This window comes from Paracoccus sp. pheM1 (genome assembly GCF_018499825.1).
GTDB lineage: Bacteria > Pseudomonadota > Alphaproteobacteria > Rhodobacterales > Rhodobacteraceae > Paracoccus > Paracoccus versutus.
The window spans coordinates 2269213-2326200 of record NZ_JAGXCX010000001.1 but is presented as its reverse complement, the minus strand read 5'-3'; the positions used below and the strand labels follow the sequence as shown (position 1 = coordinate 2326200).

Annotated in this window: 48 protein-coding genes and 1 pseudogene (2 of these 49 cut by a window edge); 29 read left to right on the top strand and 20 right to left on the bottom strand. The window is 70.0% G+C overall.

Annotated elements, in window-relative coordinates; genetic code table 11:
- From KF941_RS11805 to KF941_RS11795, 3 genes are all read right to left on the bottom strand, one after another.
- On the bottom strand, positions 1-4138 hold the 5' portion of the coding sequence (locus KF941_RS11805) for a translocation/assembly module TamB domain-containing protein (RefSeq protein ID WP_214273411.1). It extends 368 nt beyond the left edge of the window; the window shows 4138 of its 4506 coding nt (coding positions 1-4138); the start codon lies at positions 4136-4138; the stop codon falls past the left edge of the window.
- Positions 4138-6039 carry an autotransporter assembly complex family protein gene (locus KF941_RS11800; RefSeq protein ID WP_036751640.1) on the bottom strand — a complete coding sequence of 634 codons (1902 nt, stop codon included), beginning with the start codon at positions 6037-6039 and terminating at the stop codon, positions 4138-4140. Before KF941_RS11800 ends, KF941_RS11805 begins: the two co-directional genes overlap by 1 nt.
- Before the next feature lie 91 nt (positions 6040-6130).
- Positions 6131-7054, bottom strand: coding sequence for a glucokinase (locus KF941_RS11795; RefSeq protein WP_214273410.1), 924 nt, complete (start codon positions 7052-7054; stop codon positions 6131-6133).
- A gap of 187 nt (positions 7055-7241) precedes the next feature.
- On the opposite strand from KF941_RS11795, the gene ahcY reads away from it, so the two are divergent.
- The 3 genes from ahcY (at position 7242) to KF941_RS11780 (ending at position 9547) form a co-directional block, all read left to right on the top strand.
- Positions 7242-8633, top strand: a complete 1392-nt coding sequence (ahcY, locus tag KF941_RS11790; RefSeq protein WP_036751514.1) for an adenosylhomocysteinase — start codon at positions 7242-7244, stop codon at positions 8631-8633.
- A gap of 58 nt (positions 8634-8691) precedes the next feature.
- Positions 8692-9126, top strand: coding sequence for an HIT domain-containing protein (locus tag KF941_RS11785; RefSeq protein ID WP_036751513.1), 435 nt, complete (start codon positions 8692-8694; stop codon positions 9124-9126).
- A gap of 79 nt (positions 9127-9205) precedes the next feature.
- A complete protein-coding gene (locus tag KF941_RS11780) occupies positions 9206-9547 on the top strand; it encodes a DUF2853 family protein (protein WP_072461462.1) in 342 nt (113 codons plus the stop codon).
- A 60-nt stretch (positions 9548-9607) separates the two neighbouring features.
- Here KF941_RS11780 and KF941_RS11775 read toward each other — a convergent pair whose 3' ends face one another.
- The gene (locus KF941_RS11775; RefSeq protein WP_214273691.1) at positions 9608-10225 is read right to left on the bottom strand and encodes an enoyl-CoA hydratase/isomerase family protein; all 618 of its coding nucleotides are present in this window, start codon (positions 10223-10225) and stop codon (positions 9608-9610) included.
- A gap of 86 nt (positions 10226-10311) precedes the next feature.
- Between KF941_RS11775 and KF941_RS11770 the strand changes: the two genes are divergently transcribed.
- From KF941_RS11770 to KF941_RS11755, 4 genes are all read left to right on the top strand, one after another.
- On the top strand, positions 10312-11874 hold the full coding sequence (locus KF941_RS11770; RefSeq protein WP_072461379.1) for a DUF2125 domain-containing protein: 1563 nt from the start codon (positions 10312-10314) through the stop codon (positions 11872-11874).
- A 95-nt stretch (positions 11875-11969) separates the two neighbouring features.
- On the top strand, positions 11970-13322 hold the full coding sequence (locus KF941_RS11765; protein WP_214273409.1) for a metallopeptidase TldD-related protein: 1353 nt from the start codon (positions 11970-11972) through the stop codon (positions 13320-13322).
- The gene (locus KF941_RS11760) at positions 13309-14130 is read left to right on the top strand and encodes a 3'(2'),5'-bisphosphate nucleotidase CysQ (protein WP_214273408.1); all 822 of its coding nucleotides are present in this window, start codon (positions 13309-13311) and stop codon (positions 14128-14130) included. Before KF941_RS11765 ends, KF941_RS11760 begins: the two co-directional genes overlap by 14 nt.
- 57 nt (positions 14131-14187) lie before the next feature.
- Positions 14188-14736, top strand: coding sequence for a flavin reductase family protein (locus KF941_RS11755; RefSeq protein WP_036751503.1), 549 nt, complete (start codon positions 14188-14190; stop codon positions 14734-14736).
- 89 nt (positions 14737-14825) lie between these two features.
- Here KF941_RS11755 and KF941_RS11750 read toward each other — a convergent pair whose 3' ends face one another.
- The 4 genes from KF941_RS11750 to KF941_RS11735 are packed head-to-tail and all read right to left on the bottom strand — an operon-like array spanning position 14826 to position 18877.
- On the bottom strand, positions 14826-15476 hold the full coding sequence (locus KF941_RS11750) for a PqiC family protein (protein WP_214273407.1): 651 nt from the start codon (positions 15474-15476) through the stop codon (positions 14826-14828).
- A gap of 1 nt (position 15477) precedes the next feature.
- Complete coding sequence (locus KF941_RS11745; RefSeq protein ID WP_214273406.1) at positions 15478-17544, bottom strand: MlaD family protein; 2067 nt, start codon at positions 17542-17544, stop codon at positions 15478-15480.
- Positions 17541-18200 carry a paraquat-inducible protein A gene (locus tag KF941_RS11740; RefSeq protein ID WP_036751499.1) on the bottom strand — a complete coding sequence of 220 codons (660 nt, stop codon included), beginning with the start codon at positions 18198-18200 and terminating at the stop codon, positions 17541-17543. The genes KF941_RS11745 and KF941_RS11740 overlap by 4 nt, the downstream gene beginning before the upstream one ends.
- Positions 18197-18877, bottom strand: a complete 681-nt coding sequence (locus KF941_RS11735) for a paraquat-inducible protein A (RefSeq protein WP_036751497.1) — start codon at positions 18875-18877, stop codon at positions 18197-18199. Before KF941_RS11735 ends, KF941_RS11740 begins: the two co-directional genes overlap by 4 nt.
- A gap of 211 nt (positions 18878-19088) precedes the next feature.
- On the opposite strand from KF941_RS11735, the gene KF941_RS11730 reads away from it, so the two are divergent.
- The 5 genes from KF941_RS11730 (at position 19089) to KF941_RS11710 (ending at position 24940) form a co-directional block, all read left to right on the top strand.
- On the top strand, positions 19089-19889 hold the full coding sequence (locus KF941_RS11730; protein WP_214273405.1) for a flagellar motor protein MotB: 801 nt from the start codon (positions 19089-19091) through the stop codon (positions 19887-19889).
- Positions 19890-19975: 86 nt separating this feature from the next.
- Positions 19976-21316, top strand: coding sequence for a flagellar hook-basal body complex protein (locus tag KF941_RS11725; RefSeq protein ID WP_140846487.1), 1341 nt, complete (start codon positions 19976-19978; stop codon positions 21314-21316).
- Between the two features lie 53 nt (positions 21317-21369).
- Positions 21370-22827 carry a flagellar hook-associated protein FlgK gene (gene flgK, locus KF941_RS11720; RefSeq protein WP_214273404.1) on the top strand — a complete coding sequence of 486 codons (1458 nt, stop codon included), beginning with the start codon at positions 21370-21372 and terminating at the stop codon, positions 22825-22827.
- Positions 22824-23843 (top strand): flagellin, encoded by a 1020-nt coding sequence (locus KF941_RS11715; RefSeq protein WP_214273403.1) that lies wholly within the window; start codon positions 22824-22826, stop codon positions 23841-23843. Before flgK ends, KF941_RS11715 begins: the two co-directional genes overlap by 4 nt.
- Entirely contained in the window at positions 23840-24940 is a 1101-nt protein-coding gene (locus tag KF941_RS11710; RefSeq protein WP_114536260.1) for a flagellar basal body P-ring protein FlgI, read from the top strand. Before KF941_RS11715 ends, KF941_RS11710 begins: the two co-directional genes overlap by 4 nt.
- A gap of 98 nt (positions 24941-25038) precedes the next feature.
- Here KF941_RS11710 and KF941_RS11705 read toward each other — a convergent pair whose 3' ends face one another.
- Positions 25039-25689: a carbonic anhydrase gene (locus tag KF941_RS11705; RefSeq protein ID WP_036751485.1), complete on the bottom strand. Its 651-nt coding sequence runs from the start codon at positions 25687-25689 to the stop codon at positions 25039-25041.
- Between the two features lie 145 nt (positions 25690-25834).
- On the opposite strand from KF941_RS11705, the gene KF941_RS11700 reads away from it, so the two are divergent.
- From KF941_RS11700 to KF941_RS11680, 5 genes and pseudogenes are all read left to right on the top strand, one after another.
- On the top strand, positions 25835-26212 hold the full coding sequence (locus KF941_RS11700) for a hypothetical protein (protein WP_214273402.1): 378 nt from the start codon (positions 25835-25837) through the stop codon (positions 26210-26212).
- A gap of 72 nt (positions 26213-26284) precedes the next feature.
- The gene (locus KF941_RS11695) at positions 26285-27682 is read left to right on the top strand and encodes a leucyl aminopeptidase family protein (protein WP_214273690.1); all 1398 of its coding nucleotides are present in this window, start codon (positions 26285-26287) and stop codon (positions 27680-27682) included.
- Complete coding sequence (locus tag KF941_RS11690; protein WP_214273401.1) at positions 27679-28530, top strand: NlpC/P60 family protein; 852 nt, start codon at positions 27679-27681, stop codon at positions 28528-28530. Before KF941_RS11695 ends, KF941_RS11690 begins: the two co-directional genes overlap by 4 nt.
- A gap of 23 nt (positions 28531-28553) precedes the next feature.
- Positions 28554-29608: pseudogene (locus KF941_RS11685) on the top strand (saccharopine dehydrogenase).
- Between the two features lie 67 nt (positions 29609-29675).
- A complete protein-coding gene (locus tag KF941_RS11680; protein WP_214273400.1) occupies positions 29676-30863 on the top strand; it encodes a PQQ-dependent sugar dehydrogenase in 1188 nt (395 codons plus the stop codon).
- A 200-nt stretch (positions 30864-31063) separates the two neighbouring features.
- Here KF941_RS11680 and KF941_RS11675 read toward each other — a convergent pair whose 3' ends face one another.
- From KF941_RS11675 to KF941_RS11635, 9 genes are all read right to left on the bottom strand, one after another.
- Positions 31064-31435, bottom strand: a complete 372-nt coding sequence (locus KF941_RS11675; RefSeq protein WP_036751474.1) for a DUF3775 domain-containing protein — start codon at positions 31433-31435, stop codon at positions 31064-31066.
- 231 nt (positions 31436-31666) lie between these two features.
- Entirely contained in the window at positions 31667-33484 is a 1818-nt protein-coding gene (gene mutL, locus KF941_RS11670) for a DNA mismatch repair endonuclease MutL (RefSeq protein WP_214273399.1), read from the bottom strand.
- Between the two features lie 43 nt (positions 33485-33527).
- Positions 33528-34841, bottom strand: a complete 1314-nt coding sequence (locus KF941_RS11665; protein ID WP_214273398.1) for a pitrilysin family protein — start codon at positions 34839-34841, stop codon at positions 33528-33530.
- On the bottom strand, positions 34838-36220 hold the full coding sequence (locus KF941_RS11660) for a pitrilysin family protein (protein ID WP_214273397.1): 1383 nt from the start codon (positions 36218-36220) through the stop codon (positions 34838-34840). The genes KF941_RS11665 and KF941_RS11660 overlap by 4 nt, the downstream gene beginning before the upstream one ends.
- A gap of 95 nt (positions 36221-36315) precedes the next feature.
- The gene (locus KF941_RS11655) at positions 36316-36888 is read right to left on the bottom strand and encodes a DUF3035 domain-containing protein (RefSeq protein WP_036751466.1); all 573 of its coding nucleotides are present in this window, start codon (positions 36886-36888) and stop codon (positions 36316-36318) included.
- Positions 36889-36919: 31 nt separating this feature from the next.
- The gene (lspA, locus tag KF941_RS11650) at positions 36920-37615 is read right to left on the bottom strand and encodes a signal peptidase II (protein ID WP_214273396.1); all 696 of its coding nucleotides are present in this window, start codon (positions 37613-37615) and stop codon (positions 36920-36922) included.
- The gene (purH, locus tag KF941_RS11645) at positions 37615-39204 is read right to left on the bottom strand and encodes a bifunctional phosphoribosylaminoimidazolecarboxamide formyltransferase/IMP cyclohydrolase (RefSeq protein WP_214273395.1); all 1590 of its coding nucleotides are present in this window, start codon (positions 39202-39204) and stop codon (positions 37615-37617) included. Before purH ends, lspA begins: the two co-directional genes overlap by 1 nt.
- 40 nt (positions 39205-39244) lie before the next feature.
- Complete coding sequence (locus KF941_RS11640; protein ID WP_214273394.1) at positions 39245-40894, bottom strand: heparinase II/III family protein; 1650 nt, start codon at positions 40892-40894, stop codon at positions 39245-39247.
- A 30-nt stretch (positions 40895-40924) separates the two neighbouring features.
- The gene (locus KF941_RS11635) at positions 40925-42196 is read right to left on the bottom strand and encodes an RsmB/NOP family class I SAM-dependent RNA methyltransferase (protein WP_036751460.1); all 1272 of its coding nucleotides are present in this window, start codon (positions 42194-42196) and stop codon (positions 40925-40927) included.
- Between the two features lie 54 nt (positions 42197-42250).
- Here KF941_RS11635 and KF941_RS11630 point away from each other — a divergent pair, with 54 nt between their 5' ends.
- The 6 genes from KF941_RS11630 (at position 42251) to KF941_RS11605 (ending at position 48825) form a co-directional block, all read left to right on the top strand.
- A complete protein-coding gene (locus tag KF941_RS11630; protein ID WP_036751458.1) occupies positions 42251-42424 on the top strand; it encodes a DUF1674 domain-containing protein in 174 nt (57 codons plus the stop codon).
- A gap of 158 nt (positions 42425-42582) precedes the next feature.
- Positions 42583-43752 carry an efflux RND transporter periplasmic adaptor subunit gene (locus tag KF941_RS11625; RefSeq protein ID WP_036751456.1) on the top strand — a complete coding sequence of 390 codons (1170 nt, stop codon included), beginning with the start codon at positions 42583-42585 and terminating at the stop codon, positions 43750-43752.
- Positions 43753-43755: 3 nt separating this feature from the next.
- A complete protein-coding gene (locus KF941_RS11620) occupies positions 43756-46854 on the top strand; it encodes an efflux RND transporter permease subunit (protein ID WP_214273393.1) in 3099 nt (1032 codons plus the stop codon).
- The gene (gene selD, locus KF941_RS11615; protein WP_214273392.1) at positions 46851-47894 is read left to right on the top strand and encodes a selenide, water dikinase SelD; all 1044 of its coding nucleotides are present in this window, start codon (positions 46851-46853) and stop codon (positions 47892-47894) included. Before KF941_RS11620 ends, selD begins: the two co-directional genes overlap by 4 nt.
- Before the next feature lie 94 nt (positions 47895-47988).
- On the top strand, positions 47989-48342 hold the full coding sequence (locus KF941_RS11610; protein WP_214273391.1) for a hypothetical protein: 354 nt from the start codon (positions 47989-47991) through the stop codon (positions 48340-48342).
- Between the two features lie 63 nt (positions 48343-48405).
- A complete protein-coding gene (locus KF941_RS11605; RefSeq protein ID WP_214273390.1) occupies positions 48406-48825 on the top strand; it encodes a PaaI family thioesterase in 420 nt (139 codons plus the stop codon).
- 1 nt (position 48826) lies between these two features.
- Here the strand turns inward: KF941_RS11605 and KF941_RS11600 are convergent, their stop codons facing one another.
- Entirely contained in the window at positions 48827-49522 is a 696-nt protein-coding gene (locus tag KF941_RS11600) for a fumarylacetoacetate hydrolase family protein (RefSeq protein ID WP_214273389.1), read from the bottom strand.
- A gap of 113 nt (positions 49523-49635) precedes the next feature.
- Between KF941_RS11600 and KF941_RS11595 the strand changes: the two genes are divergently transcribed.
- Genes KF941_RS11595 through KF941_RS11585 form a run of 3 tightly spaced genes read left to right on the top strand, consistent with a single transcriptional unit; the run spans position 49636 to position 52480 of the window.
- On the top strand, positions 49636-50289 hold the full coding sequence (locus KF941_RS11595; RefSeq protein ID WP_072461349.1) for a protein-L-isoaspartate O-methyltransferase: 654 nt from the start codon (positions 49636-49638) through the stop codon (positions 50287-50289).
- Between the two features lie 22 nt (positions 50290-50311).
- Positions 50312-51709, top strand: a complete 1398-nt coding sequence (locus tag KF941_RS11590) for a TolC family outer membrane protein (RefSeq protein WP_214273388.1) — start codon at positions 50312-50314, stop codon at positions 51707-51709.
- Positions 51710-51739: 30 nt separating this feature from the next.
- Positions 51740-52480: a hypothetical protein gene (locus KF941_RS11585; RefSeq protein WP_116223131.1), complete on the top strand. Its 741-nt coding sequence runs from the start codon at positions 51740-51742 to the stop codon at positions 52478-52480.
- A 269-nt stretch (positions 52481-52749) separates the two neighbouring features.
- Here KF941_RS11585 and KF941_RS11580 read toward each other — a convergent pair whose 3' ends face one another.
- A complete protein-coding gene (locus tag KF941_RS11580; RefSeq protein ID WP_072461456.1) occupies positions 52750-53535 on the bottom strand; it encodes a DeoR/GlpR family DNA-binding transcription regulator in 786 nt (261 codons plus the stop codon).
- Positions 53536-53721: 186 nt separating this feature from the next.
- Between KF941_RS11580 and glpK the strand changes: the two genes are divergently transcribed.
- The 3 genes from glpK to KF941_RS11565 all read left to right on the top strand — a co-directional run.
- Complete coding sequence (gene glpK / locus KF941_RS11575) at positions 53722-55206, top strand: glycerol kinase GlpK (RefSeq protein ID WP_214273387.1); 1485 nt, start codon at positions 53722-53724, stop codon at positions 55204-55206.
- Entirely contained in the window at positions 55203-56336 is a 1134-nt protein-coding gene (locus KF941_RS11570) for an iron-containing alcohol dehydrogenase (RefSeq protein ID WP_214273386.1), read from the top strand. Before glpK ends, KF941_RS11570 begins: the two co-directional genes overlap by 4 nt.
- Before the next feature lie 189 nt (positions 56337-56525).
- A protein-coding gene (locus KF941_RS11565) for a patatin-like protein (protein WP_214273385.1) crosses the window boundary here: on the top strand, positions 56526-56988 show its start. It continues 2318 nt past the right edge of the window; only the first 463 of its 2781 coding nucleotides appear in the window; it begins with the start codon at positions 56526-56528; its stop codon lies off the right edge, out of view.

The window sequence follows — 56988 nt, the reverse complement described above, 5'->3', positions numbered from 1 at the left end:
GCATCTCGGGCGAGGATTCAAAGGTGATCTCGGGATCCTGCGCCTCGCCGTCGATGATGATGCGGGCGGTGATGTCGTCCTGCACCGTCTCGGCCACCAGCCGGATCACCGGGATCATGCTGCCCTGCAATTCGATCAGCCCCTCGGTCATGTCGAACCGCTTGCCCAGCAGGTCGACCCGGCCGCGGATCAGCTCCAGCTGGCCGATGGGGATGGGCTGGCGGGCATTGCCGGTCAGGCGCAGCTCGCCGCCCAGTTCCGCATCGACGCCGCGGCCGCGAATGAAGACCTGGGACGGGGCCGAGACCAGCAGGTCGAAGCGCGCCGGGTTGGCCGGCGGCGTCGCCGGCGGCGCGGCCATGCCGGCCTGGCGCGAGGCCTCGCTGGGATATTCCAGCAGCCCGGCCTTGGCGCGGGTCTGGCGCTGCGGCGGGCGTTCCGAACGGTGGATGATGTCCGGGATCGCCTTGGCGCCGCCCAGCCCGGTCGAGGGGATGCGCAGTTCCGTATGGCCCACGTCGATGCGGCCCGAGACCAGCGGCCCCTGTCCCACCGTGCCCGCGACATTGATCGCGCCGTTCACCAGCGTCTCGTAAAGGTTCGGGTCGCGCAGCACCACGTTGGACAGCTGCACGTCCAGGTTCATCTGCCGGTCGCCGACCAGGTTGACCGGGCCGCTGACGGTGATGAGGCCGCCGGCCTCGACCGCGCCGCGCAGGTCGACCGCGATGCGGCCGGCGTTGAAATCGGCATTGGCGTTCAGGCTGCCCACGGCCAGGCCGAAGCGCGGCTCGGCCAGCCGGCCGTTGGTCAGCGCCACCCGGCCGGACAGCGATTCCAGCCCCGGCCGCCCGCTCAGGCGCAAATCGAAGCTCAGCGGCCCCTCGACCGAGCGGGTGCGCAGGAAGGGGTTAGCGGCGGCGGCATTGCTGCTGCCGCTGACCGCGATGTCGGCGGTGGACAGGTCCGTCGCCGCCGAGCCCGTCACCCGCGCCTGGGTATTGCCCGGCCCCGAGGCGGTCAGGTTCACATCATAGGCGCTGCCGGTGTTGCGAATGGTGCCGGCGACCGTCGCCGGGCCGGGAAAGCCCGGCACCACCAGGGCCAGGTCGTTCAGCCGGGCGTCGAGGTTCAGCCCCTCGGTCGGGCTGCCGTCGCCGGTGATGCTGAACTGGCCGTTGCCGGCGCGCAGCCGGCTGACGGTCAGGCTGCCGTCCGGGCGCTGCGCGGCGGCCAGGTCGAAGCTGGTCTCGCCCGCCAGCACCGCATCGGCCTGCGGGTTGCCGACGCCCAGCCCGCGGGCCGAGCCGTTGGCGGTGATCTGACGCCCGCCGCCCTGCTGGTCCACGACATGCCCCGAGGCGCTGACCGCGCCGCGGAAGCCGCGGCCCAGGAAACGCAGGTCGTCGGCGCGCAAGGTCGCGGTCAAGTCGGTGGCGCCCTGGCCCACCCGGCCCTCGGCGCCCAGGTTCAGGCGCGGGTTCTCGACGGTCGCGGTCTCGATGGTGAACACGCCGTCGCGCTCGATCCCGTGCAGGGCCAGCCGGGTCTCGCCCACCAGCGCGCCGTCGACCTGCGCCTGGCCAAAGGACAGGTCGGTGCCGGTGCCGGTCACGTCCAGCCGCCGCGCGCCCGAGCCGTCGTCCTTGAAGCTGCCCTGCGCATTCAGCGCGCCGCGCCAGCCGCGGCCGAAGCTGGCCAGCGAGCGGATCTCGGCCCGGCCCTCCATGTCGGTGCCGCTGGGGGCGATGCGGCCTTGCGCCGTGGCCAGCATCTGCTGGTTGGTCAGCTCGAAATCATGCACGGTGATCTCGTCGCCGCGCTGCTCGGCCGAAAGCCGCAGGTCGGTCACGCCGGTCAGCGCCCCGTCCACGTCCTGCTGGCCCAGGCGCAGGTCGGTGCCGCGCCCGGTCAGCTCGATCCGGCGGGTGCCGTCCTGCTCCGCCGCCGTCGCCTCGGCGGTCAGCCCGCCCGAGAGGCCGCGCCCCAGCACCGCCAGGTCGGGCATGGACAGGTTCAGCCGGGCATCCATCGCCCCTTCGGCGAAGCTGCCCCGGCCTTCGGCATCGATCTGCGGGTTGGTCAGGCGGAGGGTCTGCACCTCGAAGCCGCCCTGCGCCTCGGCGGCCTCGACCAGCAGGTCGGTTTCGCCCTTTAGCGCGCCGTCCAGCTCGGCGATGCCGGTGACAAGATCCTGCGCCTTGCCGGTCAGGGTCACGCGGCGCGCGCCCGCCGCGCCGGTGGCGCGAAGCTCGCTGCGGACCGAGCCCGACATGCCGGGGTCGGCGACCGACAGGTCCGGCATCTCGATGGTCGCGGTCAGGGTGCTGGAATAGCTGTCCAGCCGCCCCTGCGCCTCGGCCGTCAGGTTCCGCGCGTTCACCACCAGCTTGCGCAGGTTGATGCCCGAGGTGTCGCGCCGGGCGCTGAGTTCGATGCGCGACTGGCCCGCCAGCATGCGGTCGGCATGATCCTGGCCGATGCGGATGTCGTTGCCCAGAACCTCTGCCTCGACGTCGAAGCCCTTGCCCAGCAGCGCGTAGCGGCCCTTGATATGGGCATCGGCGGTGCCGCCCAGCTCGCGCCCGGCCAGCGTCGAGAAGCGCGCGACATTGCGGTGCTGCGCGGTGATGTCGCCCGACAGCGTGATCCCGGTCCGCAGGCCGGAGACGGTGGTCTCGCCCTTGAAGCCGAAATCCTCGCCGTTGATGTTCATGCCCCAGAGCCGCAGCGCATTGCCGGGGGTGAAGGCAAAGTTCAGCCCGCCGTTCAGCACCCGGCCCAGGGCCTGCGCCAGGCCCGGATCGGTCGGCGCCAGGTCGTCCATGCCGAAGGCGATCCAGCCGCGCACCTCTTCCAGCGCCTGCTCGGCGGTCAGGGCGACGCGGCCGCGCCCGTCCAGCCGCAGCTCGGACAGGGCGATGTCGTCGCGGACGATGTCGCCCACCACGCCCTTCAGCACCCAGCCCGAGCCCTGCGCCGCGTCATAGTCCAGCCGCAAGCTGCCCGAGCGCACCGTGGTCGGCCGGTCGGCCCAGGGCAGCAGCACCGGCAGCTGCGCAGCCCCCGCATCCTGCCCCAGCAGCAGCGTCAGATGCGCGCTTTCCGGCGCGCCCCGGCTGGTGGTGGCCAGGTTGCCGTCCAGCCGCAGCGCCTCGGTCGCCAGCCGCAGCGAGGGGACGACCAGCCGGCCGTCCTGCCCGCGCCAGCCCTCGGCCAGAAGCTGCGACTGCGTGCCGAAGAAGGCGCGGTGCTGCGGCGGCACCAGCGCGGCCACGTCGCCGCCCAGCTCGGCGCGGAAGGCGGTGCCGGGGGCGCCGTCCCGCTCGGCCGCATCGACCGAGACGGTGCCGGTCACGCGCGGCTGGCCGTCGGTCGCCAGCTGGATATCGGCGGCGAAGTCCGACATGGGCCCCTCGCCGGTGATCTCGGCCCGCACGGCGGGGCGGTCGTGCAGCTTGACCGCATTCGCAAACAGCCCGTTGCGGTCCTCGTCCAGCCGCAGGTCCAGGCGCAGCACGCGGGTTTCGTTGGAAAAGCCCGTATCCAGCACGAATTCGCCGCGCGGCCCGTCCACGCGGTTGATGGTCAGCCTGGTCTCGCCCTCGCCGCCCGACAGGTTCATCGAGCCGTCGATCGAGATCACCGCCTCCTGCCCGATCACCGGCTGGCCCAGTTCCACCCGGTCGACGGCGATGCGGGCGATGTTCACCCCCACCGGCAGCTGCGGCAGGGAAAACTCCCGCGCCTCGGCCTGCGGCGCGCTCTCGCCGGTGCCGGGCAGGCGCGGCAGGATGATGCGCTCGGCCGAAAGCTCGTTGATCTCGACCCGCCGCGCCAGCAGGGCCGAGCGGGTCCATTGCATGGCGCCGTTCTCCAGCGTGATCCAGACGCCGTCGTCGTCGGCGATGGTCATGCGGTCGAAGGTCGCGCGCGAGGACAGGGCGCCGCGGAAGCCCTCGATCACCACCTGCCGACCGGCGCCGGACAGCTTTTCCTCCAGGAAGCGGGTGATGAAGCCGCGGTCGTCCTCGACCTCCTGCGAGATCTCGGCGGCGCTGTCCTGCGCCAGCGCGGCCAGCGGGACGGCCAGCGCAAGGCCGAGGGCGACAACAAGACGATAAGCCAGATCACGCATCAGAACGCCTGCCCCAGACCGATATAGACCTGCACCCCGCCGTCGTCGCCATCGCCGCCGCCGACCGGGGCGGCGATGTCGAAGCGCAGCGGCCCGACCGGGGTGCGATAGCGGATGCCCGCGCCGGCCCCGGCCTGCCAGCCGCTGGCGCCGGACCAGCCGCTGTCCTCCCAGACCCGGCCGGCATCGGCGAACAGCGCCAGCCCGATGCGCTCGCGGACCTGGATGCGGGTCTCGGCGGTCAGGGTGACGATGGACATGCCGCCGGTGCGCACCGTGCCGCCGCTGTCGTCGGGGATCACCTCGACGCCCAGGGATTCATAGGAATGGCCGCGCACCGTGCCGCCGCCGCCGGACCAGAACAGGTAGTCGCGCGGGGTTTCCTGGATCTCGGGGCCGACCACGGTGCCCAGCCGCGCCCGGCCGGCCAGGGTGAAGCGGTCGTCGGTGCCGAAGCTGTAATAGACCCGTCCCTCGGCCAGCACCTGCGCGCCCGAGCCGGTTTCGTCCTGCAGGCCGACGAAGGGGGTGACGCCGCCCGACAGCCAATAGCCGCGCTTGGCGTCGGTCGGCTCGTCGCGCTTGTCCCAGATCACGCTGGTGGGCAGGGCGAACAGGCGGAAGTCGGTGCGGCCGCTGTCGTCGTCCACGCGCAGCGCCCGGTATTGCAGGGCGATGTCGGCCGTCAACTCGTCGCTGGGGATCCAGGTGAAGCCCAGGCCGAAGGTGCCGGACTTGAGGTCGTAATCCTCTTCCTGCAGGCTTTCGACCTTGGCCAGCACATAGCCGGTGGTGTCGGCGGTGATGGTGGCGGGCCGGTCGATGCGCAGCCCCAGGCTGTAGTCGCGCCCGGTATCGCCGCCAATGTCCGAGACGCTGGCGTCGACGCGCAGCCGCTCGCCGCCGCGGAACAGGTTGCGGTTGATCCAGTAGCCGGTCAGCGACAGCCCGTCGGTGTTGGAATATTCGAAGCCCGCACCCAGCCGGCGCAGCTTTTGTTCCGTGACCAGCAGGTCCACGTCCAGCGTGTTGCCGGGGCCGATCCCGTCCGCCTCGGTCAGGGTGATGGCCGAAAACACGCCCGAGCGGCGCAGGCGCTTCCTGACATCCTCGAGCTTCTCGGGGTCGAAGCGCTCGCCCTCGGGGAAGCCGGCGATCTTGCGCAGGCGGCGCGGGTCCATGCGCTGGTGGCCGCGGATGGTCAGCTGGCCAAAGCGCAGCTCGGGGCCGGGCGCCAGGCGGATGCGGCTGTCCACCAGGTTGCTGGCGTGGTCGGCGACGATCTCGGTCTCGGCCACCTCGGCCTTGGCGTGGCCCACGTCGCGCCAGCCCGCCACGCCGGCGGTGGCGGCGTTCTTCATGTCGCCGGTTCGGGCGATCTCGCCGCGGCGATAGTCGCGCGGCAGCTCGGTCCCCGGCGCCACCGGCGCGATCTCGGCACGGCTGTAGCGAAAGCGCGGGCCGGGCTGGACCGAGACCACCACCCGGCGCACCACCTGGGGCGCGTCCAGCGGGGCGATGCCGGCGGCCTCGACCCCGTCCAGGGTGATGTCGATGATGCCCGAATAATAGCCCTGGTCGTAAAGCACCCCCAGGATGCGGGCGTAATCGCCGCGCGCGGCGGCCAGCATGTCCTGCCCCGTCACCCGCCCCTCGTCCTGGGCGCTGACCAGAAGCGAGGTCTGCCGGATCGCCGGCAGCAGGGCGTCGTCGCCGCCAGTCACCTGGAAATCCAGGTCGACGGGGGAATTGCCGTTGCCGTCCCCCCGGCCGAACCAGCCCGAAAACGGCGAGGACGACGGCGAAGACGAGGGCGAGCCCGAGGACTGCGCCCAGACCATGCCCGCGCCGGTTGCAAGCACGATTGCGGCAGCCGTTCCTGCCTTGATCCAGCTTTTCATTGCCTGTTTGCCCTGCTTCTGGCGGTTTTCCCGCAAGCATTGCAGGGCGCGTCAACAAAATCCAGCGCAGCTGCCCCTTTTGGGGCGATTTTCAGCGGATTGCGGCCAGACAGCCATGCAACGCGGCCATGTCGTCGCGGATCACGCCGACCGGAACCGCCTGCGGAATCCGCGCCATCAGCGGGTCGGACAGGAAGGCGCGCTCGAATATTTCGAACCGATCGGTGCAGGAACGCGCGACGCTGCCGGCCAGGAACATCCCGTCCATCGGCATGAAACGAAAGGCAAGTTCGCGGCAGAGCAGTCCGAACAGGCGGGCATAAAGCGCCAGCGTCTTCTCGGCCTCGCCATCGCCTTGGGCCGCGGCGGCGACCACGGCCTCGGCCCGGCCCTGCGGCGCGCTCGTGCGCAGGGCGTGCAGCCGGGCAAGGCCGCGGCCGGCGAACAGTTCCTCGACCGAATCAATCGCCCTTGCGGCCGCACCCAGCGCCTCGGCCAGCGGTTCGGCCACGGAAAGCGGCAGGCGGGTGTGGCCCTCTTCGGCCTCGAGGCAGGCGATGCCGCCGCCCGGCAGCACCTTGACCGCGCAGACGTTGAAGCCGGTGCCGGCATTCACCACCAGCCGCTGCCCGTTCGACAGCGTGCCCTGCGGCGTAGCGCGCAGGAAGCCCGCGGCCTCGCCGTCCAGCGCCGGCGTGGCATAGCCCAGGGCGATCAGGTCATTGATCAGCCGGGCGCGCGGCGCGCCGGACAGCGCGCAGAGCCGCGCCGTGGAAAAGCTCCAGTCGCGATTGGTCAGCCGCGCCTCGTCGCCCCAGACCGGGCCGGCGACGGCGACGCAGACCGCCTCGATCTGCGGGCTGCCCTGCTGGCCCAGGAAGGCCGTCACCACCTCGTCGAAGCTGGCATGGTCGTCGCCGCGAAACCGGGTGATGGTGTCGGCCGCAAGCGCGCCGCCGCGTGCCAGCGCCATCCGCGCATTGGTCCCGCCCACATCCGCCAACAGGATCGCCATGCCTTCCCCCTTCTGCCGCGCAGCCCCTTGTCCGGGCCCTTCTAAGCCATCCCGCGCAGGGCTGCTAGCGCCAACATTCCGGCCGGGCTCGGCTTTGCCGCAAAGCCGCGGCGCGGGGCGCCTTGGGTTTGCAGCCAGGCGCGGGGAATGCTAAGGCCGCGCCAACCGAAAAAGGCGCGAGGGCCCCATGACCGATTACATCATCCGCGACATCGCCCTGGCCGAATACGGCCGCAAGGAACTGGACATCGCCGAGACCGAGATGCCCGGCCTGATGGCCCTGCGCGCCGAATATGGCGAGGCGAAGCCCCTGAAGGGCGCCCGCATCGCCGGCAGCCTGCACATGACCGTCCAGACCGCCGTGCTGATCGAGACGCTGGTGGCGCTGGGGGCCGAGGTGCGCTGGGCGTCGTGCAACATCTTCTCGACCCAGGATCATGCGGCGGCGGCCATCGCCAAGGCCGGCATCCCGGTCTTTGCCGTCAAGGGCGAGACGCTGCCGGAATACTGGTCCTATACCGACCAGATCTTCCAGTTCGCCGAAGGCACGGCGAACATGATCCTGGACGATGGCGGCGACGCGACCATGTATGTGCTGCTGGGCGCGCGGGTCGAGGCGGGCGAGACCGGGCTGATCGACGTGCCGGCCAGCGAAGAGGAAGAGGCGCTGTTCGCCCAGATCCGCAAGCGGCTGGCGGCCTCGCCCGGCTGGTTCACCCGCCAGCGCGACGCGATCCGCGGCGTCAGCGAGGAAACCACAACCGGCGTGCATCGGCTTTACGACCTGCACCGCAAGGGGCTCTTGCCCTTCCCGGCGATCAACGTGAACGACAGCGTCACCAAGTCGAAATTCGACAACAAGTATGGCTGCAAGGAATCGCTGGTCGACGGCATCCGCCGCGCCACCGACGTGATGATGGCCGGCAAGGTCGCCGTGGTCTGCGGCTATGGCGACGTGGGCAAGGGCTCGGCCGCCAGCCTGCGCGGCGCCGGCGCCCGCGTGAAAGTGACCGAGGTCGATCCGATCTGCGCGCTGCAGGCCGCGATGGACGGGTTCGAGGTGGTGCTGCTGGAGGACGTGGTCGCCAGCGCCGACATCTTCATCACCACCACCGGCAACAAGGACGTGATCCGCATCGAGCACATGCGCGAGATGAAGGACATGGCCATCGTCGGCAACATCGGCCATTTCGACAACGAGATCCAGGTCGCCGCGCTGAAAAACCACAAATGGACCAATATCAAGGACCAGGTGGACATGATCGAGATGCCCTCGGGCAATCGCATCATCTTGCTGTCCGAGGGGCGGCTCTTGAACCTGGGCAACGCCACCGGGCATCCCAGCTTCGTCATGTCGGCCAGCTTCACCAACCAGGTGCTGGCGCAGATCGAACTGTGGGCCAAGGAGGGGGAATACCGGCCGGGCGTCTATATCCTGCCCAAGGCGCTGGACGAAAAGGTCGCCCGGCTGCATCTGGACAAGATCGGCGTCAAGCTGACCACCCTGTCGCAAGAGCAGGCCGCCTATATCGGCGTGACCCCCGAGGGTCCGTTCAAGTCCGAACATTACCGCTATTGAACGCGCGGGCGCGGTCCCGCCGGGGCCGCGCCGCATATCGTGGAGGAGGGGGCGCCAGATGTCCGACGATTGCCTGTTCTGCCGCATCGCGCGTGGCGAATTGCCCGCGCACCGGGTCCATGAGGACGAGCATATCCTGGCCTTCCTGGACCTGCATCCCATCCGTCCCGGCCATTGCCTGGTCATCCCCAAGCGGCATTATCCCTGGTTCGAGGATCTGCCCGAGGATCTGGCCACCCGCATCACCGGCTGCGCGCAGCGCCTGGCCCGGCAGATGAAGGCGCTTTACGCGGTCGAGCGGGTGGCGCTGTTCTATACCGGCATCCATGTCGCCCATGCCCATGCGCATGTCGTGCCGATGCACCATGTGCATGACGTGTCCTCGCAGGCCTATCTGAAGGACGGCATCGGCAGCTTCGCGGCCCCGCCGCAGCTGCCGGCCGACGAGGGTGCGCGCATTGTCCAGGCGCTGGCCCCGGCCTTCGACGGCTGAACGCGCGGTTTTGGTTGATATTTATTAGGCCGGCGCTAGGCTTTCCCCTGGGATGGACCAATCCGAAGGGGGACAGCGCATGAGCAAGCGCGACGATCTGATCGCCAAATACGCCGCCGACATGCAGGACAAGCTGGGCGTCGCGCCCGACATGGACCTGCTGGCCAAGGTGGTCATCGGCTGCGGGCCTTCGATCTACAACGCCGACGGGGAAACCGTGGCCGGATCGGACAAGGCCGAGCTGGAGCGCATCAGGACCAACTACCTGATGAAAAAGCTGGGCCTGCCCGACGGCCCCGAGCTTTCCGCCGCCATCGACGAGGTGATCGCGAAATACGGCAGCTCCAACCGCAACAAGTATCGCGCGGTGGTCTATTACATGCTCTGCACGCATTTCGGCAAACAGGCGGCCTATGCCTGACGGCGGTGACGCAACGTCACGAAAGGCCGCGGCCGGGCGCTGAACCCCGGCCGGGCGCGGTCAATCCAGCATCCGCTTGATCGCGGCGACATGGGCGGCGTCGGCGGCGCAGGCATCGGTGGCCAGCGCCGCGGCCTCGTCCAGCAGCGCCTCGGGCGCGACCAGCCGGTCGATCAGGCCCCAGGCCAGCGCCTCTTCGGCCGGGATCTTCTGGCCGGCCATCAGGATCATCTTGGTCCGCGACGGCCCGACCAGCGCGCGCAGGCGCAAGGGGTCGCCGGGCTGGGGCAGGAAGCCCAGGCGCATGACCGGATAGAAGATCTTCGCCCCCGGCACCGCCAGCCGCAGGTCGCAGGCCAGCACCATGCCCAGGGCGCCGCCCGCCGCGGTGCCGTTCAGCGCGGCGATGGTCAGGCAGGGCATCGAGGCGACGCGGGACGACAGCCGCTCCCATTGCGGGGACAGGGCCAGCCCGGCGCGGGCCTCGTCCAGGTCGGCCCCGGCGGAAAACACCGGGCCTTCGCCGGTCAGGATCACGGCGCGCAGCGCGGGCTCGGCGGCCAGGGCGTCGAAAGCGGCGGTCAGCTCGGCCAGCATGGCGCCGGTCAGAGAATTGGCCTTGGCCGGGCGCGCGATGGTGATGCGGCCGATCCCGCCGACGATTTCCCTGGTGATCATCATTCCCTCCTTGGACCCGCGCGCTGGCTGTGGCAAAAGCCGGATCGGTGTTTCTTATGCAATTCTCGCCGAAAAGGTGTTATGAAATGAACCTGCGACTGACAAGCTCGGCCCTGGCGCTGGCCGCGATGGCTGCCCCGGCGCTTGCCGATGTGACTTCGGAACAGGTGTGGCAGTCCTGGGTCGATTATTACCAATCGCTCGGCTACAGCGTGACCGAGGGCAATCGCGACAAGGCCGGCGATACGCTGACGCTCAGCGATGTCGTCATCAACGGGGGCATGCCCGAAAGCCAGGTCGACTTCAGCGTTGCCCGGATCACGCTGAGCGAAAGCGGCGACGGCACGGTCAGGACCGTCTTTGCCGACCAGATGACCGGCGAGGCGCATGGCACCGATCCCGACGGGCAAAGCTATAGCGTGCCCTTCACCCTGGATATTCCCGGCAACGTCATCGTCACCTCGGGCGCGCCCGAGGACATGACGCATGAATTCGACTATCCGACGATGGATTTCGCCCTGACCACGATCAAGAGCGGCGACAAGGAAACCCCGCTGCCGATCAAGGTGGGCGTGGCGGATTCGACCGGCACCTTCCATATCGTCGCCGGATCGCCGGCGAAATACGACTATGCGATGAAGTCGGGCCGGATCACCTTCAGCGGCGACGTGACCTCGGAAGAGGACGACAAGGTCAAGTTCGAGGGCAGCATCGACGGTGCCGAGACCTCGGGCGAGATGGCGGTGCCCGACGGCACGAAGATCGAAGAGGACATGAACGCCGCGCTGAAGGCCGGGCTTGCCATGGACGGCGTGCTGAAGGCCGGCGCCATGGCCGTCAGCTTCGACTTTGCCGGCACCGACGAGGACGGCCAGGAGACCAGCGGCGCGGGCAAATACGACGGCAAGGGCTTCGAGCTGAGCTTCGGCCTGTCGCAGGACGGCATGACCTACCAGGCGGGCTCGGATGCCGGCAGCTTCGAGCTGACCAGCAGCGACATGCCCTTCCCGATCAACTACGCCATCGAAAGCGGCAGCTTCGACATGCAGATGCCGGTGATGCAGTCGGAGCAGGCGCAGCCCTTCAAGTTCGCCTATTCGCTGGCCGGGCTGACGCTGGGCGATGCGATCTGGAACCTGTTCGACGCACAGGGCCAGCTGCCGCGCGACCCGGCCTCGCTGGACATCGACGTGACCGGGCAGATGAAGGTGACAAAGGACATCTTCGACCCGGCCAGCATGGCGCCCGCCTCGGACGAGGCCGAGGCCGACGGGACCGCGGACGGCGCCGAGGGCATGGAGGCGGCGGAGGCCGACCCGCAGCCCTTCGAGCCGGTCGAGGTCGCGATCAACCAGTTCGCGCTGAACGCGCTTGGCGCCAAGGTGAATGCCGAGGGCGCGCTGAAAGCCCCGGAAAGCGGCGACATGACCACCCCCGTGGGCGAGGTCCATGCCCGCTACGAGGGCGTGAACGGGCTGATCGACAAGCTGGGCGCCATGGGCCTGATCCCCGAGGACCAGATCATGGGCGTGCGGATGATGATGGCCATGTTCGCCAAGCCGGTCGCCGAGGGCGAGGACAAGCTGGAAACCAGGCTCGAGTTCAAGGAAGACGGCTCGATCTTTGCCAACGGCCAGCAGATCAAGTAACCCCTCCGGGGCGCGGCGCCCGGCGCCCTGACGGATCGCATCGCGGGGCCGGGCGTTGGTGCCACGGCCCCGTGTCCCATTCCAAGGTGAACCGCATGTCCGAATACCATCGACTCGAGGCTTTGGCGCAGCAGCTTCTGGCGGCGGCACGCAAGGCGGGTGCCGACCAGGCCGATGCCGTGGCGCTGGAGGCGGCCGCCGTCTCGGTCGATGTGCGCGCCGGGCACCTGGAACATGCCGAGCGCGCCGAGGGGGTCGAGATCGGGCTGCGCGTGCTGGTCGGCGGGCGGCAGGCCTGCGTCTCGGCCTCGGACCGCTCGGCCCGGACCATCGAGGAAATGGCCGCCCGCGCCGTCGCCATGGCGCGCGAGGCGCCGGTCGACGACACGCTGGGCCTGGCCGAGCCCGAGCAGCTGGCCCGCGACACCGACAGCGCCCGGCTGGATCTTTACGACCACGATGCCGAGCCCACGCCCGAGCATTTGCAGGATCTGGCCCTGCGCGCCGAGGCGGCGGCGCTGGCGGTCGAGGGCGTCTCGACGATCGAATCCGCCGGCGCCAGCCATTCGCAGCGCCACATGTGGCTGGCGGCGAGCAACGGTTTCTCGGCCGGCTACGGGCGCAGCGGCCACAGCCTGTCCGCCGTCGCCATCACCGGCGAGGGGCTGGGGATGGAGCGCGACTGGGCCGGCGAAAGCCGCGTCCACGCCGCCGACCTGCCCGCGCCCGAAGAGATCGGCCGGCTGGCCGGAGAGCGCACCGTCGCCCGGCGCGGCGCGCGCAAGCCGCCCACCGGCGCCTTCCCGATCCTCTATGACGAGCGCGTCGCCTCGGGGCTGATCGGCCATCTGGTCGCGGCGGTGAACGGCGCCTCGGTGGCGCGCGGCGCCAGCTGGCTGCGCGATGCGCTGGGGGAACGGGTGCTGCCCAGGGGGTTCGACCTGCGCGAGGATCCGCACCGGCCGCGCTATGGCTCCTCGCGCCTGTTCGACGGCGAGGGGCTGGCGACCGCGCCGCGGCTGATCGTGGCCGACGGCGTCTTGCAGGGCTGGACGCTGGACCTGGCCACGGCGCGCAAGCTGGGCATGGACTCGACCGCCAATGCCATGCGCGGCGCGGGCAGCCCGCCCTCGCCCGGCGTGACGAACCTGGAGCTGACCGCGGGCGACAAAACGCGGGACGAGCTGATCCGCGAGATGGGGCGCGGGCTGGTCGTGACCTCGATGCTGGGCGCCTCGATCAACAGCACCACCGGGGATTATTCGCGCGGCGCCGGCGGCTTCTGGGTCGAGAACGGCGAGATCGCCTATGCCGTCAACGAATGCACCATCGCCGGCAACCTGCGCGACATGCTGCTGCGCCTGACCGCCGCCTGCGACCTGCCCGACTGGCGGGCGATGCGCGTGCCCAGCCTGTTGGTCGAAGGGATGACCGTTGCCGGCGAGTGACCTTGCGCTTCTGGAACAGGCCGCGCATGAGGCGGGCGAGATCGCGCTGCGCTATTGGCGGCGCGAGCCGCGGGTCTGGGACAAGGCCGGCGGCGCCGGCCCGGTGACCGAGGCCGACCTGGCCGTCAACGCGCATCTGGAGCGCCTGCTGCGCACGGCCCGTCCCGATTACGGCTGGCTGAGCGAGGAAAGCGCCGACGATCCGGCGCGGCTTGAGGCCGAGCATTGCTTCATCATCGACCCGATCGACGGCACCCGCGCCTTCATCGACGGGCAGGTGGGCTTTTCCCATGCGCTGGCGATCACCCGCGGCGACCGGGTGGTGGCGGGCGTGGTGCATCTGCCGGCGCAGCGCACGACCTATGCCGCCGCGGCCGACAGGCCGGCGCTGCGCGACGGCAAGCCCATCGCGCCTTCGGCGCAGGGGTTCGAGGGCGCGCGGGTGCTGACCGGCAAGCCGAGCCTCGACCCGGTGCATTGGCGCGGCGTGGCGCCGCCGGTCAAGCGCAGCTTCCGCCCCTCGCTGGCCTGGCGGCTGTGCCTGGTGGCGGACGGGCAGTTCGACGCCACGCTGTCCACCCGCCCGGCCTGGGAATGGGACGTGGCCGCCGGCAGCCTGATCGCCGCCCGCGCCGGCTGCGTGGCCAGCGACCTGTCCGGCGCGCCGATGCGCTTCAACGCGGCGCGGCCGCTGACCGACGGGCTGGTGGTGGCGCCGCCCGCCCTGCACGGCCAGATGATCGCGGCGATGACCCCGCGGATGGTCCTGCCGGGCGGTCCGCTTGATGCCCCGCCGCCTGCCGACTAAGAAGGGGAAAAGGCCGGAGCTGTTCTGGCCATGTCCCGCAGATGACAGGGCGCGAACATGAGCCGACTTCCCCCCGCGACCCGCGACCGGCTGGCCGACGAGATCACCTTTCATCCCGCCACGGCCGAGGCGCGGCTGCTGCGCGAGGCGCTGGGGCGTTTCGCCACCGGCGTGACCGTGGTGACGACCGCCGGGCCGCAGGGGCCGCTGGGCATGACGGTGAACAGCTTCTCCAGCGTCTCGCTGGAGCCGCCGCTGGTGCTGTGGTGCCCGGCCCGCGCCTCGGCCCGGCATGCGGCCTTTGCCGGGGCGGCGGCCTGGTCGGTGCATGTGCTGGGCTCGGAGCAGCTGGAGACCTGCCTGCGCTTTACCCGCGGCGGCCGCCAGTTCGAGGGGCTGGACACGGTGCCGACCCCCGAGGGCGTGCCGGTCATCCCCGGCGTCGCGGCGCGGTTCGACTGCGCCGCCCATGCCGTGCATGAGGCGGGGGACCATTCGGTGCTGATCGGGCGGGTGCTGCGCGTGACCGTGGCGGGGCCGGGCGATCATCCGCTGGTCTTCGCCGCCGGCCGCTTTGGCCAGTTCGAGCCCGACGATGGAGCCTAGCGGGGGGCTCTGCCCCCACGCCTTGCGCGCCCCTTGATGGGGCACGCAAGGCGTTCCCCCGGAGTATTTGGAAAACGGAGAAAGCCGGCTCAGCTGCCTTCCAGCGGCGGCAGCGGCTGCGAGAAGATGTCGTCCATGCGCGGCATCGGCGCGGTGCTGGTGCGGATCGACCGGCCCGGCCCGGAAAGCGTGGCGATCTGGCGGGCAAGCCGGGCGATGGCCTGGGATTGCGCGTGGGCGATGGCGGCGGGGCCTTGGTCGGCGAGCGGCACGGAGATGTCGAAGCCGCGCGCCTGGTTGGCGCCGCCCGTGCCCTCGTCGGCGACGAAATAGCGCCCGGACAGGCGATAGCTGCCGTCGGCCTGCGCCAGCGCCTTTTCGACCCGCACCTCCAGCCGGCGCCGGGGCGGTTCGGCCAGCGGCCAGGGCTCGGCGATCACCGTGGCGCCCGAGAGGTCCGAGATGCTGCGCGCCAGCGCCAGGGTGAAGGCGCGCTGCGGGTTGTCCGCCCAGAGCTGCCTGGTGTTCGAGCGCACGGCGCCGTCGCCGCTCTGCCAGCTGACCTCGTCGCCTGCGGCATATTCGGGCAGCGACACGTCCTTCAGCTCGGCCGTGCCCAGCCGGTCGGGCACCCGCTCGCCCGTCGTGGGCGGGTCGATCAGGTAGCGCGCGGTCTTTTCGCCGTTCGAGCAGGCGCCGAGCAGGGCGAGGCAGGCGGCGGAGGCAAGGATCAGGCGCATCTTATCGTCCCAGGATGAAGGCTTGCGGGTTGCGTTCGATGGTCCGCGCCAGGCTGCCGAAGGCGTTGGCGGCGCGGCGCATCTCGCGCATCAGGTTGATGGTCTCGTTGTTGAAGCTCGAGCGGTCGCCATAGGCGGCGATCACCGCATCGGCCCGCGCCGCCAGCGCCTCGAGCCGCGCCGAAAGCTGCGGCAGGCGTTTCGCCGCGTCCGAGACATCCTGCGCCGCCGTGCTGGCCGAGGCGAGCGCATCGTTCAGGCTGCCCGCGGCATTGCCGTCGCGCAGGTCGTTGAGCAGGCCCGATGCGGCCTTCAGCGTCTCGGACAGATCCCTGGGCAGCCGCTCGGCATCCTCGGTGCCCAGAAGCGCGCGCACGTCCCTGAGGATGCCCTCGGCCTCGGTGCCGATGGCGGCATAGTCCACCGCCTCGATCTTGACCGCGGCGGCGTCGATCTGGTCGACCATGGCCGGCACGTCGGCGGCGGCGAGCTTGACCGCCTCGGCCGCGGCCGCCGCCTCGTCCACCATGCGGCGCAGCTGGCCCACGGCGCCGGATTCGCGCAGCTCGGTGGTGACTTGCCGGATCTCGCCCGCGGCGGCCTGGGCATCCTCCAGCGTGCCGCGCAGGGCGCCGGGGATGGCGCGGGTGTCCTCGCTGCTGGCGATGGCGGTGACGCTGTTCATCATGTCGGTGACGGATTTCAGCGCCTCCTCGATCGGCAGGTTGCCGACGCGGGTCAGGAAGCCCTGCGCCGTCTCGGTGAAATCGGAGATTTCGCCGGGGACCGAGGGGATGAGCGGATAGGGATCGCCGGCGCGGTCCAGTTCGGTCGGCGCGGCATCGGGCAGCTCGACCAGCTCGACCTGCAGCGAGGTGCCGAAGAAGCCGGCGCTGGCCACCCGCGCCCGCAGGCCGGCCCGGACCTGGCCGGCCAGGAAATCCAGCGCCTGGTCGGGCGTGGTGTCGCCGGGCAGGCCCAGGCGGGCGGGGGTTAGGGCCAGCGTCACCTCTTGCTCGATATGCTCGCGCCCCTCGTCATCGGCGATCACGCGGGCGGCCAGGTCGGTGACGCGGCCGACGGTCAGGCCCATGAACTGCACATTGGCGCCGGTCTCCAGCCCCTTGACCGATTCGCCGATGCGCATGGTCAGCCGCAACGCCTGCGCCTCGTCCGAGAACAGGTTGGTGCGCGCCGTCGCCTCGTCGGTCTGCAGGGTGAAGACATGGCCGTCCTCGACCGGCCGCCCGCCCGAGGTCAGGGTGGCGAATTCCGCACCCCCCTGCAGCACCGAGGCCAGCGAGTTCACGTTCAGCGACAGGCCCTGCGCCCCCAGCGACACCGAAAAGCCCGAGGTGTCCCAGAATACCGTGCTGGTGGTCAGCCGCGCGTCATGCGGCGCGGCGATGAAGACATCGGCCAGCACGCTTTCGTCGTCCTCGGCCAGGCGCAGGTTCTGCATCTGCCCGACCGGCAGCCCGCGGAACATCACCGGCGCGCCCTCGGTCATGCCGCGCGAGCGTTCGGTCGCAAGCACGATCCAGGTGCCCTTTTCGCCGAAGCTGGTCAGCGGCGGCCGGTCGAGCCCCTGGAAGTGGGTCTGCGGCTCGTCCGGCTTGTCGTCCCAGAAACCCTCGACGAAGGCGCCGGTCAGCACCGTGTCCAGCCGCGAGATGCCCTGGGCCGAGACCTGGGGCCGCACGATCCAGAACTGCGATTCGCTGTCGATATAGGGGGCCAGATCCTTGTCCACGCGCATGTTCACCAGAACCTGTTGCAGATCCTCGGTGAAGCGCACCGATTCGACCTTGCCCACGGTGATCTCGCGGAATTTCAGCGCCGTCTCGCCCGGCGTGATCCCGGTCGCGTCCTTGAAGGCGACCGAGACCAGCGTGCCGCGCCCGGCGATCATGTTCCAGCCCACGCCCAGCGTCACGATCAGCGCCGCGATCGGCACCAGCCAGATCAGCGGCAGCCCGGCCCGCACGGCACGGGCGGCGGGCTTGCGAACGGGTTCGGCGGGTTTCAGGGGGGCGTCGCTGCGCTCGGGCGAGGGCCTGTCGGTCATTCATGGTCCTTGCGGCTGCGCAGCGGAAGGCCGCGCCAGATCAATCTCGGGTCGAAGCTTTGCGCGGAAAGCATGGTGAAGGCAACCGACAGCGCAAAGGAGACCGCGGCAGGGCCGGGATGGATCGAGGCGACGAAGCCCAGCTGCACCAGCGCCGACAGGATCGCCACGACGAAGACGTCGATCATCGACCAGCGGCCGATGAACTCGACCACTTCGTAAAGCACCAGCCGCTTGTGCGCGGCCTCGACCGTCGCCGGCCGCCCCGCGACCGTCGCCAGCCAGGCGATGGCGACGAACTTGCCCACCGGCACCATGACCGAGGCGGCAAAGATCACCGCCGCGATGCCGTAGTTGCCGTAATGCATCAGCTCGACCACGCCGCCGAGGATGGTGGATTCGCTGTTGCCGCGCAGCCCGCCGAAGGTCGAGGTCTTGAGCATCGGGAACAGGTTCGCCGGGATGTAGAAGATGAGCCCTGCCGCCAGCCAGGCCCAGACTGCGTTCAGGCAGCGCCGGTCCGGCGGCACCAGCGCGCTGCCGCAGCGGCGGCAGATGGTCTCGGCCTCCGGCCAGGCCCGGCCGCAGCTGCGGCAGCCGACCAGCCCGGCGCGATGCGCGGTCAGCACCGGCGCGTCATGGGCGGGCGCGCTCATGCCCGCGGCTCCGGCACGATCTCGCGCCCGTCGGTGGCCATGCCGGCATCCTCGATGGCGTCCCAGATCGTCGCGGCGCTGGTAAAGGCGTTGCTGGCGGCATTGACCAGGATCAGCCCGCAAAAGGCCCAGAAGGCCGGGCCGAAGCTGATGTTGGCCAAGCCCCCCACCTTGACCAGCGCGATGGCGGTGCCGATGACGAAGATCTCGGCCATCGACCAGGGCCGCAGCGTCTCGGACAGGCGAAAGGCCGGCACGGCATGGGCAAAGGGCCGGCGTTTCCGCGCCAGCGGCAGCAGCGTATAGACCAGAAGCAGCGCCCGCAGCACCGGCAGCCCGACGATCATGCCCAGCACCGCCACGGTCAGGGGCATCAGGGCGCCGTGCGAAAAGGCCAGCGCCACGCCGAACAGCGAGGTTTCGTTGCCGAATCCCATGCGCGAGATTTCCAGGAACGGAAAGAACACCGCCCCCACCATCAGCACCAGCGAAGCAAAGGACAGCGCGATGATCCGGGTGAAGGCGCCGGCGCGCGGGCTGGCCAGCAGCGTGTTGCAGCGCAGGCAGCGCGCGGTCTCGCCCGGCTCCAGCTCGCGCTCGACATGCAGCGCGTCGCAGCGCGGACAGGCGGTCAGCCCGGCGCCGGTGGACAGGTCATATTCGCCTTCGGTCTGCATCGGCGCAGAATATCCGCGCGCGGGGCCGGCGCAAGATGCCGCGGCTGGTCCGGTTAACCGGCCGTGCTGGCCGGCAGGGGCGCCGATATGCCCCGGCAACGCGGCGCCGCGGCAGGCGTCGCCCAAGGGAAATAGGCGGCATTTGAGCGGTTAACTGGTATTTGGCCGCGCGACGCTAGACCTTCCGGGCAGGCAACGAAAGGAATGGTTCATGGCCGGGAACGGTGGCGGCGCCCCGATCATCATCAAGAAGGTTCAGGGCGCGTGCGAAGCCGGGCATCACGGCGGCGCCTGGAAGGTCGCCTATGCCGATTTCGTCACGGCGATGATGGCCTTTTTCCTGCTCATGTGGCTGCTGAACGCCACCACCGAAAAGCAGCGGCAGGGGCTGGCGGAGTATTTCAACCCGACGCTGATCCATTCGACCCGCAGCGGCCAAGACGGCCCCTTCGGGGGCGAGGTGCAGGATGCCGAAACCGATTCGGGCAAGGGCGCCGGCGCTTCGCGCGACACGCTGGCCGCGCAGGCGCGCGAAGGCCGGGAATCGGGTTTCGAGGAGATGGCCCGCCACGTCCAGGACCAGCTGACCGGCAGCGGCGCGGAATCCATGCAAAAGCTCAACCTGTTGCGCCATGTCGTGACCCGCATGACGGACGAGGGGCTGGTGATCGAACTGACCGACCTGATGGACGAGCCGCTTTTCGTCGGCGACAGCGCCCAGCCCACCCCGGCCATGAAGGAACTGGCCGGCATTCTCGCGGGCGTCCTGGGGCGCATCAGGAACGAGGTGGCGCTGACCGGCCATGTCCGCGCCTATCCCGAGATGCTGATCCAGTCGCCGGTCTGGGCGCTCTCGGACGCCCGCGCCCATGCCCTGCGCAACCTGCTGGAGGGCTCGGGCTTCGACAGCGCGCGCATCCAGCGCGTCACCGCCTTCGCCGACCGGCGCAATCGGTCGGTGAACCCGATGGACCCCGACAACAACCGGATCGAAGTGATTTTACTGAGATGACCGGCCTGGGCAGGGCGCCGTTAGCGGCATGTTAACCCCCGGCCGGCAAACTTCACGCAGAACGACTCACACAGGGTAATATCAGAATGTCGATTTCATCTGCCCTCAGTGCCGGGGTGTCCGGGCTTGCCGCCAATTCCACGCGCCTGGCCAATATTTCCGACAATATCGCGAATTCCGGCACCTATGGCTACAAGCGGGTGGACACCAGTTTCGAAAGCATGGTGATCAACCAGGGACGCGGCGGGGGGCTTTATACGGCCGGCGGGGTCCGCGCCTCGACCAGCCGGCTGGTCGATCAGCGCGGCAACCTGGTTCCCACATCGCATCCGATGGACATCGCGATTTCGGGCCGGGGGATGTTGCCCGTGATCCACTCGGCATCCCTGGCCTCGGGACCGGGCACGCAGCGCGAACTGGTGATGACGACGACAGGGTCCTTCCGCACCGACGACGAAGGGTATCTTCGCACCAGCTCGGGCCTGGTGCTGATGGGCTGGCCGGCGAATGCCGACGGCACGATTTCCAGCCAGCCGCGCGATTCCGCGACCGGCCTGCAACCGATCCTGATCAATCCCAGCCAGACCGCGGCCGACCCGACGACGCGGATCAACCTGCGCGTGAACCTGCCCGCCGACGACGCGGTCGCCGGCGCGGCCGGCGACGCCTGGGACATGGAGGTCGAATATTTCGGCAACCTCGGCAATTCCGAAAGGATGACGGTCAGCTTCACGCCCGAGGTGACGGGCGCGGCCGGGACGCGCACGAACCGCTGGACGATGGAGATCCGCGATTCGGCCATCATCAACGATCCGGCCACCCCCGCCGACGAATCGCTGATCGGCGTCTACACGCTGGAATTCCAGGACGGCCAGCCCGGCGGCGGCACGCTTGCGGCAGTCACCACGGTGGCCGGCGGCGCCTATAGCGCGGCGACCGGGCTTCTTACCGTCCCCGGCGCGAACGGGCCGATGACCATCAACCTGGGGCGATATGGCGACAGCCAGGGCATCACCCAGCTCAGCACCAGCTTCTCGCCGGCCAATGTGACCAAGAACGGCTCGCCCGTCGGCAACCTGACGGCGCTCGAGATCGATGAAAGCGGCTATCTTCGCGCAACCTATGACACCGGCTTCACGCGGACCCTGTATCAGGTGCCGCTGGTGGATGTTCCCAATCCGAACGGTCTGATCGCAATGGACAACCAGACCTACAAGATTTCGCCTGAATCCGGCGCGTTCTACCTGTGGGACGCCGGTGACGGTCCGACCGGCGCAATCGCCGGCTATGCGCGCGAGGCATCGACGACCGATGTCGCGGCCGAGTTGACCGACCTGATCCAGACCCAGCGCGCCTATACCTCGAACGCCAAGGTTATCCAGACCGTCGATGAGATGCTGCAGGAAACCGCCAATCTCAAACGCTGACATTGACCGGGACGGCCTCCTGCCGTCCCGCGCTCGGAAACCGGAGCCTGCAAATGAGCCTTTCGTCCGCCATCTCCAATGCCGTTTCGGGCCTGACCGCGGCCTCGCGGGGCACGGAAATCGTGTCCTCCAACATCGCGAACGCGCTGACGCCGGGCTATGCGCGCAGGGAACTCGACCTGTCCTCGCGCCTGGCCGAGCGGGGTGGCGGCGTCAGCATCAACGGCGTTACCCGAATGGTCACGGCGGGGCTGATCGCCGATAATCGCCTGGCCCAGGCGGATGTCGGTTCATCCCGGACCGTGGCGACCTATCACGCCGCGATGGAGAAAGCCTTCGGCACGGGGACCGAGGCGTCCTCGCTGGTGCAAACCCTGACAGATTTCGAATCCGCCCTGGCCAGCGCGGCCGCAAGGCCCGACAGCGAGACGCGCCTGGCAGTGGTGCTGGATACGGCCACGGCTCTGGCAAAAAAGGTCAACGACATCTCCGCCACCATCCAGGCCGAGCGCAGCAAGGCGGAAAAGGCCATCGAAAATGACGTTGCGCGGCTGAATACGGCGCTTGAGCAAGTGGCGAAATTGAATGCGCAGATCGTCACCCTGTCGGCACAGGGCAGGGACGCTTCGTCGCAGTTGGATGCGCGTCAGGCGCTCATAGACAGCGTATCGGATATCGTGCCTATCAAGGAAGTGCCGCGCGAAAATGGCCGGGTCGCCTTGTTCACCTCCGGTGGCGCCATTCTCTTGGACGGGACCGAGCCGGCCCGGATCGGTTTCAGCGCCGTCTCCAGCATCACCGCCGATATGTCCACGGCCAGCGGCGCGCTTTCCGGGCTGACGCTGAACGGAAAGCCGCTCGGCGATATGCAGCGCACCATGTTTAACGGCGGCAGCCTGGAGGCGAACTTTGCCATTCGCGACCAGATCGCCCCGGCCTATCAGCAGCAGATCGACGCTTTCGCACGCGATTTATACGACAGGCTGTCCGATCCTGCGATCGACCCCTCTCTGGCCCCAGGCGACCCAGGGCTGTTCACCGATTCCCAGGGCGCTTTCAGTTCGGCCGATGAAACCGGCTTCGCCGGCCGCATTGCCGTTGCCTGGGCGGCGAACCCCGAGACGGGCGGGCAACTGTGGCGGATTCGCGCCGGAATCAATGCGACCGGCCCCGGCAGTTCTGGCGAAAGCACGCTGCTTGACCGGCTCGGATCGGCCCTCGCGGCCTCGCGTTTGCCGGCTTCGACCAGCTTGTCCGCGGTGCCGCGCAGTCTGCAGGGCCTTTCGGCGGACCTGACCTCGGTTGCGGCGACGAATCGCATCCGAACCGAAGCTGGCGCCATGCAAAGCAGCGCGCGCCAGTCCGGCCTCCAGGCGGCCCTTCTGGCTGAAGGGGTCGACAGCGACAAGGAAATGGAAGGCCTGCTCGCGCTGGAGCGTGCCTATGCCGCAAATGCCAAGGTCTTTCAGACCGCAAATGACATGCTGGATGCTATCCTGAGGCTGACATGACCCCTTTTCATTCCATCGGCGACCTTTCCCGTTCCTATCAGCTCCGGCTTGGGCAGCAGGGGCTGAAAGCCAGGCTGGACCGGCTGACCCAAGAAATGATGACCGGGGTCAAAGCGGATATTCCCAAAGCGCTGGCAGGCGATTTGTCAGGGATTTCGCATATCGAATCCCGGCTGAAACTGCTGACCACGTTCCAGCAAAACACATCCGAGGCGCAAAACAGGCTAGCGGGCATGCAGGCCGCGCTTGGGCAGATCCAAGCCGTCGTCGACGACCTGGGGCCCAGCGTGCTGACCGAACGTAATATTCTGGAAGAGCAAGACCTTAGGGCGCGCGCCGACAGCATCAAGCGGGATTTCCAGTCGATGTTCGAAACCCTGAACACCATCACCGCCGGGCAATATTTGTTTGGGGGCAACCGAACCGACAGTCCAGCGCTGGGCAGTTTTGAAACGATGCTCGCGGAACTGAATACCGCGGTTGCTGGTGCCACCACCGCGGCAACTATCGCAAGCCGCATCGACGCATGGTTTGACGCACCCCAGGGAACCGGGGGCTTTTCGGACACGGTCTATCAGGGGGACGATGACGGCAGCACCCGGTTTTCGATCTCGCCCGAACATCGGATCGACAGCAATCTGTCGGCCAATTCCGCGGAGCTGCGCGATACGCTCAAGGGAATGGCCGTGATGGCCTATGCGTCCGAAGCCAGGTCGGCAATCGACGATGCGACCTTGCGGGATCTCTTCTCCGAAGCGGGGGGCCGGCTGGCCAAGGCAACGCTCGGGTTGACCACCGCCCGCGCCGATCTGGGCCGACAGCAGGCGGCCGTTACCCAGGCGCAGGCTAGAAACTCGGCTGAAACGACAACGCTTTCCATTGCGCGTACGAATATGATCGGCGCCGACCCCGCCGAAGCCGTCACCGCCCTGGAAGAGACCGAAGCGAAGATTCAAAGCCTCTATGCCATCACGGTCCGGCTTTCCCGGCTCAGCCTCACGGATTACCTGTCATGAGGTTCCTGTATCTTCTGCTGATCCTGTTCGGCCTTGCCGCTCCGGGCCTTGCTGCGCCGGTTCGGATCAAGGATCTGGCCAATATCGACGGCGTCCGCGGCAACGACCTGGTCGGTTATGGCCTGGTCGTCGGCCTGAACGGTTCGGGCGACAGCCTGCGAAACTCGCCCTTTACCGAAGAGATCATGGCCGGCTTGCTTGAACGGCTGGGCGTCAATGTCACCGACGAAGCATTCCGTCCCAAGAACGTGGCGGCGGTGATCGTTACCGCCACCTTGCCGCCGTTCGCGCGCGCCGGTTCGCAGATCGATGTCAGCGTGGCCGCGATAGGCGATGCGAAAAGCCTGCTTGGCGGCACATTGGTCATGACGCCGCTGAACGCGGCAGACGGCGAGATATATGCCGTCGCGCAAGGCTCGGTCCTGGCAGGGGGGGCCGAGGCTTCCGGCGCGGCCGCCTCGGTCGTCCAGGGCGTGCCTACGACGGGCACTCTCCCTTCGGGCGCCAGGGTGGAGCGGGAAGTGGCCTTCGACTTCTCGCAAATGACGAACCTGCGCCTGGCGCTGAGAAACCCCGATTTCACCACCGCCGCCCGTGTCGAGGCCGCGATCAATCGCACGCTGGGACGTGGGCTGGCCGAACTGGTGGATTCGGGAACCATCGTGATCGACTCGACCGTTTTGGGTCGGGTCAACCCGGCGCGGCTGATGGGGCAGATCGAGAATATCACCGTCGAGCCCGAGACAGCGGCTCGCGTCGTCATTGACCACAAGTCCGGCACTATCGTCATGGGCGAGGATGTGCGCATCTCGCGGGTGGCGGTTTCCCAGGGCAACCTGACCCTGCGGGTGCGGGAAACCCCCGTCGTGTCGCAGCCGAACCCCTTCTCTCCGGGAGAAACCGTGGTTCTGCCCCGAACGCAGGCCGAAATCACCCAGGAGCCGGGGATTGGCTTTGCTGAAGTATCCGGCGAATCATCCTTGTCCGAGGTGGTTGCGGGGCTCAACGCATTGGGGATCAGGCCCCGCGACATGATCGACATACTGAAGGCGGTCCATGCCGCCGGGGCGCTGCACGCCGAATTCATCGTGAACTAAAACGGAACAGCCGCCCGTTGCGGGCGACTGCGCTTCGGGCACTTGGCGATCCCTGTCCGCACCTGCAACTGGCCCAGTCAGGGGCGGCGGGCAGCGGTTCAGATGACCGGCGTGAAGCCCCCGGCCTGATGATCGTATTGCTCCAGCGTTCCCTCGGCGATGTCGTGCAAAACCCCGTGCAAGGACAGGTTCCCCGATTCCACCGCGGTTTTCACGAAGGGAAAGGTCATCAGGTTTTCAAGCGAAACGAGAACGGCTTGCCGCTCGAGTCCGCGGATCTGCTGTTCGGGCGGCAGCGTCGCCACGCGCTCGTATCCCGGACGCAGGATGTCCATCCAGCGGCCGACGAAGCTGGATTTCTCTTCAAGCTCGGGCGCATGGCCGGAACACATGGCATGGCATCCCTGAACGCCGCCGCAATTGGTATGCCCCACCACCACCACATGGGCGACCTTGAGCGTGTTCACCGCATATTCGACCGCAGCCGAGGTGCCGTGCTGCTCGCCGTCGGGGGCATAGGGCGGGACCAGGTTGGCGATGTTGCGGTGAATGAAGAATTCACCAGTATCCGCCCCGAAGATCGAGGTCACGTGGACGCGCGAATCGCAACAGGCGATGACCATGGCGCGGGGATGCTGGCCGTCCTCGGCCAGACGGCGAAACCAGACGCGATTTTCGACAAAGGCTGTGGCGCGCCAGCCGTGGTAGCGCTGGACCAGATACAGCGGCAGTGGACGTGCTTCTTTCATTCCTATCCTCATCTACCGATCGCACGAGTGATAGCGGCTGGACCGATAAAGTTCGAGTGGTTTAGCGCGCGCCTCATAACCTTTTCTTGATGGATTGATGCCAGCTTGCGCCTCAGCGCGACAGGAAGCCCATATGGGAGCGGGAATGACGAAGATTGCAGTTCTGAGCATGGACGAGACGGTTCGGATCGACGTGCAAAGGCTTGAACAGATCGTTCGTGAACTGGGCGAGCCCGCGGCCGGCCAGATCATCGGCGCGGCACTGGAACAGCTTGCGCTGGCGCTGGGCCGCACGGTGGCCGCTTCGCGGCGGGGCGACCGGGGGGCCGTCGTTGCCAATGCCGACCAGCTTTCGCGGCTGGCCTGGCAGGTCGGGCTCGTCACCCTGGCGGGGGTCGCCATCGATGTCGGCGCTTGCGCGGAACGCCAGGACGAACCGGCGCTGGCCGCCACGACCTGCAGGCTTGAACGGATCGGCAACCGGTCGCTGACCGAGCTGTGGGATCCGCCGGAAACCTCTTGAACGAACGCGCCCTTGCAGCCCTTGGCCTGGGCGCTAGGGTGCCGCAAAGGACAGAAGGTCACGACCATGCCGATGATACCCCAGTTTGCCGATTCTGATGCCCCTTCGCTTCCGCTTTGGCTGGTCCGGCCGGGCGAGGCAGGGCCCGACCTGTCCTCCGACATCGACCCCCTGGCTGCGAATTGGGCCCGGGCGCAGGGCTTTGCGGCCAAGGCGGGGCAGGTCTGCCTGCTTCCCTTGCCGGATGGCGGGCTTGGCGGCACGCTATTCGGCCTTGGTCCCCAGCCCACGGATCGCCCGGCGCGGGACCGCTTTGCGCTGGCGCGGGCGGCCGAGGCGCTGCCGGCCGGCAACTGGCGCCTGGCGAATCGGCCGCAGGGGTTCGATCTGGCCCTGGGCGCCCTGGGCTGGCTTTTCGCGCAGTATCGCTTTGACCGCTACAAGCGGGTCGAGGCGCCGGGCGCCCGGCTTGTCTGTCCCGAGGGGCTGGACCGCGACCGGCTGATCGCCATGGCCGCGGGCGAATACCTGGCGCGCGACCTGATCAACACCCCCGCCTCGGACATGGGTCCGGGCGAGCTGGAGCAGGCCGCGCGCGACCTGGCCGGGCGGCATGGCGCCGGGATCGAGGTGGTCTGCGGCGACGACCTTATCGCCCGCAACTTCCCGATGATCCACGCCGTCGGCCGGGCTGGGGCACAAGCGCCCCGGCTGATCGACATCCGCTTTCCGGGCGAGGGGCCGCGGCTGACGCTGGTCGGCAAGGGGGTCTGTTTCGACACCGGCGGGCTGGACATCAAGCCGGCCGCCTCAATGGCGCTGATGAAGAAGGACATGGGGGGCGCGGCCAATGTGCTGGGCCTGGCCGAGACCCTGGCCCGACTGGGCCTGCATCGCGACATGCGGCTGCGCATCCTGATCCCGGCGGTGGAAAACGCCATTTCCGCCAATGCCTTCCGTCCCGGCGACATCCTGACCAGCCGCAAGGGCCTGACGGTCGAGGTCAACAATACCGATGCCGAGGGCCGGCTGGTGCTGGCCGATGCGCTGGCCCTGGCGGCGGAGGAGGCGCCGGAGCTGCTGGTGTCGATGGCGACGCTGACCGGCGCCGCCCGCGTCGCGCTTGGCCCCGAACTGCCGCCCTTCTTCTGCGACGACGACGCGCTGGCGGCCGCGATCCAGGGCGCCGGCCGGGCCCATGGCGACCCGGTCTGGCGCCTGCCCTTCTGGGAACCCTATGAGGCGATGATCGAGCCGGCCATCGCCGATCTGGACAATGCGCCCTCGGGCGGGTTTGCCGGGGCGATCACCGCGGCGCTGTTCCTGCGCCGCTTTGCCGGCCAAGCGCGGGCCTATGCGCATTTCGACATCTATGGCTGGCAGCCCAGTGCCGCGCCCGGCCGGCCCAAGGGCGGCGCGGGCCAGGCCATGCGCGCCATCCTGCACGCCCTGCCGGAAATCCTGCGATGACCGCGCCCGCCGACCGCCGGCTGACCCCGGCGACCGAGCGGGTGGCGCTGGAATCCCTGCGCGGCATCCTGGAGCGTCCGGCCTATACGCCCGGCCAGCCGATGCGGCTGGTCGCGCCGCTGGCCGATCTGTGCCGCGCGCCCGGCGGTGCCCGCGACCGCCAGCTGAACTTCGGCGCCGACCTGGTGCAGCTGGAGCAGGCCGGGGGTTGGGCCTTCGTGCAGGCGGCGGCGGACGGCTATTGCGGCTGGGTCCGGGCCGAGGGGCTGAGCCGGCAGATGCCGGCCGTCACCCATCGCGTCACTGCCCCGGCCACCCATGTCTATGCCGAGCCGGACATGAAGACCCCCGAGTCGATGCGGCTGTCGCTGGGCGCGCGGCTGTCGGTCATCGCCATGCGGGACGGTTTCGCCCGGCTGGCGCAGGGCGGCTGGGTGCCGGCGCAGCATATCGCGGACCGCGCCGAGCGCGACCCCGCCGCGGTGGCCGGGCGTTTCCTGGGCACGCCCTATCTGTGGGGCGGCAACAGCCGCTGCGGTATCGACTGCTCGGGCCTGGCGCAGGCTGCGCTGGCGGCCTGCGCCGTGCCCTGTCCCGGCGACAGCGACCTGCAAGAGACGGCCTTTCCCCCGGCGGACGGCCCGATCCGCCGCAACGACCTGCTGTTCTGGCCCGGCCATGTCGCCCTGGCGCTGGACGGCGAGCGCATGATCCATGCCACCGCCTTCGCCATGGCGGTAATCGTCGAGCCCATCTCCCAGGCCATCGCGCGCATCGACGCGGCCGGGCAGGGACCGTTCCGCGGCGCAAGGCGACCCTCGCTTGCCGTGCAGGCGCCGTTCCCCTAGCCTTGGCCGCAAAGGAGGCGCGCATGGTTCATCTTTGGGTCCGCGCGGAAAGCCGCGCCAATGAACAGCGGGTCGGCATCACCCCCGCCGGTCTGGGCGAGTTGATTGCGCAGGGCTTCCGCGTCACGGTCGAGGAAAGCCCGCATCGCATCCTGCCCATCGCCGGTTACGCCGCGGCCGGGGCCGAAATCGCGCCCGCGGCTTCCTGGCCGGGCGCCCCGGCCGAGGCCATCGTCTTCGGCCTCAAGGAACTGCCCGAGGATGGCACGCCCCTGGCGCATCGCCACATCATGTTCGGCCATGCCTACAAGGGCCAGCCGGCCGGGCTGGCGCTGCTGCGCCGGTTTCGCGACGGCGGCGGCGTGCTGTATGACCTGGAATACCTGACCGACGAGAACGGCCGGCGGCTGGCGGCCTTCGGCTATTGGGCCGGTTTTGCCGGGGCCGCCGTCTCGCTGAAGGCCTGGGCGGCGCAGCGGCGCGGCAGCCTCTGCGGGCCGGTCGCCGCCTGGCCCTCGCAAGAGGGATGCAGGACGAGCTGCGGGCCGAGCTGGACGCGACCGGCGCGCCGCGGCCGCATGCCATCGTCGTCGGCGCGCTGGGGCGGGTGGGCAGCGGCGCGTCGGACCTGCTGGCCCGCATGGGGGTGCGGGTCACGAAATGGGACATGGCCGAGACGGCCGGCGGCGGCCCCTTCCCCGAGATCCTGGCGCATGAGCTGTTCGTGAACTGCATCCTGGCCGGGCCGCAGACCCCGGTTCTGGTGCCGCCCGAGGCGGTCGGGCCCGGCCGGGCGCTGACGGTGATCGGCGACGTCGCCTGCGATCCCTCCAGCGATTTCAACCCGGTCAAGGTCTATGACCGCGCGACCGACTGGGATCGGCCGGCGATCCGCCTGGCCGAGCGCCCGCCGTTGGACGTGATGGCGATCGACAACCTGCCCTCGCTCTTGCCGCGCGAAAGCGCGCTGGATTATGCCGCGCAGCTGCTGCCGGTGCTGAAGCGCCTGGACCGCATCGACGAGGGGGCCTGGGGCAGGGCGGGGGCGCTGTTTCGGGACCATCTGGCCGCGTCTTGACGCCGGCCGGGAACGCAAGCGGCGGCCGGGACGTTGGGCCGCGAACCCCAGTCAGACGGATGCGACCATGATGACGCGACCCGCTGCCATTGCCGCCAGCCTTGCCCTGTGCCTTGCCGCCCCGCCGGCGCTGGCCGAGTTGAACGACCGTCCCCCGAACGCCAGCGGGCAGAGCCCGGCCTTTCCCGGCCAGACCCGCGCCCCCGAGATCCGCGAGCAGATCCCGATCAGCCGGGTTCCGCTGATCCGGGGGCTCAGCGATCCCTGGGGCATGGCGCTTTTGCCCGGTGGCGGCTTGCTGATCACCGAACGCACCGGCACGCTGCGGCTTTACCGCGACGGCCAGCTGTCCCAGCCCATCCAGGGCATGCCCGAGGTCGATGCCCGCGGCCAGGGCGGGCTTCTGGACGTGGCGGTGGCGCCGGATTTCGGCAGCACGCGGCAGGTCTGGTTCAGCTTTTCCGAGCCGCGCGGCAATGGCCGCAACGCCACCGCGGTCGGCACCGGGCGGCTGTCGGCCGACGGCACCGCGCTGGAAGAGATGCGGGTGATCTTCCGGCAGGAGCCGGCCTGGGCCTCGACCCTGCATTTCGGCTCGCGCCTGGTCTTCGACCGGCAGGGGCAGCTGTTCGTCACCACCGGCGAGCGCTCGCGCCCCGAGCCGCGGCAACTGGCGCAGGATCTGGGCACGCATCTGGGCAAGGTGCTGCGCATCGACCCCGCCACCGGCGCCGCCGCGCCCGGCAATCCCTTCACCGAGGGGCAGGCCCGGCCCGAGATCTGGTCCTGGGGCCATCGCAACATCCAGGCGGCGGCGCTGGACGCGCAGGGCCGGCTCTGGACGGTCGAGCATGGCCCGCAGGGCGGCGACGAACTCAACCTGCCGCAGGCCGGGCGCAACTATGGCTGGCCGGTCATCACCTATGGCCAGGACTACAGCGGCGGCCCCATCGGCCAGGGCATCACCCAGCGCGAGGGGATGGAGCAGCCGGTCTATTACTGGGATCCGGTGATCGCGCCCAGCGGGATGGTGTTCTATCGCGGCGCCATGTTCCCGGAACTGGAAGGCGATGCGCTGATCGGCGGCCTGCAGGCCGGGGCGGTGGTGCGGCTGCGCATCGAGGGCGACCGCGTGAGCGGAGAGCAGCGCCTGCTGGAGGGCATCGGCCGCGTGCGCGACATCGAACTGGCGCCGGACGGGGCGCTGCTGATCCTGACCGATGGGGGCGAGCTGATCCGGCTGGCGCGCGGCTGAGGGCCGGGTGTGCCTTCGCTGGAGAAGGCCCGGCCGCCGCATTATAGGGCAAGGTGCCGATTGCCGGTCCCGATCACGACACTGGACCAAAAGCCTGGGATCGCCACCAAGACGGCAGCCACAATCGGCTGAGAACCGGGAACCTGCACTTGCCTCCGCAGGCTCTCGGCTTCCGAACAGGATTGTCGACGATCTGGACCCTAGACCGGGCGCTGCAACGCGTCCTCGGCATCCTCGGGCGAGATGCCAAGCGCCTCCATCCCCGCTTCCAGGTAATCGGCCAGCTGCGGCTCGCCCATCAGGTAATCCTGGGTGGGGGTGCTGCGCTCGGCCTTGGCGGTCTCGATCGCCTCGTCCAGATCCTCGGGGCCGAAGGTGTCGCGGCCGATCCACATCACCGCGACCAGGCTGGCCTGCTCGTCCTCGTTCAGGCTGGCGATGAACTCGGCCAGTTCGGTCTGGGTGCCATGGCCCTTGCGATGCCCGCTATGCGCCCAGGGGTTCACGCCGCTTTCGTATTCGCGGGCGCGGATGATGACATGGGCGATCTTTTCGGGACTGATTTCCAGCATGGCGGCACCTCCGGGATCTGTCCATTTGTCGCCCCGACCGGCGCCGGGGTCAATCGGGATCGAAGCGGGCGCGATGATGGACCGCGCGCCGGCCATGCCCCCGAGCCGTCTGCGCAGGACGGCAGGCGCGGGCAAAAGCCCGGCGCGGCTGCAAGCGGGGGCAGGGGGGCGGGCCAAGGTGCCGGGCATCGGCCGCGCCTGCGTCATCGGGTCGCGGCCGGGCGGGATCGCTCAGCGGCCGAAAAGCCGCTCGATGTCCGACAGCTTCAGCTCGATCCAGGTCGGGCGGCCGTGGTTGCACTGGCCGGATTTCGGCACCCGCTCCATCTCGCGCAAAAGCGCGTTCATCTCCTCCGCCGACATGCGCCGGCCCGAGCGGACCGAGCCGTGGCAGGCCATCGAGGACAGCACCGCATCGACCCGCGCCCGCAGCCGTTCGGACGTGCCCTGGTCGGCCAGGTCGTCCAGGATGTCGCGGATCAGCCGCCGGGCGTCCAGGCGCTGGATCAGCGCCGGCACCTCGCGCACCGCGATGGCGCCGCCGCCGAAGGGCTCGATCACCAGTCCCAGCGCGGCCAGCTCATCGGCGATGGCAAGGATGCTTTGGGCGTCGGCTTCGGACAGCTCGACGATCTCGGGGATCAGCAGGGCCTGGCTGGCGATGCCGCTGGCATCAAGCTGCGCCTTCAGCCGCTCATAGACCAGGCGTTCATGGGCGGCATGCTGGTCGACGATGACGATGCCGTCGGCGGTCTGGGCGACGATCCAGTTCTCGTGCAGCTGCGCGCGGGCGGCGCCCAGCGGCGCCTCGGCCGCAGGCTCGGGCTGGGCTTCGGGTTCGGGCTCGACCCGCGCGGTCGGCGCCTCGGCAAAGCCCGGTGCCTGAAAGGCCAGGCTGGCGGCGATGGCTGGGCCCGAGGGGCGGGCGGGCGCGTAGCTGGCCTGATAGCGGCGCGGCTGTTCCGGCTCGGGCCGCGCCACCCCCAGCGCCGCCGCGGCCACGGTGGACGAGGCGCGATGCCCCGCCCCCGCCAGCGCATGGCGCAGCGCGCTGACCACCAGCCCGCGGGCGATGCCCGGTTCGCGAAAGCGGACCTCGGCCTTGGCGGGATGCACGTTCACGTCGACCTGGTGCGGATCGCAGGTCAGAAACAGCACCGCCGCCGGATACCGGCCCGAGGCCAGCACGTCCATATAGCCCGCCCGCAGCGCCCCGGTCAGCAGCTTGTCGCGCACCGGGCGGCCGTTGACGTAAAGATGCTGCGCCACCGCCGCGCCGCGCGAATAGGTCGGCAGGGCGGCAAAGCCGGTCAGGGTGATACCGTCCCGCGTCGCGTCGATGGCAAGCGCGTTGTCGATGAAATCGCGGCCCATGACGCGGGCCAACCGGGTCTGCAGGGCGCCGAACAGCTCGCCCTGCTCGGCATCGGCGCGAAACAGCACCCGGCCCTCGTCCTCGTCGGTCAGCGTGAAGCCGACATAGGGCTCGGCCATGGCCAGGCGGCGGATCGCCTCGGCCACGGCCTGGGTCTCGGCCCGGTCCGTGCGCAGGAATTTCAGCCGCGCCGGCGTGGCAAAGAACAGGTCGCGCAACTCGACCACCGTGCCGCGATTGCCCGCCGCCGGCTTGACCGGGCCGATGCGCCCGCCGGTGACGGCGATCTGCGCGCCGTCATGGCCGGCGGCGCGGCTGGTGATCGACAGCCGGCCCACGGCGCCGAGGCTGGGCAGCGCCTCGCCGCGAAAGCCGAAGCTGCGGATGTCCAGAAGGTCGCTGCCGTCGATCTTGCTGGTCGCGTGCCGGGCCAGCGCCAGCGGCAGATCCTCGGCCGTCATGCCGCAGCCGTCGTCGCTGACGCGGATCAGCGCCTTGCCGCCCTTGGCGATGGCCACGTTCACCCGCGTCGCGCCGGCATCGAGCGCATTCTCGACCAGTTCCTTGACGGCCGAGGCCGGGCGTTCAACCACCTCGCCGGCGGCGATGCGGTTGGCCGCGGCCTCGTCCAATTGCCGGATGACGGGACGCATCTTGGGGGCATGGGTGTTCATGCCCCCAGATCTAGCATTTCCCGGCGCGGCGGGAAAGGATTCGTCAGTTGGTCGCGTCGATGCCTTCCGGCCGGCCGACCAGCACGAAGCGGATCTGGTCGGAATGCAGCAGGCGCTGCCCCACGCGCTGCACGTCCGCGGCCGTCACCGCCTCGATCTTGCCGTTGCGGGTGTTGACGTAATCCGCCGGCAGGCCGATCAGCTGCATCCCGGCCAGGATGCCGGCGATCTTGCCGTTGCCGTCGAAGCGCAGCGCATATTCGCCGGTCAGGTAGGTCTTGGCATCGGCCAGTTCCTTTTCCGTGACGCCGCCCTTGGCGAAACGGTCCCATTCCTGGCGGATCAGGCCGACCGCCTCGGCCACCTTGTCGTTCGCGCTGGCCATGCCGCCCTGCCAGGTCTCGCCATAGACGCCGTTGGCAAGGCCGGTGCTGACGCCATAGGTCAGCCCGCGCTTTTCGCGGATCTCGTCCATCAGGCGCGAGGAAAAGCCGCCGCCGCCCAGGATGTGATCGGCGACGAAGGCGGCGAAGTAATCCGGGTCGGACATGGGCAGGCCGGGCTGGGCAAAGCTGACCACGGTCTGCGGGCTGTCCCAGTCGATCACCGTCACCCCGCCGGTCAGTTGCAGCCGGGCCCTGTCCGGCAGCGGGGCCGAGCCCTGTTCGGGCAGCCCGCCCAGCACGGCGTCGATCAGCTTGCCCAGCTCCTCGGCGGTGATGTCGCCGGCCGCGGCCACCACCACGCGGTCGCGGGCCAGGATGCGGTCCCTGGCCGCGACCAGGTCGTCGCGGGTCAGCGCGGCCACGGTTTCGCGCGTGCCGTTGATCGAGGTGGCATAGGGATGCTCGCCCCAGGCCAGCCGCGCCAGTTCCTTGCTGGCGATGGCGTTCGGGCTGGTCGCCTCGGACCGGATGACCGCCTGCAACTGCGCCCGCACCCGCTCGACCGCATCGGGGTCGAAGCGCGGCTCGGCCAGCGCCTGGCGCAGCAATTCGGCCGCCTGGTCGCGGTTCTCGGTCAGCATGCGGGTGTTGACGGTCAGCGCATCGTCGCCGACATCGAAGCGGTTCTGCGCGCCCAGCCCCTCGACCGCCTCGGCATATTGCACCGAGTCCATCTCGCCCGCGCCCTCCTCCAGCAGGGCGGTCATCAGGCTCATCTGGCCGCGCTTGCCCGGCGCGTCCAGGCTGGCGCCGCCCCGGAACATCAGCGACAGCGCGGTGAAGGGGATCGAGTGATCCTCGACCAGCCAGGCCTTGATGCCGCCGGGCGAGGTGATCTCCTGGATCTCGATGGCGCGCGCAGGCAGGCTGGCCAGGGCGACGAAGACAAGGGTGGCAAGGGCGCGGATCATTCGGCTTCTCCCGGATTGGCGACTTCGGCAGCGACGGGTTGCGGCTCCTCGGGCGGCGGCAGCAGCCAGCCGGTGACGCTGGCCTTGCTTTCCAGCACCAGCCTGGCGGCGGCGCGGATGTCCTCGGTGGTGACGGCGGCCAGGAGGTCGGGCCAGTCGTTCACGTCCTCGATGGTCAGGCCGGTGGCCAGGCCCTGGCCATAGTCATAGGCCCGGCCATGCGCCGAATCCTGGGAATAGATGCGGGCGGCGCGGATCCGGGTCTTGACCCGTTCCAGCTGCGCCGGGTCGGGGCCCTCGGCCAGGAATTTCGCCAGCGCCGCGTCCAGCGCCGCCTCGGCCTCGGCATTCTCAACCCCCGGCGCCGGCACCATCGAGATGCCGAAGGTGGTCGGATCGACCGCGAACCCGTCGTAGGAGGCATTCACGTAAAGCGCCTTGCCGGTCAGCACCAGGTCGCGGGCCAGGACCGAGGTCTGGCTGGAACCCGCCAGCAGGTTGGCCAGCACGGTCAGCGCGGCGGCCTGCTGCTGCTCGCCCCGGTTGCGTTCGGGCGCGATCACGGTGCGGATCATCACCGGCTGGGCGACGCGGGGGTCCACCCGCTCCATCCGCCGGGGCGAGCGCTGGATCGGCTCTTGCGGGCGCGGCTGGCGGGCGGCGTCGGGCTTGGGCGGGACGGGGCCGTAATATTTCTCGGCCAGTTCGCGCACCTCTTCGGGGGTCACGTCGCCGGCGATGACCAGCACGGCGGCGTTCGGGGCGTAATGCGCGTCATACCAGGCGATGGCATCCTCGCGCGTCAGCCCCTCCATCTCCTGCCGCCAGCCGATCACCGGGCGGCCATAGGGGTGGTTGTAGAACTGCACCGCGCTGCGCTCTTCCGAGAATTGCGCGCCGGGGTCGCTGTCGGTGCGCTGCGAGCGTTCCTCCAGCACCACCTGGCGCTCGGCCTGCCAGTCGTCCTCGCCGATCTTGAGATTGGCCATGCGGTCGGCCTCCATCTCCATGATCAGCGGCAGGCGGTCGCTGGCGATGCGCTGGAAATAGGTGGTGAAGTCGTAGCTGGTGAAGGCGTTGTCCATGCCGCCATTGGCGGTCACGGTCTTGCTGAGATCCCCCGGTCCCAGCTTGTCGGTGCCCTTGAACATCAGGTGTTCCAGGTAATGCGCGATGCCGGACTTGCCGGGCTGCTCGTCGGCCGAGCCGATGCGATACCACAGCATCTGCACCACGACCGGGGCGCGGTGATCCTCGATCACCACGGCTTCCAGGCCGTTTTCCAGGGTGAAATGGCTGATTCCCTTGGGCATTTCGGCCAGCGCGGGGGATGCGGCCAGCAGCAGCGCAAGGGGCGCAAGTCGGGTCAGGATGGTCATGGCAGGCTCCGGTTCGGGGTCGCGCCACGAACCTGCCCTTGCGCGGGGTCGCGCGCAAGCCTGCCGCCCCTCATCTCGGCGTGATCGGGGCGCGATCAGTCCTCGCGCAGGATCGGCACCCGGTCCACCACGCTGGGCCGGGCGGCGACGTCGCCGTTGCTCATGCCGCGGGGCGGCGCGGCGGGCAGCTGCACGCCGGTCGGGCGCCAGCGTTCCAGTTCCGACCAGCTGTCCAGCGTCATCGATTCATAGGCGCGGTAATAGACATTGGTCCGCGCCAGCACCTCGAGCGCGCGGCGGGAATGGCGGCTGCGCCAGGCCAGATCCTCTTGCGCGGTGGTCTGGCGGATCGCCGGGTCGCGGCCCAGGCGCGAGGCATGGGCGATCAGCGCGGCATCGGCGACGCCGACGCCCTGCGCGGCAAGCTGGCCCGGATTGCCGCCCAGCGCCGCCACGGCATCGGCATGGGGCGTCGGATCGGTGATGTTGCCACCCCCCGGCGTCGGCGGCGGCAGCACGTTCAGGTCGGCCGGCATCTGCAAGGGCTTGGTCGGCAGGATCGAGAATTCGTCCGGGCTGGTGCGGCCGGCGTTGGTGTTCATCAGACGCGGATCGCTGCTGCAAGCGGCCAGCAGCAGCGTGGTCATGGTCAGCGCGATCGCCCGCATCTTGCGTCCCTCTTGTTCGTCCGGCCCGTTCTTAGCGTGTATTCCCGGCCTCGTCACGGGTCTTGTCGTCCAGCGCCAGTTCCGCCTGCGCCTCGTCGCCGGCCAAGGGCCGTTCGCCGTTCGCGGGGCGGGGCTTGGGCGCCCGCGGCTTGGCCGGGGCGCGGCGCTTCTTCGGCTCGGGCTTGCGCTCGGGCGGCAGCAGCACCAGCCCCATCGCGCCCAGGAAGATGGCGATGTCGGCCACGTTGAAGCTGTAGGGGTTGCGCCAGCCCGGCAGCGACATGTTCAGGAAATCCGCCACCGCGCCATAGGTCAGCCGGTCCACGACATTGCCCAGCGCCCCGCCGATCAGCAGCCCGGCCGAGGCTTGCGCAAAGCGCGACGGCTTGGCCCGCCCGACCCAGATCCCGACCCACAGGCAGACGGCCAGCGCGATGGCGATCAGCACCCAGCGCATCACCTCGACATCGCTGGCGAACAGGCCGAAGTTCATGCCCTGGTTCCAGGCCATGCGCAGGTTCAGCCAGGGGTCGATCACGTCGATCTCGCGCAGCTGGTCCAGCCGCAGCACATGCACGACCAGGTATTTCAGCGCCTGGTCCAGCACAAAGACCAGCCCCGCCACCAGCGCCACGTTGCGCCCGACGCGCGGCGGCGGCGGCTTCTTGCCGCGCCGCTTGCGGGCCGCCGGGCTTTTCCGCGGCTTGGGGGTCGCGGTCTCGGCCATCAGTGACGGAAATGCCGCTGGCCGGTAAAGACCATGGCCAGGCCCAGCCGGTCGGCGGCCTCGATCACCTCGGCGTCGCGCATCGAGCCGCCGGGCTGGATCACCGCCCGCGCGCCCGCCGCCGCCAGCGCCTCGACCCCGTCGGCGAAGGGGAAGAAGGCGTCCGAGGCGACCGAGGAGCCGATGGTCAGCGCCTGCGCCAGGCCCAGCGCCTCGGCCATGTCCTCGGACTTGCGCTTGCCGATGCGGGTCGAATCGACGCGGCTCATCTGGCCGGCGCCGATGCCGACGGTGGCCAGGTCGCGGGCATAGACGATGGCGTTCGATTTCACATGCTTGGCCACGGTCCAGGCGAACAGCAGGTCGGCCAGTTCCTGGTCGGTCGGCTGGCTTTTCGTCACCACCTTCAGGTCGGCGCGCAGGATGCGGCCGTTGTCGCGGCCCTGCACCAGGAAGCCGCCGGCGACCTGGCGGAAGGCCAGCCCAGGCGCCGCGGGGTCGGGCAGCCCGCCGGTGGTCAAGAGCCGCAGGTTCTTCTTGGCGGCGAAGATCTCTTTCGCCTCGTCGGTGGCGTCGGGGGCGATGACCACCTCGGTAAAGATCTCGGTGATCGCCTGCGCGGTTTCGCCGTCGAGCGTGGTGTTCAGCGCGATGATGCCGCCGAAGGCCGAGGTGCGGTCGCAGTCGAAGGCGCGCCGGTAGGCATCGACGGCGCTGTCGCCGCGGGCCACGCCGCAGGGGTTGGCGTGCTTGATGATCGCCACCGCCGGGCCCTGGGCCGGGTCGAACTCGGCCACCAGCTCGAAGGCGGCGTCGGTGTCGTTGATGTTGTTGTAGCTGAGTTCCTTGCCCTGCCATTGCCGCGCGGTGGCGACGCCCGGACGGTCCGAGCCGTCCTTGTAGAAGGCGGCGGACTGGTGCGGGTTCTCGCCATAGCGCAGGGTCTGCGCCAGCTGGCCCGAAAAGCTGCGCCGGCGCGGGGTTTCCTCGCCGATGGCCCCGGCCATCCAGGTCGAGACCGCGGCGTCATAGGCGGCCGTCCTGGCATAGGCGATCTGCGCCTGCCGCTGGCGAAAGGCCAGGCTGGTGCGGTCGTCGTTGGCGTCAAGCTCGGCCAGCACGGCGGCATAGTCCTCGACATCGACCACCACCGTCACGAAGGCGTGGTTCTTGGCGGCGGCGCGGATCATCGCCGGGCCGCCGATGTCGATGTTTTCGATGCAATCGTCATGGGCGGCGCCCTTGGCCACCGTCGCCTCGAACGGATAGAGGTTGACGACCAGCAGGTCGATCATGCCGATCCGGTGCGACCGGGCGGCGGCCATGTGTTCCTCGTTGTCGCGCAGCGCCAGCAGGCCGCCGTGGACCACCGGGTGCAGCGTCTTGACGCGGCCGTCCATCATCTCGGGAAAGCCGGTCACTTCGGCCACGTCCACCACGCTCAGCCCCGCCTCGCGCAGCGCCTTGGCGGTGCCGCCGGTGGACAGGATCTCGACGCCCCGCGCCGAAAGCGCCCGCGCAAAGTCGATCAGCCCGGTCTTGTCGGAAACGGAAATCAGCGCGCGCTTCAGCGGAATGCGGTCGGTCATCGGTCGGAGGCCCCGTGCGGTGGATGGCGGATTTGGCCCGTCACCTACCCCCGGAACGCGCCAAGGTCCAGCCGATCTGGATCGCCCGGCCCAGCAGATGCGCGGAAATCACCATCTGCCGCGAGGGGCGCGGCTCGGCCATGGCGCGGTCGAGCAGGCAGGACGCCTCCAGCCGCAGCTGGCCCACGCCGTCATGGCTGAACAGCCATTCCTCGCCGCCCGGCAGGGTCAGGTGGATTTCCTGCCCCTGCTGGCGGGCCTGGACCTCGGGATGCAGGTGGAAGCGGATGTCGAAGGCCAGACCTTCCTCGGGGCGGACCTGGTCCAGCCGGGCCTGGGCGCTGGCGTCCAGCGCCGCCAGCGAATCCTCGCCGCGCAGGCCCACGCCGTCGGGATCGAGCCAAAGCTCGCGCAGATGCGTCAGCCCGTGGCTGGCCAGCCAGCCGTCATGGCCGGCCAGCAGATGCGCGGGTTCCGGCGAATGCGCCGGGCCGCAATCCGGGGCGGTCAGGTTGCCCAGCGCGTCGCAATCGCCGGCCCAGACCAGGTCGGGGCGCTCGGTCAGGATGTCGGGCTCGCCCTCCTGCCGGTTCGGGTTCAGCCGCGACGAGGACAGGCCGGCCAGGCACAGCGCCGAATGGCAGGGCGTGGCGCGGCTGGCCCTGGCCCACAGCGGGCCGAAGCCGTCGCCGGGGCCGCAATTCACGATCAGCGGCTGGCGCGCCACGGTCAGCTCGAAGGCCAGGGTCGAGGCATGGGCGCGGATCGCCGCCGGACCGCCGGGCGGCGGCGCGGCATCCAGGATCAGCGTGGTGCGGGCCCGCGCCATGCGGGCAAAGCCCATGGCGAGCCCGCTGACCGGCAGGGCCGGGCCTTCGGCCGCGCGCAGGCAGCGGTCGAGCCGTCCGGCCGCGCCGCGCCCGCCGCCGTGAAAGCTGGGCAGCGCGCCGTCGGCATGGCGCAGCGCCCGCAGGATCGGCGCGATCTCGGCGATGATGGCGTGCAGCTCGGGCGGGCATTCCAGCCCCACCTCTTCGGCGACCTCTTGCGCCCAGACCAGAAGCGCCATCGCCTCCAGCAGCGATTCGGGCGCGCGGGCCTCGGACAGGGTGGCGACGCCCATGGCGTCCGCCTCTTCGGCCAGGGCGATCAGCGCCGGCTGCGCCAGGGTCTGGCGGTCGCGCAGCGACATGGCGCCGATGGCAAGCCCTGCCAGCGCCTCGATCCGGCACAGCCCGTCGGTGCTGTCGAACCATTTGTCCCGCAGGTGGAGCAGGTGCTGGTCGAGGGCGCGGAAATAGGGCTCGGCCCCGTCGCGGTCCAGCCCCGGCAGGATCATCCCGGCATGGAAGATCCAGCGCAGCACCCGCCGCCCGGCGACCTGCGGCGCCCATTCCGGCGCCTCGGGCTGCGGCTGGCGGTGCCGGCGCAGCCAGCGCAGCACATGGTCCTGGGCGATGGCGCGGGCGCGGGGCGTGCCCACGGCGGCAAGGTCGTCGAGCCAGCCGAAGCCGGCCAGTTCGGCCGCGACGCTGGCGGGCAGGTCGGCGGCGAAGAAATCGCCCGACAGGGTGATGCCGCCCAGGTGCAGGGTGCCCGCGGCGATCTGTTCGCCGCGGCCGGGATGGCCGATGGCCTTGGGTTCGGGGCGGCGCAGGAATCCCCTGGGCGCGACGGTGCTATCGGTCATGGGCAACGCATTCACTAGGACGGCGCAACCTTAGGTCCGCTCGGCGGATTTCCGCAAGCGCGCGATGAAGAACCCGTCCATGCCGCCGCGTTCCGGCCACAGGTCCGGGCGCAGCCGCAAGCCGCCCTGGGGCGTGATCCAGCCCGGCTCGATGCCGGGGGCGCGGGGCGGCTCGACCGCCAGGCCGGGATGGCGCGCCAGGGCGGCGGCCAGCTGCGCCTCGCCCTCGGCGGGCAGGAGCGAGCAGGTGGCATAGACCAGCCGTCCGCCGGGCTTGAGCAAGGACAGCGCGTGGTCGATCAGCCGCGCCTGCAAGCCGGTCAGTTCGGCCAGCCCCTCGCCGTCGCGGATGCGCGGCAGTTCGGGGTGGCGGCGGATGGTGCCGGTGGCCGAGCAGGGCGCATCCAGCAGCACCGCGTCCAGGGCCGCGTCCGGCCGCCAGTCCAGCGCATCCGCCGCGACCAGCCGGGCGGAAAGCCGGCAGCGCGCCAGGTTCTCGGCCACGCGGGCCAGGCGCGGTTCGGAAATGTCCACCGCCGTCACCTCGGCCCCGGCGGCGGCGAGTTGCAGCGTCTTGCCGCCCGGCGCGGCGCAAAGATCGGCGATCGCCTCGCCGGGCTGCGGATCAAGCACCCGCACCGCCAGCGCGGCGGCCGCGTCCTGCACCCACCAGTCGCCCTCGGCATAGCCGGGCAGGGCCGAGATCTGCGCGGCGGCAGGCAGCCGGTGCGAGCCGGTGGGCAGCGCCTCGCCGGGGCAATCCGCGCCCTTGGGCGTCAGGTCCAGGGCCGCGCCGGCCTCATGCGCGGCCTCGATGGCGCGGGCGGTATCCTCGCCCCAGGCGGCGACGACGGGCGCGCGCAGCCAGGGCGGCATCTTCTGCGGCGAGAGCGCGGCCCAGGCCGGGGCGGCGCCGGCGATCTTGCGCAGCACCGCGTTCACCATGCCGGCCGCCGCCTGTCCCTTTGGCCCCGAGGACCGCGCCAGCGCCACGGCGGCATTGACCGCGCCATGCGGCGCCTCGTCCAGGGCCAGCATCTCGACGGTGGCCAGCCGCAGGATGCGCATGATCTCGGGGCGCGGGCGGCGGGCCAGCAGCGGCGCCAGCAGCAGGTCGGCGCGGTCGGCGCGGCGCAGCACCTCGAGCGCGAGGCGGCGGGCGCGGGCGCGGTCGGGCGGCGACAGGCGCTCGGTCAGCGCCGCCGCCTCGTCCAGCGTCGCGCCCTCGTCCACCGCGGCCAGCAGGCGCAGCGCGCCCTTGCGTGCCCCGTCCCTGACCGTCTTGCCCTGTGACTTGTCCAAAGCCTGCCCCTTGCCTAGATTGATCCCGTCTAGCGTGAAGCAGGGGAAACCGCCATGACCGACCGCAAGGATCTGCCGCCCGCCGCGCAGCGCGCGCTGGCCGAGGCCGAGGAGCGCCGCCGCAAGGCGAAGCCGCTGGACCTGCCGGTCGAGCTGGGCGGGCGCGACGGGCCCGAGCCGGTGCGCTATGGCGATTACGAAAAGAAGGGCATCTGCGTCGATTTCTGAGGCGCCGTGCCCGGCTGCCCGGTCGCATGGGTATTTGGAGAACGGAGAAATCCGCCCTGCTGGCGAATCCGTGAACGGCGTTGAGCCGGCCGTTTACTTGCCATTGGGGTTCGGCGTCTAAACAATGCGCCAACCACCAAAACCGCAAGGAACGGCAGATGGCCTCTGGGCAGGGGATGATGAGATGGGCGGCGCTGGCGATCATGCTGGCGGGGCAGGCTTTCGCGCAGCAGGGTCCGGGTGGGGGCGGGGCGCAGGGCCCGACCGAGGTCGGCGTGGTGGCCACCGCCGAGGAGGACGTGCCCTATACCGTCACCCTGCCCGGCCGCGCCATCGCCTATCAGCAGACCGGCATCCGGCCGCAGGTTGGCGGGGAAGTGCTTGAAATCTCTTATGATCCCGGCAGGCCGGTGAAGGCCGGCGACGTGCTGTTCCGCCTGGACCCCGAGACGCTGGCCGCGGCGCTGGCCGCCGCCGAGGCCGCCGTGGCGGGGGCCGAGGCCAGCCTGACCCAGGCGCAGAACACCGTCACCCGCTATCGCCGGCTGGAGGGTTCGGGCGTTTCGGCCGTGGACCGCGCCAATGCCGAGGTGTCGCTGAAACAGGCCGAGGCAGACCTGAAATCGGCCGAGGCCGCGCGGGATGCGGCGCGGCTGGCCCTGCAGCGCACCGAGATCAAGAGCCCGCTGGACGGCGTGGCGGATGTGGCGGCGGTCTCGGTCGGCGACCTGGTGACGGCGAGCCAGTCCGAATCGCTGACCACCATCACCCAGCTCGACCCGATCTATGTCGACGTCTCGGAATCCAGCGCCCGCATGCTGCGCAACCGGGCGCGCATCAGCGCCGGCCAGCTGGTCGTCAACAGCGGGGTGACGACCCAGCTGATCCTGGAGACCGGCGAGGAATACCAGGGCGAGGGGCGGATCGTCAGCCCCGGCATCGCGGTTTCGCCCACCACCGGCACGGTGCCGATCCGGCTGCAATTCGACAATCCCGACCGGATGATCCTGCCCGGCCAGTTCCTGCGGGTGAAGCTGACGCTGGGCACCACCCGCGCGGTGCTGGTCCCGCAGCGCGCGACCAGCCGCGCCTCGGACGGCACGCTGACCGCCTTCGTCGCCCGCGACGGCAAGGCCCAGCAGGTCACGCTGAGCGAGCAGGGCAGCTATCGCAACAGCTGGATCGTCACCCAGGGCATCAATCCGGGCGAGCAGCTGATCGTGGACGGGCTGGAAAACCTGCGCGCCGGCGCCGAGATCGCCACCGTCCCCGTCACCATCGACGCCCAGGGCGTCGTGCGCGAGATGGACGAGCGCGGGGAAGGCTAGGGCATGGCACGTTTCTTCATTCACCGCCCGGTCTTTGCCTGGGTGCTGGCCATCGTGACCATGCTGATCGGCACCTGGTCGCTGATCAACCTGCCGGTCTCGCAATATCCCGACATCGCGCCGACCACGATCCGCATCACCGCCAACTATTCCGGGGCGACGGCGCGGGCGGTGCAGAACTCGGTCACGACGCCGATCGAGGACGCGCTGACCGGGCTCGACGGGCTGCTCTATACCATCTCCTCGGCCTCGACCGGGCGCAGCGTGATCGAGATGGTCTTCGACGACAGCGTGGACCCGGTCGATGCGCTGAACGAGGTGCAGTCCAAGGTCCGCTCTGTCGAAAGCCGGCTGCCGACGCCGGTGCAGAACGACGGCGTCTCGGTCACGCGCTCGTCCTCGTCGATCCTGATGGTCGGCTCGCTGGTCTCGACCACCGGGCAGCATTCCACCATCGAGCTGGGCAACCTGCTGGAGCAGGTGGTCGAGGGGCCGGTCAAGCGCACCGAGGGGGTGGGCGGGGTCAATGTCTTCGGCTCGGGCTATGCCATGCGGATCTGGATGGACCCGCTGCGGCTGGCGCAGTTCCAGCTGACGCCCACGGACCTGACCACCGCCGTGGCGCAGCAGAACAGCACCGTCTCGGTCGGCGCGCTGGGGGAGCAGCCGGTGGTGGCGGGCCAGCAGTTCACCGCCAACATCACCGCGCAGAGCCAGCTGACCTCGGTCGAGGATTTCCGCAACATCCTGCTGAAGACCGGCGAGGACGGCGCCACCGTGCGGCTGGGCGACGTGGCCGAGGTCGAGATCGGCCAGACCCGCTATGGGCGCGATTCGCGCTTCAACGGCATGAACGCCTCGGGCTTTGCGGTGAACCTGGCCACCGGCGCCAATGCGGTCGAGACGGCGAGCGGGGTGCGCGCCACGCTGGAGGGGCTGAAGAACGCCCTGCCCGAAGGGGTCGAGGTGCATATCGCCTATGACACCGCGCCCTTCGTCGAGCTGTCGATCGAGAAGGTCTATCACACGCTGATCGAGGCCATCGGGCTGGTGTTCCTGGTCATCCTGGTCTTCCTGCAGAACTGGCGGGCGACGCTGATCCCGATCATCGCCATCCCCGTCGTGCTGCTGGGCACCTTCGGCATGCTGGGGGCGCTGGGATATTCGGTGAACACGCTGACCATGTTCGCCATGGTGCTGGCCATCGGCCTTCTGGTCGACGACGCCATCGTCGTGGTCGAGAACGTCGAGCGGGTGATGGAGGAGGAGGGGCTGGGCCCCGTCGAGGCCACGGAAAAGAGCATGGGCCAGATCAGCGGCGCGCTGATCGGCATCGCGCTGGTGCTGTCGGCGGTGTTCCTGCCCATGGGGTTCATGCCCGGCTCGACCGGGGTGATCTATCGCCAGTTCTCGGTCACGATCATCACCGCCATGGTGCTGTCGCTGCTGGTGGCGCTGATCCTGACGCCGGCGATGTGCGCCAGCCTTCTGCGGCAAAGCCACGGCCCGGCGCGCTTTGCGCCCGCGCGCTGGTTCAACGCCGGCTTCGACCGGGTGACGCGCGGCTATTCCGCCAGCGTGCGCCGCACCCTGCGCCGGCCGATGCTGGTCATGCTGGTGCTGGGTGCGATCAGCTATGGCGCCATCGACCTGTTCGGCCGCATGGACACGACCTTCATCCCCGGCGAGGACCAGGGCGTGCTGCAATCGCGCATCACCCTGACCCAGGGCTCGACCGCGCAGCAGACCGCCGCCGTGGTGCAGGAGATCGAGGAATACATGCGGACCGAGGAAAAGGACGCGGTGGAATCGGTCTTTGTCGCCATGGGCTTCGGCTTCGGCGGCACCTCGCAGAACCGGGCGATGATCTTCGTCAAGCTGCGCGACTTCGACCTGCGGCAGAAGGCCGAGCTGTCCGCCTCGGCGGTGGCGCGGCGCGCGAACGCGCATTTCTCGGGGCACCGGGCCGGGCGCATCTTCTTCATGCAGCCGCCGGCGATCCCGCGGCTGGGCAACTCGGCCGGCTTCACCATGTATCTGACCGACCAGGCGGGCGGCGGCATCGAGGCGCGGACCGAGGCGGCCGAGCTGCTTGAGCAGCGGGCGAACGAAGATCCGCGGCTGACCAATGTCGAAAGCTCGGGCACCGAGGACGAGGCGGCGTTGCGCATCGACATCGACCAGCAGAAGGCGGAAAGCCTGGGCGTCAGCCTGTCGGGCGTGAACGCCATGCTTTCGACCATCTTCGCCGGGACCGAGGTCAACGACTTTGCCCTGGGGGCGCAATTGCGCCCGGTCATCGTGCAGGGCGCGGCGGCGAACCGGATGCAGCCCGAGGACGTGGACAGCTGGTATGCCCGCAACGCGGGCGGCGAGATGGTGCCCTTCACCGCCTTCATGTCGACCCGCTGGGAGCCGGTCGAGCCCTCGCTGGCGCGGATCGACGGCATCGACGCCATCGAGATGGAGGGCGAGCCGGCGCCGGGCGCCAGTTCCGGCCAGGCCATGGCGGCGATGGAGGAGCTGATCGCCGGCCTGCCCGGCAACTATGCCGCCGCATGGACGGGCCTGTCCTATCAGGAGCGGCAATCGGGCAACCAGGCGCCCTGGCTGTTCGCGCTGTCGGCGCTGGTGGTGTTCCTGTCGCTGGCGGCGCTTTACGAAAGCTGGTCGGTGCCGTTCTCGGTCATGCTGGCGGTGCCGGTGGGGGTTCTGGGCGCGGTGGTGGCGGCGCTGACCTTCGGCCAGGCCAACGACGTCTATTTCAAGGTCGGCATCCTGACCACCATCGGCCTGGCGGCCAAGAACGCCATCCTGATCGTCGAATTCGCCCGCGACCTGGAACAATCCGGCCGCGCCACCGTCGCGGCCGCCATCGAGGCCGCGCGGCTGCGGCTGCGGCCGATCCTGATGACCTCGCTGGCCTTCATCCTGGGCGTTCTGCCCCTGGCCATCGCCACCGGCGCGGGCGCGGCGGCGCAGAACTCCATCGGCATCGGGGTGATGGGCGGGATGATCGCGGCGACCTTCCTTGGCATCTTCATGGTGCCGGCGTTCTACGTTACCGTGCGCCGGCTGACCGACAGGAGAGCCCGGACATGAACGACCTTCCCCGACTGACCTCGCTGGCGCATGGCGGCGGCTGCGGCTGCAAGCTGGCGCCCTCGGTCCTGCGCGAATTGCTGGCCGACCAGCCGATGGCGCAGGCGTTCCCGCAGCTGCTGGTCGGGACCGAGACCTCGGACGACGCCGCGGTCTGGCAGGTGGACGACGATACCTGCGTCATCGCCACCACCGATTTCTTCATGCCCATGGTGGACGATCCGCACACCTTCGGCCGCATCGCCGCGACCAATGCGATTTCCGACATCTATGCCATGGGCGGGCGGCCGATCATGGCCCTGGCCATCCTGGGCATGCCCATCGACAAGCTGGCGCCGTCGCAGATCCGCGAGATTTTGGAGGGCGGGCGCGAGATCTGCCACCAGGCCGGGATTCCGGTGGCGGGCGGCCATTCCATCGACGCGCCCGAGCCGATCTACGGGCTGGCGGTGGTCGGGCTCTGCCATCCCTCCGAGCTGCGGCGCAATGCCGATGCGCGGCCGGGCGACGCGCTGATCCTGACCAAGGGGCTGGGCGTCGGCATCTATTCCGCCGCGATCAAGAAGGGCGCGCTGGACGAGGCCGGCGTGGCCGAGATGGTCGCCTCGGCCACCACGCTGAACCGCATCGGCGCCGACCTGGCGAAGCGCGGCGATGTCCATGCCATCACCGACGTGACCGGCTTCGGCATCCTCGGCCACGGGCTGGAGATCGCGCGGGGCGCCGGGTTGCGGCTGCGGCTGAGGCTGGCGGAATTGCCGCTGTTGTCGCGGGCGGCGGAACTGGCCGAGGCGGGTTTCGTCACCGGCGCCTCGACCCGGAACTGGGCTGCCTATGGCGCCGAGGTCGAATTGCCCGCGGGCCTTGCCCCCTGGCAGCGGGCGCTGCTGACCGATCCGCAGACCTCGGGCGGGCTCTTGGTCGCCTGCGCGCCTGGTGCCGCTGGCCAGGTGCTGGATTTCATCCGCGGCGCGGGCTTCCCGCTGGCGGCCGTGGTCGGCCATGCCGAGCAGGGGGTCGCCGGCATCTCGGTCGAATAGCGCCGGGATTCTTGGGTATTTGGACAACGAAGAAGCGGCGGGCGCGTGGAACCCGGTGCCGTGGCCGGCGTTGGGGCGCAGGAGGATGCAGCCCATGTCGCAGATTTCCCTGTCCCGTATCGCCGTGCTGAGCGTGGCGCTGGCCTGCCTGGCCGCGCCGCTTTCGGCCCAGACCGCCCCTGCCGAGGCGCAAAAGCCGGCACAGACCGCCGCTGCCGGCGAATGCCCGCCCGCCGCGGCCCAGGCCGAGCCCGCGACGCCCGAGACCGCCTCGGCCGACGGCACCGCGCCCGAGAACTCGGGCTCGACCGGCTGGACGGGCGGCACCGGCGGGTCGATGATCGGCACCAATCCTTCGGGTGCGGATGCCGCCACCCGGACCTGGCAGCCGCCCACCGCCCGCGGCCTCGACCTTGCCGGCCGGCCCGAGCCGGTGCCGGCCTGCTGATACCGCGGGCGATTGACGCTGCCCTCCTTGCCGCGGAAGATGCGGGCAAAAAGGGGGACCGCGATGACCGACGACCGGAGTTCTGCCACCATCGAGGCGCATTCGCCCTATTCCGAATCGCTGGAGATGGAGGTCGTGGCCGCCACGCTCGACGAGGTCGTGCTGCGCATGCCGGTGACGCGGACCCTGACCAATCGCAACGGCGTGCTGCATGGCGGCGCGATCATGAGCCTGGCCGATCACGCCGCCGGCACCGCCACCCAGCTGCGCCTGGCCGAGGGCGCCGCCACCACCACGCTGGAAAGCAAGACGAATTTCCTGCGCCCGATTCGCCTGGGCGACGTGGCCGAGGCCCGGCCCCGGCCGCTGCACCTGGGCCGGACCACGATGATCTGGCAGACCGACATCCGGCGCGGCGACGGCAAGCTGGCCGCCGTGGTGATCCAGACCCAGCTGGTGCTGGCATGGAAGGAGCCCGGCTGAGCTATTCCGCCGCGCCGATGGTCAGCTCGACTTCGGCCAGCCCCTCGACCCTGCCGGCCAGCCGGTCGCCTTCCGCGACGGCGCCGACCCCGGCCGGGGTGCCGGTCATGATCAGGTCGCCCGGCGCGAGATGATAGTATTGCGACAGGTCCGCGACCAGTTCCGGGATGGACCAGACCATGTCGCAGATCGGCGCATCCTGCCGCAGCGTGCCGTTCACCTCCAGCCGGATGCGCTGCGCCGCCGGGGCGAAGTCCCGCGCCGGGGCCAGGGCCGAGAAGACGGCCGCGCCCTCGAAATTCTTGCCCAGATCCCAGGGATGGCGCTTGTCCTTGGCCCGGCCCTGCAAGTCCCGCCGCGTCATGTCGAGGCCGGTGCCATAGCCCCAGACCGCCGCCATCGCCTGCGCCGGCGCGATGCGGAAGGCGGGGGCGCCGATGGCCACGACCAGCTCGACTTCGTGATGCAGGTCGCGCGTGCCGGGCGGATAGGGCAGGGTCGCGCCACTTTGTCGCACCGCATGGGCGGATTTCAGGAAATAGAACGGCGCCTCGCGGTCCAACTCGGCCCCCATCTCGGCGGCATGGGCGGCATAGTTGCGCCCGACGCAGAAAATGCGGTTCACGGGGAATCGCACGTCCTGCCCCAGGACCGGCAGCGCGGCGGGCGGCGGCGGGGGAAACAGATATTCGCTCATGCCCGCGACCCTGCCACGGCGGCGGCGTCGCGGCAAGAACGCCGGCGCCGTTGCCCGCACCGGATTTTCGTGGCAAGAGAGCGTAAAGCCAACCGAATGCAGGGTTCGCATACATGACCGATTTCGCGCAGCGCCGCACCATGATGGTCGACACTCAGGTGCGTCCGAACGAAGTGACCAGCTATCCCGTGATCGAGGCGATGCTGAACGTCCCGCGCGAGCAGTTCGTTCCCGAATCGCGCCGAGACGTGGCCTATGTCGGCAACAATATCGACCTTGCCCCCGGCCGCGTGCTGCTGGAGCCGCGGACGCTGGGCAAGATGATGGATGTGCTGGACCTGCAGAACGGCGACCTGGTGCTGGATGTCGGCTGCGGCTACGGCTATTCCGCCGCCGTCATGGCCCGCATCGCCGAGGCCGTCGTCGCGCTCGAGGAGGACGCCGCCATGGCCGCCGAGGCGGAAAGCCGGCTTGCCGCACAGGATGTGTTCAACGTCGCCGTGGTCCAGGGCGCGCTGGCCGAGGGCTGCGCCAGCCAGGCCCCCTATGACGCCATCCTGATCGAGGGCGCGGTCGAGCAGGTGCCCGAGGCGCTGGCCGATCAGTTGCGCGAGGGCGGCCGCATCGTCGCCATGTTCCGCGAGGGCAACCTGGGCACCGTCCGCATCGGCCACAAGCTGGACGGGCGGTTGAACTGGCGCTTCGGCTTCCATGCCACCGCCCCGCTGCTGCCGGGCTTTGCGCGTCCGCGGGGTTTCGTCTTGTGATGCCGACAGGAAAGGCCATGGCATGTTTCGCAAAACGCTGAAAAACCTGCGGCGTCCGCTGATCGCAGCCCTGCTTGCGGGCGCGACGGCGGCCCCCGCCGGGGCCGAATCGCTGGCCGATGCCATGGTCGCGGCCTATCGCCACTCGGCGCTTCTGGAACAGAACCGCGCCGTGCTGCGCGCCGCGGACGAGGACGCGGCCACCGCCCTGGCCCAGCTGCGCCCGGTCGTGCAATGGATCGCCGAGCATAGTTTCCAGAAGATCAACGGCCTGGCCATCGGCCGCTCGACCGGCATCGGGCTGCAGGCCCAGATCACGCTTTACGACTGGGGCCGCAACGCCATCGCCATCGACGCCGCCAAGGAAACCGTGCTGGCCACCCGTGCTGCGCTGGTCGGCGTCGAACAGGACGTGCTGCTGGGCGCGGTCCAGGCCTATCTGGACGTGCGCAGCGCCACCGAACAGGTTGATCTGCAATCCAATTCCGTGCGCGTGATCGGGCAGGAACAGCAGGCCGCCTCGGACCGTTTCGAAGTGGGCGAGATCACCCAGACCGACGTCTCGCAGGCCGATGCCGCCTTGGCCGCGGCGCGCGCCAGCCTTGCGGCCGCCCGCGGCAACCTGGAGGTCGCGCGCGAGGTCTATCGCGCCGCGACCGGCCGGGCGCCGGGCCAGCTTGCGCCGCCGCCGCCCACCCCGGCGCTGCCCGCCTCGCTCGAGGCGGCGCGGCAGATCGGCCAGCGCAGCCACCCGGCGATCCTGCAGGCGCAGCGCCTGGCCGCCGCCGCCGAGCTGGGCGTCGCCGCCGCCGCGGCCGAGCGCAACCCGACGCTGACCGGCCAGGCCAGCATCGGCCGGTCGCGCGAACTGTCGCTTCAAAGCCAGCAGGAATCGACCCGCAACACGCTGGGCGCCTCGCTCAGCCTGTCGCAGACGATCTATTCCGGCGGGCGGCTGCCCTCGGCCCATCGCAAGGCGATGGCGCGGCGGGACGAGGCGCGGGCCGGGCTGCTTCAGGTTTCGCGCCAGGTCGACGAGGCGGTCGGCCGGTCCTGGGCGGGAATCGACGTGGCACGGGCGCAGATCGGTGCCATCGACGAGCAGATCGTCGCCGCGCAGCAGGCCTACGAAGGCGTGCGCGAAGAGGCGACGCTGGGCGCGCGCACGACGCTGGACGTGCTGGACGCCGAACAATTGCTGCTCGAGGCGCGGGCGAACAAAATCTCGGCCGAGGCCAATCTGCAATTAGCACATTATCAACTTCTGGCTGCTATGGGTCTGTTGACGGTGGAAAACCTGAAACTGGGGATACCGACCTATGACCCATCGGCCTATTACAATGCGGTGCAGGACGCACCCTTTACCAGCAGGCAGGGCGAAAGCCTCGACCGCGTCTTGCGCGCGCTCGGCAGGGACTGACGCCGCCGCCCTCGATCCGGGGGGCGCATCATGCAGCATGAGGTGATGCGCCAACCGGCGCCGGGCCCCGGCTCGGACAATGTCGGCGACGTGCTGGCCTCGATCCGCCGGCTCATCGCCCAGGATGGGGCGGGCTGCCGCATCCCGGACCAGGCGCTGAACGCGCCGCCGGCCCAGGACGAGGCGCCGCCGGCGCAGACTGCGCCGCTGCCCCGACCGGCATCCTCGGCGCGAATCACCCCCTTGGTGCTGGACAGCAGTATCCTGGTCGCGGCCGAGCCGGTGAATGATCCGCAAGCCGGTGTTCCGCCGGAGCCGCGGATATTCGGCGACTGGCTGCGCATGCCGCCGGCCGAGGAACCTGCCGCGCCCGAGGCACGGGCAGGGCGGGTGGATGCCGCCGAAGCCGCGGCGGATCATGCCGACATCGAAGCCACCATCCAACCCCCCGGCCCTTCGCCCGAGGCGCCGACCACCACCATCCTGCAAATGGAGGAAACCATGCTGCATGCGAATGCTTCCGTGACCCCGATCAACCCGGCTGCCGAGGCGCAGGCGGCCGAAGCCTTGGCCCGCGACACCGGCGAGCCGCATCTTTTCGCGCCCCAGGACAAGGATGCGCAAAAGGGCACCCACCTGCGCGGCATGATCCGCGAGGCGATCCGGCAGGAGCTTCAGGGCGAGATCGGCAACCGTCTCAGCCGCAACCTGCAACAGATGATCCGCCACGAGATCGAACTGGCGCTGCGGCAGATGTGCGAAGAGGATTGAGCCGGCCGTCCCGCCGCCGGGCCGTAGTGCAGAAAGGGGCCTGTCCCGACCTGCGCCTGGGCCTTGCGCTTCGATCCGGCCGGTTTCGAAGGATGCCGGCCCCGGCCCTTTCGCCCGAACCCGGCGCAAGGGGCGGCCGCTAGGGCATCATCCGGGCTGCCAGGCCGGTTCATCGCCACGCGCAACCGCCGGAGGGTCCGGTTCGGATCGGCGACTCCGGTCATCCGCGGCGCTGGTCGGCCATTCGTGCCGGGCTGGCCCAAGGGGGGTCAGGTGTCCGCGATCTGGCCGGCCGGGGGGCAGAGCCGCACTTCGGTGTGCCATTCCGTACAGCGCCGGTGCAGGTCCTGGGGCAGGGGCTGGTCGGTGAAGATCGCATCCAGTTCGGACAGGCTGGCGATGCGGGCCGGCGCGGGGCGGCCGATCTTGGAATGGTCGGTGACTAGGAAGGCGCGGCGCGCCTGGCGCAGGATGGCGCGGCTGACCCGCACCTCGGCCAGGTCGAAGTCCAGCAGGTCGCCGTCATGGTCCAGCGCCGAGGTGCCGATGACCGCGTAATCCACCTTGAACTGCTCGAAGAACTGGGTGGTGAGTTCCCCCACCAGCCCGCCGTCCGAGCGCCGCAGCGTGCCGCCCGTCACCATGATCTCGCAGCCCGGATTGGCCAGCAGGATATTGGCGACATTCATGTTGTTGGTGATGACGGTGATGTTGGAATGATGGATCAGGGCGCGGGCCACCGCCTCGGTCGTGGTGCCCAGGTTCAGGATCAGGCTGCAATTGTCGGGAATTTCAGCCGCGCAGGCCGCGCCGATGGCGGCCTTGGCCTCGGCATTCATGCGCCGCCGGGCCTCATAGCCCAGGTTGACCGCGCCGGCGCGCGGCACCGCCCCGCCATGCACGCGGTCCAGAAGGCCCGCCCCCGCCATCTCGCCCAGGTCGCGGCGGATGGTCTGCAAGGTCACGTCGAAGCGTTGCGCCAGGTCCTCGACCAGCACCCGCCCCTCGGCGCGGGCAAGTTCGAGGATCTCGTTCTGGCGTATGCTGAGCGCCACCGGGCTCTCCATCGGCTGGATGGCGATCACTCTATGCGATCCGGCTTCGCGCGCAAGCGTTCCTTGCAGGGCGAGGAGCCGGCGTCGATGTTCGGATCGCGGCGATCCGCCCGGAAACGAAAGCCGCTTGACCGGCCGGATGCCGCGGTGCAGCCTGTGCATCACCCCGACGACAGCAGGCCGCCGATGCCCCATCTTCTTTCGATCGACCAGGGGACGACGTCGTCTCGGGCGATGGTCTTCGACGCGGGTTTGCGTCCGCTCGCCTCGGCGCAGCACGAATTCCCGCAGCACTACCCGGCCTCGGGCTGGGTCGAGCACGACCCCTCGGACCTGTGGGTGACGGTGGCCGGCGTGGCGCGGGCGGCGGTCGAGAAGGCCGGGATCCCTGCCCGCGACATCGCCGGCATCGGCATCACCAACCAGCGCGAGACCACGCTGCTCTGGGACCGCAGGACCGGCCAGCCGCTGCACCGCGCCATCGTCTGGCAGGACCGCCGCACCGCCGACCTCTGCGCCCGGCTCAGGGCCGAGGGCCACGAGCCGATGGTCGCCGCCCGCACCGGCCTGCTGCTCGACCCCTATTTCTCGGGCTCCAAGCTGCAATGGCTGCTCGACCATGTCGACGGCGCCCGCGCCCGCGCCCGGCGCGGCGAGCTGGCCTTCGGCACCGTCGACAGCTGGCTGATCTGGAACCTGACCGGCGGCCGGGTGCATGCCACCGACGCCACCAACGCCGCGCGCACGCTGCTTTTCAACATCGCCGAGAACCGCTGGGACGAGGAGATCTGCGCGCTTTTCGACATCCCGATGCAGCTTCTGCCCGAGGTCAGGGACTGCGCCGCCGATTACGGCGCCACGCGGGCCGACCTGTTCGGGCGCGAGATCCCGATCCTGGGCGTGGCCGGCGACCAGCAGGCGGCGACGGTGGGCCAGGCCTGCTTTGCGCCCGGCATGATGAAATCGACCTATGGCACCGGCTGCTTTGCGCTGCTGAACACCGGCGCGGACCGGGTGGCCTCGAGCAACCGCCTGCTGACGACCATCGCCTATCGGCTGGGGGGCCGGACGACCTATGCGCTGGAGGGCTCGATCTTCATCGCCGGGGCGGTGGTGCAATGGCTGCGCGACGGCCTGGGGCTGATCCGGCACGCGTCCGAGACGCAGGCGCTGGCCGAGGCGGCCGATCCCGGCCAGGACCTGGTGCTGGTGCCGGCCTTCACCGGGCTCGGGGCGCCCTATTGGCGGCCGGAGTGCCGGGGCGCGGTCTTCGGGCTGACGCGGAACTCGGGCCCGGCGGAGCTGGCGCGTGCGGCGCTGGAGAGCGTGGGTTTCCAGACCCGCGACCTTCTGGAGGCGATGCGGGCGGACTGGCCGGATGCGGGCGGGGTATTGCGGGTGGACGGCGGCATGGCGTCGAGCGGCTGGACGATGCAGTTTCTCTCGGACATCCTGGGGGCGCCGGTGGACCGTCCGGCGGTGACCGAGACGACGGCGCTGGGTGCGGGCTACCTGGCGGGGTTGCAGGCGGGGCTGTGCCCGCCGCCCGAGGAATTCGCCCGCGCCTGGTCGCTGGAGCGCCGCTTCGCCCCCGCCATGCCCGCGCCCGAGCGCGAGGCCCGATACGCAAGGTGGAAAACCGCAGTCAAGGCGACGATGGAGGTGGCATGAGCGCGTTTTCCTTTGCCCTGCCGGGCCGGGTGGTCTTTGGCCGCGGCGAGGCGCGGAAGGCCCCGGCGCTGATCCGCGCGCATGGGCCGCGCGGCGTGCTGGTGCATGGCGCGAACCCCGCCCGTGCCGCCTGGCTGCTCGACGCGCTGCGTGCCGAGGGCGCCGAGGTCATGGCCGTCGCCTGCGGTGCCGAGCCGACCCTGCCGATGCTGGAGGCGGCGCTGGCCGGGGCCAAGGGCCACCAAGCCGATTGGGTCGCGGCACTGGGCGGCGGCGCGGCGCTGGACCTGGGCAAGGCGCTGGCGGCGCTGATCCCGGCGCCGGGCGGGATCATGGATCACCTGGAGGTCGTGGGCCGCGGCTTGCCGCTGGCCGCGCCGCCCTTGCCCTTTGTCGCGCTGCCGACCACCGCCGGCACCGGGGCCGAGGCGACGCGGAACGCGGTGATCGGCCTGCCGGAACATGGCCGCAAGGTCTCGATCCGGGACGAGCGCATGTTGCCGCGCCTGGCCATCGTCGATCCGGCGCTGACCGACCATTGCCCGCGCGCGGTGACGCTGGCTTCGGGCCTCGACGCGCTGGCGCAGGTGATCGAGCCCTACCTGTCCTGCAAGGCCACGCCCTTCACCGATGCGCTGGTGCGCCCCGCGATCCCGCAGGGCCTGCGCGCGCTGAAGCGGCTGATGGAGACCGAGGATGCGGCGGCGCGCGACATCATGGCCTGGGTCAGCCTTTGCGGCGGGATGGCGCTGGCGAATGGCGGGCTGGGCGCGGTCCACGGCCTTGCCGGGGTGATCGGCGGCGTGACGCCCGCCGCGCATGGCGCGATCTGCGGCGCGCTGCTGGGGCCGGTGCTGGCGATGAACCGCGCCCACAGCCCCGATCCCGCCCGCATCCACAAGGTCTGCACCGAGATTGCCGGCGCATTCGGCGGCGATGCGGCCGAGGCGCCGCAGGGGCTGGCCCGCTGGGCGCGCGATGCCGGCCTGCCGGGACTGGGCGCGCAGGGGCTGGATGCGGCCCGGCATCGGGCGGTGGCCGAAGCCTCGCTCAGCAGTTCCTCGATGAAGGGCAATCCCTTCGTCCCCTCGGTGCCGCAGCTGTGCGAGGTCTTGCGCGAGGCAGGCTGAGGGGCGGGCCATGGGCCGGTTCCGGCGCGCCCTGGCATGGACCCGCGCATGATGCCGCCCGCGACGCCTTGCGATCCGCCGCTCGACTGACGGTTGCAATTCCCGCGAGACAATTCGGGCGATTGCGCTTACCGTTCTGAAACGGAACGGTTCTTGTCACCTGCCAGCCGGGCGGTATTGGGGGGCGGAATGGTCGAACGGGCTACGGGTGAGGTGCGCTTCGCGGTCGTCCTTTACGGCGGCGTCTCGCTGGCGATCTACATGAACGGCATCGCGCAGGAACTGCTGCGCATGGTGCGCGGCAGCTCGGACCTGCCGGACGAGGCGCTGTCGCCGGGCGAGCTGATCTATCGCCGGCTGTCGCGCGAACTGGCCGGCCCGCGCGGCGGACGCAAGCGCTTCGTGATCGACATCATCTCGGGCACCTCGGCGGGCGGGATCAACGGCGTGGCGCTGGCCAAGGCGCTGGTCGCGGGCGCGCGCGACATCGACATCCTGCGCGAGGCATGGACGGAAAAGGCCGACATCGGCCAGTTGCTCAACGACCGCCAGGGCATCGCCGGCCGCCTGCGCCCGACCGAATCGCTGCTGGACGGTGGCCATATGTTCCGGGTGCTGCACGACACGCTGGCCCGGCTGACCGGCGACGGCA

Excerpts from the sequence above, each read along its gene's own strand:
- KF941_RS11740 (WP_036751499.1), bottom strand. The coding sequence starts at position 18,200 with ATGAGCGCGCCCGCCCATGACGCGCCGGTGCTGACCGCGCATCGCGCC.
- KF941_RS11620 (WP_214273393.1), top strand. The coding sequence starts at position 43,756 with ATGGCACGTTTCTTCATTCACCGCCCGGTCTTTGCCTGGGTGCTGGCC.
- KF941_RS11780 (WP_072461462.1), top strand. The coding sequence starts at position 9,206 with ATGAGCAAGCGCGACGATCTGATCGCCAAATACGCCGCCGACATGCAG.
- KF941_RS11695 (WP_214273690.1), top strand. The coding sequence starts at position 26,285 with ATGATACCCCAGTTTGCCGATTCTGATGCCCCTTCGCTTCCGCTTTGG.
- KF941_RS11770 (WP_072461379.1), top strand. The coding sequence starts at position 10,312 with ATGAACCTGCGACTGACAAGCTCGGCCCTGGCGCTGGCCGCGATGGCT.
- KF941_RS11625 (WP_036751456.1), top strand. The coding sequence starts at position 42,583 with ATGGCCTCTGGGCAGGGGATGATGAGATGGGCGGCGCTGGCGATCATG.
- glpK (WP_214273387.1), top strand. The coding sequence starts at position 53,722 with ATGCCCCATCTTCTTTCGATCGACCAGGGGACGACGTCGTCTCGGGCG.
- KF941_RS11725 (WP_140846487.1), top strand. The coding sequence starts at position 19,976 with ATGTCGATTTCATCTGCCCTCAGTGCCGGGGTGTCCGGGCTTGCCGCC.
- KF941_RS11640 (WP_214273394.1), bottom strand. The coding sequence starts at position 40,894 with ATGACCGATAGCACCGTCGCGCCCAGGGGATTCCTGCGCCGCCCCGAA.
- KF941_RS11745 (WP_214273406.1), bottom strand. The coding sequence starts at position 17,544 with ATGACCGACAGGCCCTCGCCCGAGCGCAGCGACGCCCCCCTGAAACCC.
- KF941_RS11665 (WP_214273398.1), bottom strand. The coding sequence starts at position 34,841 with ATGATCCGCGCCCTTGCCACCCTTGTCTTCGTCGCCCTGGCCAGCCTG.
- KF941_RS11610 (WP_214273391.1), top strand. The coding sequence starts at position 47,989 with ATGTCGCAGATTTCCCTGTCCCGTATCGCCGTGCTGAGCGTGGCGCTG.
- purH (WP_214273395.1), bottom strand. The coding sequence starts at position 39,204 with ATGACCGACCGCATTCCGCTGAAGCGCGCGCTGATTTCCGTTTCCGAC.
- KF941_RS11570 (WP_214273386.1), top strand. The coding sequence starts at position 55,203 with ATGAGCGCGTTTTCCTTTGCCCTGCCGGGCCGGGTGGTCTTTGGCCGC.
- KF941_RS11660 (WP_214273397.1), bottom strand. The coding sequence starts at position 36,220 with ATGACCATCCTGACCCGACTTGCGCCCCTTGCGCTGCTGCTGGCCGCA.
- KF941_RS11715 (WP_214273403.1), top strand. The coding sequence starts at position 22,824 with ATGACCCCTTTTCATTCCATCGGCGACCTTTCCCGTTCCTATCAGCTC.
- KF941_RS11675 (WP_036751474.1), bottom strand. The coding sequence starts at position 31,435 with ATGCTGGAAATCAGTCCCGAAAAGATCGCCCATGTCATCATCCGCGCC.
- KF941_RS11595 (WP_072461349.1), top strand. The coding sequence starts at position 49,636 with ATGACCGATTTCGCGCAGCGCCGCACCATGATGGTCGACACTCAGGTG.
- KF941_RS11730 (WP_214273405.1), top strand. The coding sequence starts at position 19,089 with ATGGCCGGGAACGGTGGCGGCGCCCCGATCATCATCAAGAAGGTTCAG.
- KF941_RS11755 (WP_036751503.1), top strand. The coding sequence starts at position 14,188 with ATGAGCCGACTTCCCCCCGCGACCCGCGACCGGCTGGCCGACGAGATC.
- KF941_RS11690 (WP_214273401.1), top strand. The coding sequence starts at position 27,679 with ATGACCGCGCCCGCCGACCGCCGGCTGACCCCGGCGACCGAGCGGGTG.
- KF941_RS11605 (WP_214273390.1), top strand. The coding sequence starts at position 48,406 with ATGACCGACGACCGGAGTTCTGCCACCATCGAGGCGCATTCGCCCTAT.
- KF941_RS11750 (WP_214273407.1), bottom strand. The coding sequence starts at position 15,476 with ATGCGCCTGATCCTTGCCTCCGCCGCCTGCCTCGCCCTGCTCGGCGCC.
- KF941_RS11785 (WP_036751513.1), top strand. The coding sequence starts at position 8,692 with ATGTCCGACGATTGCCTGTTCTGCCGCATCGCGCGTGGCGAATTGCCC.
- KF941_RS11630 (WP_036751458.1), top strand. The coding sequence starts at position 42,251 with ATGACCGACCGCAAGGATCTGCCGCCCGCCGCGCAGCGCGCGCTGGCC.
- flgK (WP_214273404.1), top strand. The coding sequence starts at position 21,370 with ATGAGCCTTTCGTCCGCCATCTCCAATGCCGTTTCGGGCCTGACCGCG.
- KF941_RS11710 (WP_114536260.1), top strand. The coding sequence starts at position 23,840 with ATGAGGTTCCTGTATCTTCTGCTGATCCTGTTCGGCCTTGCCGCTCCG.
- KF941_RS11680 (WP_214273400.1), top strand. The coding sequence starts at position 29,676 with ATGATGACGCGACCCGCTGCCATTGCCGCCAGCCTTGCCCTGTGCCTT.
- KF941_RS11735 (WP_036751497.1), bottom strand. The coding sequence starts at position 18,877 with ATGCAGACCGAAGGCGAATATGACCTGTCCACCGGCGCCGGGCTGACC.
- mutL (WP_214273399.1), bottom strand. The coding sequence starts at position 33,484 with ATGAACACCCATGCCCCCAAGATGCGTCCCGTCATCCGGCAATTGGAC.
- lspA (WP_214273396.1), bottom strand. The coding sequence starts at position 37,615 with ATGGCCGAGACCGCGACCCCCAAGCCGCGGAAAAGCCCGGCGGCCCGC.
- selD (WP_214273392.1), top strand. The coding sequence starts at position 46,851 with ATGAACGACCTTCCCCGACTGACCTCGCTGGCGCATGGCGGCGGCTGC.
- KF941_RS11795 (WP_214273410.1), bottom strand. The coding sequence starts at position 7,054 with ATGGCGATCCTGTTGGCGGATGTGGGCGGGACCAATGCGCGGATGGCG.
- KF941_RS11700 (WP_214273402.1), top strand. The coding sequence starts at position 25,835 with ATGACGAAGATTGCAGTTCTGAGCATGGACGAGACGGTTCGGATCGAC.
- KF941_RS11705 (WP_036751485.1), bottom strand. The coding sequence starts at position 25,689 with ATGAAAGAAGCACGTCCACTGCCGCTGTATCTGGTCCAGCGCTACCAC.
- ahcY (WP_036751514.1), top strand. The coding sequence starts at position 7,242 with ATGACCGATTACATCATCCGCGACATCGCCCTGGCCGAATACGGCCGC.
- KF941_RS11600 (WP_214273389.1), bottom strand. The coding sequence starts at position 49,522 with ATGAGCGAATATCTGTTTCCCCCGCCGCCGCCCGCCGCGCTGCCGGTC.
- KF941_RS11775 (WP_214273691.1), bottom strand. The coding sequence starts at position 10,225 with ATGATCACCAGGGAAATCGTCGGCGGGATCGGCCGCATCACCATCGCG.
- KF941_RS11800 (WP_036751640.1), bottom strand. The coding sequence starts at position 6,039 with ATGAAAAGCTGGATCAAGGCAGGAACGGCTGCCGCAATCGTGCTTGCA.
- KF941_RS11655 (WP_036751466.1), bottom strand. The coding sequence starts at position 36,888 with ATGCGGGCGATCGCGCTGACCATGACCACGCTGCTGCTGGCCGCTTGC.
- KF941_RS11590 (WP_214273388.1), top strand. The coding sequence starts at position 50,312 with ATGTTTCGCAAAACGCTGAAAAACCTGCGGCGTCCGCTGATCGCAGCC.
- KF941_RS11765 (WP_214273409.1), top strand. The coding sequence starts at position 11,970 with ATGTCCGAATACCATCGACTCGAGGCTTTGGCGCAGCAGCTTCTGGCG.
- KF941_RS11585 (WP_116223131.1), top strand. The coding sequence starts at position 51,740 with ATGCAGCATGAGGTGATGCGCCAACCGGCGCCGGGCCCCGGCTCGGAC.